Genomic DNA, 55,933 nt, shown 5'->3' with positions numbered 1-55,933 from the left:
TCCGGGCAGATGACGGTGTGGTCGGCGGCGAGCGCGGCGGCGACGTGCCGCCACATGAGGTGGGTCTGCGGGAAGCCGTGCAGCAGGACGACGGGGCTGCCGCTGCCGCCGACGGCGGTGTTCAGCGACACCCCGGGGGCGACCGGGACCCGCCGGTACTCGAAGCCTGGGATCGTGATGGTCACGGTGTTCCTTCCGATGTCCGTGGTCAGGTGACCCGACCACCGTCGCGCGCCCCGATCAGCAACGGATCAGCACGACCACCGGGCGTTGGGAGGCGGACAATGGCGCGGTGACGGTCGTCTTCGAGGTGCTCGGGCCGGTCCGGGCGGTCGGCCCGGCCGGCGACCCGCTGGATCTGAAGGGGCCACGGCACCGCGAGGTGCTCGGCCGCCTGGTCGCCGCCGAGGGGCGGGTCGTGACCGTCGACCGGCTGGTCGACGACCTGTGGGCGGAGCCGCCGGCGGGCGCCGTGGGGGCCGTACGCACCTTCGTGGCGGCCCTGCGCCGGGCCCTCGAACCGGAACGCGCCCCGCGTACGCCGTCCCGCCTGCTCGTCTCACGGGGCAACGGCTACGCGTTGTGTCCGTCCCGGGACGCCGTCGACGCCTGGCGGTTCGAGGACGCCGTCGGGGCGGCCCGGCAGGCACCCGCGCGGCGGGCGGCCGACGACCTCGACCGGGCGTTGGGCTGGTGGCAGGGGACCGCCTACGCCGAGTTCCCCGACCCGCACTGGGCCCGGGCCGCGCGCGGGCGGCTGGACGAACTGCGGCTGCACGCCGTCGAGTCGCGAGCGGCGGCGTGGCTCGACCTCGGCCGCGCCGCCGGGGCCGTACCCGACCTCGACGCCCTGGTCGCCGAGCATCCGTGGCGGGAACGGGCGTGGTGGCTGCTCGCCCTGGCGCTCTACCGCGACGGCCGCCAGGGGGAGTCGCTGGCGGTGTTGCGTCGGGCCCGGGAGACGCTGGTCGACCGGCTCGGCCTCGACCCCGGCGACGACCTGCGGCGCCTCGAGGTCGACGTCCTCAACCGGTCCCGCCGGCTCACCGCGCCGGTGCACGACCACGACCAGCCCTGGGCCCACGCCACCGCCCAGTACGAGCGGACCGTCGCGGCCGGCTCCCGGACCGGGCTGCGGTCGACGGTCGACCTGCTGCGGACCCTCGCGGTCACCGGGGGCGAGAACCTCGTCGCCGCCCGCGAGCAGCGGTTGGCCGCGATCCTGGCGGCCGAACGGGCCGGCGACCCCGAGCTGACCGCGCGCATCATCGGGGCGTACGACGTACCCGCCATCTGGAGCCGGTCCGACGACGCGGCACAGGCGCGCCAGGTGGTCGACGCCGCGCGCCGTACCCTCGCCGCGCTCGGTCCGGCCGGCCCCGATCCGGTCCGGGCCCGGCTGCTGACCACGATCGCGATCGAGAGTCGCGGTACGGACGACCCGGACGCCCGCCGGGCCGCCGGGGAGGCCGAGCGGATCGCCCGCGAGCTCGGCGACCCCGCGCTGCTGGTGTTCGCCCTCAACGGTGTCTTCCTGCACACGTTCACCGAGGCCGGCGGTGCCGCGCGCCGGGACGGGATCGGAGCCGAGATCGTCGACGTCGCGTCCCGCCACGGCCTGACCACGTACGAGATCCTCGGGCACCTCGTACGGCTCCAGGCCCGGGCGGCGGTCGCCGACCCGGCCGGCGCGGACACCCACGCCGTCGCCGCCGAACACCTGGCCGAGCGGCACGAGTCGCCGCTCGTGGCCGTCTTCACGCGGTGGTACCGCGCCATGCGGGCCGCCGCGACCGGCGCGGAGCCGGGAACCGTCGCGGCCGCCTACCGGGAGGCGGCGCGGCCCCTGTCCGAGGCGGGCATGCCCGGGCTCGAACAGGGGCTGCTCCCACTCGCGCTGCTCTCGCTCCGGCTCCTGCACGGCCGGCCGGCACCGACCGGTCCCGGCCTCGACTACGGGCCGTACGAGCCGTGGGTCCGCCCGCTGGTGCTGCTGGCCGAGGGCGACCGGCCCCGGGCCCGGGCGCTGTTGCGTACGGTGCCGCGGCCGCCGCCGGACCACCTGCTCGAGGTGCGGTGGTGCCTCGTGGGTGAGGCCGCCGTCGCCACCGGCGACCGGGAACTCGCCGGCCGCGCCCACGCCGCCCTCGAACCGGCCGCCGGCGAGCTCGCGGGCGCGGGAAGCGGGCTGCTGACCCTCGGTCCCACGGCCCGCTGGCTGGGCCGGTTGGCCCGGGTCGCGACGGCCTGACCCGGGCCGACCGGACCGCTCAGCGGGTCTCGGCCAGGATGGCGTCGATCTGGCCCATCGCCAGGCGCATGCCCTCTTCCATGCCCATCGCCGCCATCTGCTCCAGTTGGTCGGCGTCGACGAACTTCGAGACGACGGTCATCCGGGTCCGGTCGCCGGCGGCCTCGAGCGTCACGGTGCCGTGGGTGGGGGCGATGTCGTCCACCGGTTCGCCGTCCTCACCGGCGAAGCCGTCGTCGAACTCGAGCCGGTGCGGCGCGTCGATGGCGGTGATGGTCCACCAGCCGCGGGACTTCTCACCCTCGGGGCCGGTCATGTGATAGCGGGACCAGCCGCCGACCACGAAGTCGTGCTGCTCGAAGGTGGCCGGCCAGGTCGGCGGGCCCCACCACCGCTCGAGCTGGCGCGGGTCCTCCCAGAGCCGCCAGACCCGTTCGACACCGGCGTCGAACTCGGCGACGAACGTCAGCGTCAACGCCTGTACGTCCTTGTCGATGCTTATCACGCTCACGGCTGTTCCCCTTCTCGGTCTTCGGCCAGGATCTGTTCCATTGCCCGGGCGCGGTGCCGCCAGAGCCGTTCGTACGCGTCGAGCAGCTCGGCCGCCCGCCGCAGCGCGGTGACGTCGATGTGTACGACCTGCTCCCTTCCGCGTCTCTGCTTGACGACGAGTGCGGCCCGTTCCAGTACCGCCACGTGTTTCTGCACCGCCGCGAAGCTCATCGGGTAGTTCCGCGCGAGGGCGGACACCGACTGCTCCTCGCGGATCACCCGGGTGAGGATGTCGCGGCGGGTGGCGTCGGCCAGGGCGTGGAAGATGCGGTCCACTTCCGCCTCGTCCAGCTCACCTACAACCATGTGGTTGTACGTTAGTGGCGGCGGGTGCGCGGCGCAAGCGGGTTCGAGAACTCGGGTTGCCGTCTCAAAATCCCGAAAATGGTCCCGTAATTAGTCTCGATTGAGGTGCCGGTAGAGGGTCGCCCGACCCACTCCGAACTTGGCGGCGATCTCGTCCACGGTGTGCGTGCCGGTCGCGTGCATCGCCCGGGCGCTCGCCACGTCGGCCGCCGACAGCGCCGGCGGGCGGCCGCGCCGCGTCCGGTCCCCCGCCCGCGCCGCCGGCCGGGGCTCGCCCTCCAGTAACCGGTGTACGCCGTCGAGCATGTCCTCGCGCAGCGTCGCCGTGTCGGCGTCGGTGTAGAACACGATCGGGTCGCTGACCATCGCGATCGCCTGGGTGGCCCGCACCCGTTCCCGCTGGTCGGCGTCCGGCCCGGCCACCAGTTCGTTGGCCTGCGTCGCCACCGCGAGGATCCGCCGGTAGACCGAGTTGCGGTTCAGGATCGCGATGTCGTTGACGAGCATGCCCAACGGCTCGCGGTGCTTCAGCAGGGTGTCGAGCCAGCCCTCGATCATCGCCCACCGGCGCGGTCCGGGGGGTTGCCTGGCGGCGTGCGCGGCCACCGCCTCCAGGTCGGCGACGAACGGTTCGACCAGCTCGCCGGCGAGGTGCTCCTTGGTGGGGAAGTGGTAGAGGATCGCCGCCTTGGTCAGCCGCAGGCTGTCGGCGATCTCGCGCAGCGACGTGCGCTGGTAGCCCTTGCGCACGAAGAGGGCGGCGGCCGCGCGCAGGATGCGCGACCGGGTGTCCGTCGCCGGCGCCGTGGTGTCCATCGGTCGATCGTAGTCCCGCCCTGACCGATGGTCATCCAGGCCGAGTATTATCTGACCATCGGTCAGACGATTACGGAGGTGCCATGCCGGCCATCGCGGTGTCGCAGCTGGTGAAGACCTACGGATCGACCCGCGCCCTCGACGGCTTCGACCTGCGGGTCGAGCCCGGCGAGGTGCACGGCTTCCTCGGTCCCAACGGGGCGGGCAAGTCGACCACGATCCGCATCCTGCTCGGCCTGCTGCGCCGGGACTCGGGCGACGTCACCGTCCTCGGCGGCGACCCGTGGCGCGACGCCGTCGCCCTGCACCGCCGCCTGGCGTACGTCCCCGGCGACGTCAACCTGTGGCCCAACCTCACCGGCGGCGAGGTCATCGACCTGCTCGGCTCGCTGCGCGGCGGCCTCGACCACCGGCGCCGCGACGACCTGCTGGAACGGTTCGAACTCGACCCGACCAAGAAGTGCCGGACCTACTCCAAGGGCAACCGGCAGAAGACCGCCATCGTCGCCGCCCTCGCGTCCGACGTCGAACTCCTCGTGCTCGACGAACCGACCTCCGGCCTCGACCCGCTGATGGAGGCGGTGTTCCAGGACCGCGTACGCCAGGCCCGGACGGCCGGCACCACCGTCCTGCTCTCCAGCCACGTACTGGCCGAGGTGGAGGCGCTCTGCGACCGGGTGACCATCGTGCGCGCCGGCCGCGTCGTGGAATCCGGCACCCTCGCCGAACTGCGGCACCTGACCCGGGTGTCGGTGGCCGTACGCACCGCCCACCCGGTCGACCGGCTCGACGCCGTACCCGGCGTGCACGACCTGCGCGCCGACGGCGACACCATGCACCTCGAGGTCGACTCCGAACACCTCGGCGCGGTCCTACGGCTCCTCGCCGACCACGACATCCGCTCGCTGAACAGTGCGCCGCCGAGCCTCGACGAACTGTTCATGCGGCACTACGGCGACCGGCCGGCGCCGGCCACCAGCCCTGCCGGTGCCCGGTGAACGCGCTCGCCGGCACCGGCCGCCTCGCCCGGCTGGCGCTGCGCCGCGACCGGATCACGCTCCCGGTCTGGATCGCCGGCGTGACCGCGGTCGGGTTCGCCGTCGCCGCCAGCGTCGCCGACCTCTACGCGGCCGAGTCCGACCGCCTGGCGTACGCCGGCACCACCGCGGTCAGCGTCGTCGCCCGCGCCTTCAACGGCCCCGTTTCCGGCGCCAGCCTCGGCTCGATCGTCGTCGCCGAGACGTTCACCTCGCTGGCCGTCCTCGTCGCCCTGATGACGACGTTCACCGTCGTACGGCACACCCGGCAGAACGAGGAGACCGGCCGGTTCGAACTGACCGGTTCGGCGATGGTCGGCCGGCATGCCCCGCTCGCCGCCGCGCTCGCCGTCGCCGTCGGCGCCGACCTGCTGATCGGGGCCGGCGTCGCGGCGGCCCTGGTCGGGCTCGACCTGCCGCTCCCCGGGGCGCTGGCCTACGGGGCGGCGCTCGCTGGTGTCGGCGTCGCCTTCGCCGCCGTCGCCGCGGTGACCGCCCAGATCTTCTCGACGTCGCGGGCCGCCAACTCGGCGGCCGCGATCGCGGTCGGCGTCGCCTTCGGACTGCGCGCCGTCGGCGACGCCCTCGGCACCGTCGACGCCGACGGGCTGCGGGTCACCAGCGCCTGGCCGTCGTGGCTCTCCCCGCTCGGCTGGGCCAACCAGGTACGCCCGTTCGACGCCGACCACTCCGGCCTGCTGGCGTTGCCGGCCGTCTTCGGGCTCCTCGCCGGCACCGTCGCCGCCGTGCTCGTCGAGCGCCGCGACGCCGGTACCGGACTCGTCGCCCCGCGCCCCGGCCCGGCCCGTGCCGGCGCCGGGCTGCGTACGGCCACCGGCCTCGCCTGGCGCCTGCACCGGGGCGGGCTGCTGGGCTGGGCGATCGGGCTGGCCGTGCTCGGCGTGGCGATGGGGGCCGTCACCGACGAGGTCGACGCCCTGGTCGGCGACAACGCCGGGCTCGCCGACGCGATCACCCAGCTCGGCGGCACCGGCGGACTCGTCGACGCCTTCCTCGCCACGATCATGTCGTTCGTGGCCCTGATGGTCGCCGGGTACGCCGTACAGGCCGTCCTGCGGGCGTACGTCGAGGAGGGCGCCGGACGGCTGGAGGCGGTGGCGGCCGGCGCGGTGTCCCGCTCCCGCTGGCTCGGCGGCCACCTCGCGTGCGCGGCCGGCGGCGTGCTCGTGCTGCTGGCGCTGACCGGCGCGACCATCGGCCTGGCCTACGCGGCGACCGTCGACGGCACTGCCGGTGTCATGGCCGAGACGGCCCGGATGACCGGCGCGGCACTGGCCCACGCCCCGGCGGTCTTCGTGCTCGCCGGTGTCGTCGTCGCCGGGTTCGGGCTGCTGCCCCGCTGGTCGGCCGCGATCGCCTGGACCGCGCTGGCGCTGTGCGCGCTGGCCGGACAGTTCGGGGCCGTCCTCGACCTGCCCACCGCCGTCGTGAACGCCTCGCCGTTCAGCCACGTGCGCGCCGTACCGGTCGACGAGGTGACCGCCGGTCCGCTGCTGGCCCTGCTCGCGGTGGCCGTCGGCCTGCTCGCCGTCGGGATGGTCGCCTTCCGGCGCCGCGACCTGGCCCTTTGAGGCGCTTTCCGGCGCCGCGACCCGGCCCGGTGACGCGCCGGTCGCCCGTGCTGTGCCGGCCGGGATCGCGCGGTGATTCCGGGCCGCCGGCCGGACCAGGATGGCCAGGATGGCGGCGAGCAGCGGGAGCCAGCCGAGCCGGGCACCGATCCAGGCCGGGCCGGTCGGATCGCCGAGCAGGCCCGGGACGGTCGCGCCGCTGCCCAGCAGCGCGACCGTCCCGGCAACCGCGACCAGCACCGGCTGGTGACACAGGTAGATTCCGGTCGCCGCGACGTTGAGCCGCCGCACCGGCCGCCACCAGCGCGGCCGGTGCAGCAGCCGGGCTAGCCGGCGGCGCAGCAGCAGGGCCACCCCCACCTGGGTGACCGCCAGCGCGACCGCGACGAGCGACGGCGGGGCGAGGTTGGACACTCCCGCTCCGGGCACTCCCACCGCGCTCGCCGGGTAGCCGGCCAGCAGCACCAGACCGGCCATGGCGGCGGCACCGCCGAGGGTCAGGGTTCGGGCCGTGCGCCGCCCGGCGAGCCGGCCCCGCGCCAGCAGCAGACCGAGCAGGTACGGCACCAGCCAGCCGGCGAGTACCGCGAGCGGGATCCGGAGGTCGGCGGCGAGCGCCACGATCCCCGGGCCGGCAGCGACGGGTGGACCACCGGCGAGCCGCCCGAACCCGTCGCTTGCGGCGACGACGGCGACGGCCGGCAGCGCCACCGCGGCCGGCCCGAACCGGCGGACCGCGTCCAGCAGCGGACCGGTCAGGCCGATCAGCACCGCGAACGGCAGCAGAAACCACAGTGGACTGACCACGAGTGTCGCGACGGTCCGCAGCATGCCCGCCGGCATGCCGAGGGCGGCCGCCGCCACCAGCGCCCCGCACCCGGCCGCGAGCAGCACCGCGGCGGGCACGGCCAGCCGGCGTAGCCGCAGCAGCAGCCAGCGTCGCCGGCCGACACCCCGCTCGTCGGCCCGGCCCAGCGACCGGGCCGAGGCGTAGCCACCGGTGAAGAAGAAGAGGCCGAGGGTCTGCGACACCCAGGTCGCCGGGGCCAGCCAGGGCATCGCGGCCAGTGGGCTGGCCTGCCCCAGCGTGCCGTCGGGGGCCACCACCAGCGCGGTGACGAGCCAGTGCCCGACGACCACCCCGAGGATCGCGTACGCCCGCACCCCGTCGACCGCCCGGTCCCGGCCGCCGTCCGGGTGAGCCGTCATCGGCCGACGGCCGGCGCGGGCCGGACCGGTGCGCTCGTGGCCGGTGCGTCCGTGGCCGGTGCGTCCGTGGCCCGTGCGGCCAGGACGACGTCGGCCAGGGCACGCAGCGTCGTACCGCCCGGGACGAGGTAGTCGTCGTGGCCGGCACCGTCGTCGACCGGCAGCGGGCGGGCGCCGAACGAGGGCGTGGCCGGTCGCGTACCGTGGCCGAGGCCGAGCAGCCGCACCGGTGGCAGCCGGCGGATCCAGTCGCCGGCTGCCTCGGCGGCCCAGATCCGGGCCGTGCCGCCCAGGCCGGACACGTCGTCGGCCCCCATCCCGACGCCGCCGAGCGCGACCAGGTCGGTCACCTGGCAGGGCAGGTCGGCGGCGGCCATTCCGACGACGAGGGCACCGTAGCTGTGGCCGACCAGGGTGATCGCCACGCCCGGCCGGCGGGCGGCCAGGTCCCGGGCGAAGGCGGCGAGCAGGACGGCACCGTCCCGGGCGCTGTCCGGGCGGGCCGCCGCCCAGCCGATGCCGTCCGGCGGGTCGTACCCGAGCCAGGCGACCACCGCGACCCGGGGATCGGCGGTGCGGAGTTGCCCGTACAACGCCCGGGCCTGTACCGAAGGCGCGCGGTGGGCGACGCCGCCGAGCCCCCGGTCGAAGTCCCGTAGGGTGCTGGACACCCCGGGGACCAGCACCGCGATCCGGTCCGCGCTGGCGAGGTCGCCGACCACCTCGACCGCCCGGCCGCCCCGCCAATCGAAGACGAGGAACCGCCGGCCGCTCGCGACCCATTCCGCGTACGGGCCGCCCGCGGCCAGCATCGCCGCCGCCGGGCTCGGGGCAGCGTACGGATCCTCCGCCGGGCCGGCCCGCACCGGCTGCGCGGCCGGCCCGAGCAGCCCCAGCCCGAGCAGCACCGTCGTCGCGTGCGCGGCCAGCCGCCACCTCGTCGGTCCTCGACCCATCGCCCCGTCCCTCCGGTCCGCGAACTACCGCGTCGACCGGAAGACTGCGGGGCGGCGCCGGCTCCGGTCGTCACCCCACGGGGCCGTTCTCGGCGTAGACCCGTGGAGCTACTCGCCGGCGGTGACCAGACCCGACTCGTACGCGGTCACCACCGCCTGGGCGCGGTCGCGCAGGTTCAGCTTGGCCAGGATCCGCCCGACATGGGTCTTGACGGTCTGTTCGGCGACCACGAGGTCGGCGGCGATCTCCGAGTTCGAGCGGCCCCGGGCGATCAGCCGCAGCACCTCGGTCTCCCGGGCGGTGAGCCCGGCCAGCGACACCGGACGCGGCCGGTCCCGGCCCGGCCGGGCGGCGAACTCGGCGATCAGCCGCCGGGTCACCGCCGGGGCCAGGAGCGCGTCGCCCGCCGCGACCACCCGGACGGCGTGCACCAGTTCGGCGGCCGGCGCGTCCTTGAGCAGGAAGCCGCTGGCCCCCGCCCGCAGCGCCGCGTAGACGTAGTCGTCCAGGTCGAAGGTGGTCAGGATGAGCACCCGGGGGTGGTCCACGGCGGGCCGGTCGCCGAGCAGTTGCCGGGTCGCGGCGAGGCCGTCCAGCACGGGCATCCGGACGTCCATCAGCACCACGTCCGGGTTCAGCCGGCGGGCGGCGGCGACCGCCTCGGCGCCGTTGGCCGCGTCGCCCACGACCAGCAGGTCGGGCTGGGCGGCGAGCAGGGCGCCGAAGCCCTGCCGGACCATCGCCTGGTCGTCCGCGATCAACACCCGGATCATCGATCCCGCCCCCGCTCTTCCACCTCGATGCCGCCGGGTCGTGGGCCGGCCGCGTACGGCAGCCGCGCGACGACCAGGAAGCCGCCGCTGTCCACCGGGCCGGCGTGGAAGCTGCCGTCGAGCAGCCGGGCCCGCTCGCGCATGCCGGTCAGCCCGTGCCCGGCCGGCCCGGTGACACCGGAGTACGGGCCGTTCTCGACCCGTAGCGCCAGCTCCCCGACACCGGGCAGCAGGGCGACCCGGACCGCCGCGCCCGGTGCGTGCCGGGCGGCGTTGGCCAGTGCCTCCTGCACGATCCGGTACGCGGTCAATCCGACCGCCTCCGGCGGCGCCGGGGTACCCACCGGATCACCCTCCAGGGTCACCGTCATGCCGGCCCGCCGGGCCGCCTCGACCAGTTCGGGGACGTCGACCAGACCGGGCTGCGGCGCCGTCTGCGGATCGGTGGCGTCACTGCGCAGCACCCCGAGCAGCCGGCGCATGTCGGTGAGGGCGTCGCGGGCCGATCCGGCGATCGCCGCGAACTCGGCGCGCGCCGGATCGGGCACCGATTCCAGCCGGTACGGTGCCGTCTCCGCCTGCACCGCGATCATCGACATGTGATGGGCCACCACGTCGTGCAGCTCCCGCGCTATCCGGGTCCGTTCCTCGAGCACCGCGCGGCGGGCCTTCTCCAGTTCGCTCACCTCGGCCTGCTCGACCAGCGCCCGCTGGCTCTGCCGGCGCCGGCGGACCTGGTCGCCGACGACCAGGGTCACGGCGACGAGAACCGTGACGCCGTGCGCGTTGGCCAGCGTCGGGACCAACAGGTAGACCGGCAGCAGGGTGAGCAGTCCGGCCCAGGCGGCGACGCCGGCGTCGGCGCGGACGGCGAGCAGGACGAGCACGAACAGGAATCCGAAGATCTGCACCGGGTTCCACGGCCAGGACTCTTCCTGTCGGGCGTGCAGCGTGCCCAGGAAGAGCATCAGGTAGCCGAGCCGCCAGGCCCAGAGCGGCGACCGCAGGGCGATCCCGGCCGGCAGGGTGGCGCCGATGCCGAGCGCGATCGCGGCCGGTTCGGGCAGCCCCCTGGCGTCCTGAAGGTACTGCGCCGCCGCGACGGTCAGCCCGATCAGGCCGAGCAGCCCGGCCTGCACCAGGTAGGGCCGGAAGCGCCGCCACCGCCCGGCCGGCTCGGCGCGGTACGGCGGGTAGTCCGGACCGACGAGCAGCCGCCGCAGGTCCCGCGGCGCGGCCCGGAGCGCGTCGATCGGATCGTCCATCATCCGCAGCGTACGGCCCTGGTGGCGGGCCGTCGTGCCACCACGGGACCAACCGGCGGTCATACCCGGGTAGGGGGTGCCGGGCCGGCCGGTCACCCGCGGGCAGGGAGCGCGGCTGTGGTACTTATGGATCATGAGTAGCGGGTTCCGGCGTTTCTGGGAGCAGGCGAGGGAGAACCGCCGGCAGCAGGACAGGTTCAACCGGCAGCACAAGTCCAAGAATCCGGACGGCTGCTGTGACTGCTGCGGGTTCGGGCTGTTCTCGACCCTGCTGATGCTCGGTTCGACGACGGCGGCGGTGACCCGGGCGCCGGCGGTGGACCGGGCGGGGGTGGCGGCGATCCGGGGCTACCGGCGGTGGCTGTCGCCGCACTGGCCGGGGCGGTGCCACTTCACCCCGACCTGCGGCGCGTACGGCCTGACAGCGGTGGAACGGCACGGGCTGGCGGCCGGTGGCCGGATGGCCGCCGAACGGGTGCGCCGCTGCCGTCCCGGCGTACCCCATGGCACCCACGACCCGGTGCGCTGACCGTCGGGCGGGGTGCGCGGGGGAACCCGGTCTGGGACTCGCGTCGATCAAGGGAAAGCCTGCGGCGCCGGCACTCGCGCGGAAGCCGAGCGTCCGGCGGCCGGGTATCCCTGCCGGGGTCCACAGCGAATTCGCTGTTCCTACGCCGAATTCGCTGTGGACGGCGACAGCGACCCTGCCCCTCCCCGCACGGACACCGCCCGCCGGAGTCCGCGGAACCGGTCACTGGTAGCCGCGGATCTCCTTGAACACCGCGCCGAGCGAGCCGGTCCGCGCGTCGAACGTACGTCCCCCGGTCAGCGTGGCGATCTCGGTCATCTCGCCGACGTTCCCCTCGCCGAACAGCAGGGTGAAGACCGGCACCGACCGGATCGTGGCCGGCAGCCCGGCGTGCAGGCTCCGGAACGCGTCCAGGCTCCGGCCCACCGTACGCTCCCCGTCGGTCAGCAGCACGACGCTGGTGAACCGGCCCGGATCGGCCGTGTCGAGGTCGCGGGCCAGTTCCAGGCCCCGGGCGAGCGCGTCGTAGATCGCGGTGTCGCCGTTGGCGGAGAACCCCTGTACGTCGGCGCGGATCCGGTCGAGGGTCGGCCGCGGGTCGTCGGACGGTACGTCGAACCGGCGCGGCTCCTGGACCGTGGTGCTGAACGGCACGAGGATCACCTGCTCGCGACCGTTGAACCGGGTCAGTTCGCCGGACAGCGAGGTGTCCGCGCCGGAGAGCCCGAGCAGGGCGGACTGCAGTCCCTCCAGGCGGTTGCCGCGCATCGACCCGGACAGGTCGAGCAGGTAGATGGTGCGGGCCGGTTTGCGCAGCGTGTCACCGAAGCTCGACACGAGCTTGTTCGCGACCTCGTAGCGGGTCGGGAACGGCAGCTCGACCAGGCCGCCGTCGGTGGGGCCGAAGTCGCTGGCCAGGCTGATCCCGGTGACGGCCGGCCGGCGGTGCGTCCGCTCCATGATCTTGGCCTGGGTCGACGGCCGGCGCAGGAAGTCGGCGATCGCGGCGTGGTTGGCCCGGGCCTGCTCGCCAGCGCCGGCGAGCAGGGTCAGCGGGTAGTCGGCGGTGACCACCCCGTCGGCGGGGTAGATCACGGTGAGCGGCTCGGACAGCCGGCCGCCGGCGTTGAGTGACAGCAGCACCGACTCGTAGTTGATGAGGCCGTCCAGCGGGACGCCGGCGGTCTGCCGGTGCACGTACGCGTCCGCGAGCCAGCCGGACGACCCGGACGTCAGGGCGTGCCCGGTGAAGAACGACTGCAACCGGGGCGTCAGCGCGGTGATCTCGTCGGTGGTCAGCGCCCGGCCGGTGCCGGCCAGGGCGGCGGCCACCCCGACCAGGGCCGAGTAACCGGAGTTGGAGGTCGCCGGGCTGGTCATCCCGTACGTGAACTCGCCCTCGCCGGCCGCCGCGGCGATCTCGCTCCACGTCGGGCGGTTCTTGTCCCAGCCGAGCCGTTGCGCCGTCGAGGTCCGCAGCCCCAGCACCACCGGTGAGTTCGCCACCTTGGCGTCGACGCCGATCTTGTCGCCGGCGTCCGGATGCAGTTCGAGGTAGCGGTTGCTGGAGAACCAGATCGCGTCGTGGTCGCGCGCGGCCGCGCCGCTGGCGACCCGTTCGATCCCGTCGAGGGTGCCGATCTCGGTGAGTTGCACGGTGACGCCGGTCGCCTCCCGCGCCTCGTCGAGGATCGGGCGCAGGTCGGCCAGTTCGCTGCCGGCGAGCACCCGCAGGGTGCCCGAACCGCGCAGGTACGGGTCCTCGGATCCACCGGCCGGCGTGGTCGGTGCCGGGTCGGCGGTGCAGGCGGTCGCGAGTGCGAGCAGCACGGCGGCCAGCACCAGTCGGGGCGTACGGCGCACGAGAGTCCTCCTTGTCGTCACTGTCGTAGGTGCTGGTCGAGGGTGGTGAGCATGGCCTCGAACGCGGCCGGGTCGGGTGCGGGGGCGGCTTCGGGAAGCTGGGCGGGCAGCGGTGTCCCGGCGCCGGCCAGCCGGTCGAGCACGTCGGCGAAGGCGCCCTCGTCGCCGGTGCGGTAGCCGTGCTCGGCCGCGAGTGACCGCAGCGTCGGGTCGGTGGCCAGCAGCCGGCCGACCTCGTCGCCCTGTTCGGTGAACGCGACCACGGTGTGCGTGCTGAGCAGGGTGGGGGAGAGGTACATCAGGGTGGCGCCCGGCGGCAGCGTCCCGGCGGTCGCCGCCTCGATGTACTGGGCCTCGTAGGCGAGCACCAGCGGGGCGAAGTTGAGGCCCTGGGTCAGGTACCTCTCGAACGGGTCTCCGGTGGACCGCTCGAGCCCGCCCTGGTCGGTGAAGAGCTTCGCCACCTGGTCGAGCCCGTCGGGGCCGAGGTGGGTGGCGGCGAGCCAGGCGTATCCGGCCGCCGAACCGGAATAGCCGGGGTGCGTCGTGGTCACCAGCACGTCCCGCCGGGCCGGGTAGGCGACGTTGCCGGCGATCTGGTCCCAGCGCAGGTCACGGCCGGCCAGGTCGAGGTACGCGGCCAGGTCCAGCATCCAGTGCCCGGCCCCGCCGCGCCGGGCGACGCCCTCCTGCGCGAGCAGGTCGACGATGGAGGTGAACGTGGCGACCGCCAGCGGCGACCCGAACGGCTCGTACGTGCCGCTGGCCGGCCGGGCCCGGGAGACGGAGTCGGCGGCCTGCGCGCTGGCCGGGAAGCCGAAGTCGTATCCGGCCAGCGCGTCGGTGGTGGCCATCTCCCGGGAACCGCGCGCGTCGATCTCCAGCCGGAGCCCGTGTTTCTCGAACGCCTCCTGTACCCGCGGGTCGGCGAAGAACGTCGCCTTCTCGGTGCCGACGACACCGCGTACCGTCGCCGGGTCGGATCCCGCGAGCAGGTAACCGACGGCGGCTCCGAGCACCGCCAGGACGGTAACCACGATCACTATGTTCCGAGGCCGCATCACGGCCGAATGGTGGCCGCCCTCCAACCGCTCCACGGTGGACGGCCGGCGAACAACCGGTGAACCCTGCGGCTACCGCGGGTACGCCCCGGTCAGCGGTGCGGCAGCAGGCGTGGGACCGTACGGACGTAGACCACCATGCCGACCACCTCGACCAGGGTCTGGGTGACGACCACCAGGGCCGCGACCGCGAACTGGTCCGGCAGGGCCAGGGCCAGCGGCAGCACGACCAGCGAGTTGCGGGTCGCGCCGCTGAACACGATCGCCCGGCCGTCGGGGACGTCCAGCCGGAACAGCCGGGCGACGGCGAGGCCGGCGAACGCCATCACGACCAGGAACGCCACGTAGAACGGCACGACCCGGGCGACGTCGGCGACGCGGTCGTCGAGCTTGGGGACCTGCGAGGCGACCACGGTCAGCAGGGTCGCCGCCATCAGCGGCACCATCGCCGTGCCGGCGGCACCGGCGAACCGCCGCCCGGCCGGCCGCCGGGCGGCCCACGCCTGGGTCAGCCAGGCCAGCGCCAGCGGTACGGCGATCAGCACGACGAACGCCTCGACGAACGGCCCCGTCTCGACGATCCCGGCCAGGTCCGGCCCCATGAACAGGTAGAGGTAGCCGGGCAGCAGCAGCAACTGGGCGAGCAGCAGCAGCGGCGTCGCCGCCAGCAGCCGCTGCCGGCTGCCGCCGGCCAGGCCACTGAACACGATGACGTAGTCGACGCACGGGGTCAGCAGGACCAGGAGCACCCCCAGCCGTACGGCCCGGTCGGCGGGGAGGAACGCGAACATCGCGGCGACCACCAGCGGCACCACCACGAAGTTGACGGCCAGCGCGGCCGCCAGGAACCGGCCGGCCCGCAGCGACCGGGCCAGGTCGGCGACCGGCACCTGCAGGAACGTCACGTACAGCAGGGCCGCCAGCACCGGGTTGATCGCGTGTTCGAGTCCCGGTCCGGCTCCGGGCAGGACCCGGCCCGCCACGGCACCGGCCACGATCGCCCCGACGTAGACCGCGACCTGGTGCCGTTCCAGGCCGGCCACCAGCCCCTGCGCTGCTCGCGACACCCGGGTCTCCTTCGGATCGGCCCGCAATTGTAGGAGACGACCGGCGGGTCAGGCGGTGGTGACCGGCCCGGTGAGCCGGACCTCACGCCCCGGCCAGCGGGCGCGCAGCCACCGGTCGTGGCTGGCGACCACGACGGCGCCGGGACCGGTGCCGAGCGCCTCCTCCAACTCGTCGGCGAGCCGGGGCGACAGGTGGTTGGTGGGCTCGTCGAGCAGCAGCAGTTCGGGCGGGTCGGCCACGAGCAGTGCCAGCGCGAGCCGGCGGCGCTGGCCCACCGACAGGTCACCGACCGGGCTGGCGATGTCCCGGGGCCGGATCAGACCGAGCGACCGCAGCGGTACGGCCTCGGCACGGGCGGGGCCGAGCGCCAGCTCGTACGTCTCCCGCACGGAACGGTCCGGCCGCTCGAAGACGGTGTCCTGCGCCAGCAGGCCGACCTTCAGCCCGGACCGCCGCTGGATCCCGCCGGCGGCCGGCAGGTGTCCGGCCAGCACCGCGAGCAGCGTCGACTTGCCCGCCCCGTTCGCCCCGGTGACCAGCACCCGGTCGGTGTCCGACACGTCCAGGCGGTCGAGGCGCAGCCGGCCGGGCACCTCCACGTCGCGCAGCGACACCAGCAGCCCGGCGGCCGACCCGGTGGCGAGCGCGGTGGCCCGGAACCGCAGTGGCTCCGGCGGCTTGCGGACCTGGTCGCGTTCGAGTTCGTCGAGGCGGCGGGTGGCGTTGCGGACCCGGCGCGAGATCTGGTTCTGGACCCGGCCGGTGGTGTGGCCGAACCCCATCTTCTCGTTGTCGCGCCGGGCCCGGCCGGGCGCCACCTGGTGCGCGGTCACGCTGGCGGAGCGCCGCAGCTCGGCGAGTTCCTCCTGCTCCTCGGCGAAGCGCCGCTGCCAGCGTTCCCGTTCGGCCCGCTTGTGTGCCTGGTAGTCGGTGTAGTTGCCGCCGAACCGGGTGGGGCCGTCCAGCGCCGGGTCGAGGTCGACCAGGTCGGTGCAGACGGCGTCGAGGAAGGCCCGGTCGTGGCTGGCCACCACGACCACCCCGGGCAGGCCGCGCAGCTGCTCCTCGAGGAACGCCGCGGCGTCGTCGTCGAGGTGGTTGGTGGGTTCGTCGAGCAGCAGTGCCACGGGCCGGCGGACGAGCAGCGCCGCCAGGGCGAGCCGGCCGCGCTGCCCGCCGGACAGCGACCCGAGGGTACGGTCGTGCGTCATCGCGCCGAGGCCGAGCCCGGCGAGGACGATCTCGGCCCGCCGGTCGGCGTCCCAGGCGTCGTGTTCCTGCGCCCGGTCGAGCCGTTCGCCGTACGCGGCGAGCAGGTCGGCGTAGCCGGGCGAGTCCGGCGGGAGGTCGGCGAGCGCGGCGGTGAGCCGGTCGAGTTCGGCGAGATCCGCGCGGGCCTCGCGCAGGGCGTCGTCGAGCACGTCGGCGATCGTCGCGTCGGCCCGGAACGGCATCTCCTGGTGCAGGAACCCGAGGTCGGCGGGGCGTACGACGGTGCCGGTGTCGGGCTCGTCGGTGCCGGCGAGCAGCCGCAACAGGGTCGACTTGCCGGTGCCGTTCTCTCCGATCAGCCCGATCCGGTGGCCGGGCGCGGCGGTCAGTGAGACGCCGTCGAGCACCCGGCGCGTGCCGAGGGTGCGGACGAGGTCATGGGCGAGCAGGGCTGCTTGAGGCATGGGACACCACCGACTGGAAGAGATCTTCCGCCCGCCGGGCAGTGCCTCGGGCGCGGGCGCGGGAAGGTGTCAGCGGCTCACATCGCGGCAAACGTACGTCGCCGCCGTCCGGTTCCGCAACCCGAATTACGCGGGGCCACCGGATCGGGTCGGCTGTCTCGTCGACGAGTGGTCGTCCAGGGGCCGGCGGTCGGCGCCCTGGAGCGCGGAGAGGGTGCGGGCCGCCCGGCGCGGGAGGCGGGTGAACAGGCGCATCAGGTGGGGTGTGGTCCGGGCGGCGGACCGGGTGCCGGGCACGAGTTGGCGTAGCGTGCTCGGCCCGACCCGACGGCCGCGCTCGACCGGCTCCCGCATCACCTGTTCGTAGCCGCGGAAGGCGGCGTGGTGGTCGCCGCCGGCGAGCGCGAGTTCGTTGGCGAGGACGTATCCGCCGAGGACGGCCAGGGCGGTGCCGCCGCCGACGGCCGGGCCGGGGGAGTAGCCGGCGTCGCCGACGAGGGTGACCCGGCCGCGTGACCAGGTGTCCATCCGGATCTGGCTGATCGAGTCGAGGTAGAGGTCAACCCGGACCTCACCAACCGGGTGCTCGTCCCGGTCGAGCACACGGTGCCTGCCTCATCCCGTTACACCCTGTTCCACCAGGGGCGCGGCGAGATGCTCGACCACATGCTCGTCACCCGCAACCTCCTGGCCCACTACCGGGGCTCGGAGATCCACAATGAGATCCTGCACGACGAGTCCGCCGCCTTCGGCACCGACCGGAAGTATCCGGAGTCCGACCACGCACCCGTCGTAGCCACCTTCGCCTTCTGAGCCCGCCCGCCACCCGCCGCCCCGCCCGTGGCGGCGCGGCGGGGGCAGCGTCGATCATGGACAAACTGTGCCCGCTCTGTCGGGCTTGTCGCGCAACTAGTCCTTGATCAACGGGAGGTGGGGGCGGGGGGCGGGGGCGGGAGGCGGGTGAGGGTGGGGAGGCGGGCGCGGTGGTCGCGGTTGGCGTCGATGAGCCGGTCGAGGGCGTCCCGGGCCGTGGTGAGTTCCCCGATGTGGCCGGTGATGCGGTCACGTTCCCGCACCATCCGTTCGAACGCCTCGTCGGAGTTCTGCTCGCTGGGTGAGTCGACGCAGGGCAGCAGGTCGGCGATGGTCCGGCTGGAGAGTCCGGCGGCGTACAGGCGCTGGATGAAGGCCACCCGCCCGATCTCGTCGCCGGTGTAGTGCCGCTGGCCGCTGGGACTGCGGGTGCTGACGAGCAGGCCCTGCTCCTCGTAGTAGCGCAGGGAGCGCACGCTCACGCCCGTCCGTGCCGCGAGGTCTCCGATCCGCATGCCGCCTCCGCGGTAACCCGTGTCTCAACGCTTGCATCTGACGTCAGTGTCAGGTTTTAGCGTAGCCGGGCGCCCGGTCGGCGGGCGTGCTCCCGTGAGACGTCTGGAAGGCAGTGCGGACTGTGACGACTCTTTTCGACCGCTACCGACTCGGCGAACTGGACCTGCCCAACCGGGTGGTGATGGCCCCGATGACCCGGGTCCGCGCGGCCGCGGGCGGCCTGGCGACGCCGTCGATGGCGACGTACTACGCCCAGCGCGCCACCGCCGGGCTCATCGTGACCGAGGGGGTGCAGCCGAGCCTGGTCGGGCAGTCCAACCCGGGAACGCCGGGGCTGCACACCGACGGGCAGGTGACGGCCTGGCGGCAGGTCACCGGTGCGGTGCACGCCAACGGCGGGCGCGTCTTCGCCCAGATCATGCACGGCGGCCGGGTGTCGCACCCGGAGACGACGGGGCTGCGGCCGGTCGGGCCGTCCGAGGTCCCGGCCGTCGGCGAGGTGTTCACCCCGACCGGACCGAAGCCGGCACCGGTCCCGCGGGCGCTTCCCACCGCGGAGGTGTCCGAGCACGCCCACTCCTACGCCGACGCCGCCCGGCGGGCCGTCGACGCCGGCTTCGACGGGGTGGAACTGCACGGCGCGAACGGCTACCTCATCGGCCAGTTCCTCTCCACCGACGCGAACCTGCGCACCGACCGCTACGGCGGGTCGATCGGCAACCGGATCCGGTTCGCGGTGGAGGCGGTGTCCGCGACCGTCGAGGCGGTCGGCGGCCACCGGACCGGCATCCGGCTGTCGCCCGGTGCCGGCATCTGGGGCGCGACGGAAACCGACGTACCCGAGCTGTACGGAGCACTGCTCGCCGAACTCGCGCCGCTCGGGCTGGCGTACGTCCACCTCGAGGCGACCACCGACGAGGAGGTGCTGCTCGGGCTCCGCGCCGCCTGGCCGGGCACCCTGGTGGTGAATCCGGCCTTCCCGATGGGGCCGCGTCCGACGGACCGGGCGGCCGCCGACCGCTGGCTGGGCCTCGGGGCCGACCTGATCAGCTTCGGCCGCGCCTTCATCGCCAACCCCGACCTCGTCGAGCGGCTGCGCCAGGGACTGCCGATCGCCCCGGATGACCCGGCGACCTGGTACGCCGGCGGCGACGCCGGATACCTCACCTACCCCGCGTACCGGCACGCGGTCTGACCCGTACGGCGCCGATGACAAAATACATCGAGCGAGATAGATTGATCCATCTCAACGAGGAGGGGTCATGGCGCTCGATCGTCGTTCGTTCCTGGGTAAGGTCGCCGCGACCGGAGCGGCCGCGGCCGTCGTGCCGACCCTGGCCCTGCCCGGCCGGGCGCAGGCCGCCACCTGGAAGAAGCGCCTGACCGGCGCCGACCTCGACACCAACAGCCGGTGGCGGGTCGCCGGCACCGACCTCGGCATCCCGTACGTGCTGGAGAACGGCTCGATCGGCTACCTGCTCGGCGACACGTTCGACACCCCGTGGCCGGAGGGGCCGCCGCTGCCCAACGACTGGCGTTCCCCGGTCATGCTGCGCTCCAACATCCACCCGGGAGCCCCGGGCGGGGTCGTCTTCGACAGCGCCGCCCGGGTCGCCGGCAACGGCCGGGCCCCGGAGCTGATGCACAACGGCCACAACGGGATCGGCATCGACGGCCTCTGGGAGGTGACCGTCATCCCCAACGACGGGATCAGCTTCCCCGAGACCGGCCGGCAGCTGATCTCGTACATGAGCATCGAGAACTGGCACTCGGCCGGGCTGGCCGGCCCGCAGTGGAAGTCCCGCTACGCCGGACTGGCCTACTCCGACAACGGCAACGACTTCATCCGTACGCCGCTGAAGTGGTGGAACAACGGCAACAACACCGACCCGTTCCAGATGTGGACGATGCAGCGGCACGGCGACTGGGTCTACGTCTTCTCGGTGCGGTCGGGGCGCCAGGACGGCCCGATGATGTTGCGCCGGGTGCGCTGGGACCGGCTGTTCTTCCCCGAGTCGTACGAGGGCTGGGGCTGGAACGGCAGTGACTGGGGCTGGGGCCGGCCGTGCACGCCGATCCTGACCGGCCGGTTCGGGGAGCCGTCGGTGCGCCGGCTCGCCGACGGCACCTGGGTGATGGCCTACCTGAACTGCGCCACCGGCAACATCGTCACCCGTACGGCGCCCGGCCCGGACCGGGTCTGGACCGCGGAGAAGATCCAGGTCACGCACTGGCAGGAGCCGGCCCTGTACGGCGGCTTCATCCACCCGTGGTCGGCGACCGGCACCAACAACCTGCACCTGATGGTCTCGAAGTGGACCCGGACCCCGGACGGGCGCAGCACCGCCTACCACGTGAGCCAGTTCGTCGGCACGGCCTGACGCCGGCGGTCAGTGGCGGGGGCCGGCCGTGTCGAGGCGGGACGTCTCGTTGTCGAGGATGATCTGCGCGTGTTCCAGCGCCCGGGAGCTGTAGACGCCCGAGGCGCGGGCGTCGAGCAGCGCCGTCTGCGCCGCCTGGAGCAGCAGCCGGCGTAGCTCGCGGCGCTGGTGCAGCCGGCCGGGTTCGGCCGGGTCGTGGGGTTCGGCGAGGGCTTTGGCGATGGCGGTGTTGTCGTGCCGGACCCGTTCCACCACCTTCGGGTCGAAGGGTTGCCCGTTGGCCTGGCGCAGGTCGGGGTTGTCGAGCGTGGCGCCGCCGACGGTGGTGATCTCGTCGATCAGGCTGGCGAGTTCGCGCCGGTCGGCGTCGGCGTCCGAGCCTCTTATCCGTAGCTTTCGGATCACCAGCGGCAGGGTGCCGCCCTGGCCGAGCAGGGTGACGATGGCGACGGTGAACGCGATCAGGATGAGCTGCGGCCGGTGGGGCAGGTCAGCGGGCAGCGACTGTGCGGCGGCCAGCGTGACCACGCCGCGCATGCCGGACCAGCCGATGACGACGCCGCCGCGCCAGCCGAGTCCCTCGGCGGCCAGGAAGCTGGCGTCGGCCTGCTTGCGGCGCAGCCGCCGGGTGAGCCGGCGTAGCCGCCGGTCGTCGTCGGTGGTCCGCTGCTGAAGTTCGTCGACCCGGGCCAGGGCGTTCTTCAGGTACGGCGCCAGGCGGGCGGCCCGCCGTTGGTCGTGGCGCAGCGAGGCGATCAGCGGTACGACGTACGCGATCCGGACGACGACCAGTACGGCGGTCACGGCGAGGCCGACGGCGACGGCCCCGGCGACGCTCAGGTGCTGGTCCTCGACGTCGTGGACGATCGTGGTGATCTCGAAGCCCATCAGCAGGAAGACGCCGTTCTCCAGCAGCAGCTGGATGGTGCGCCAGTTGGTGCGGTCGCTGATCCTGGCCTGGGCGCTGAAGTGCCGGGCGCTCTGGTGCCCGGTGACCAGGCCGGCCACGACGACGGCGAGGACGCCGGAGGCGTGCAGTTCCTCGGCCGGGATGAAGGCCAGGAACGGCACCGCGAACGAGATCGCGGTGTTCAGCACCGGCTCGTCGACGCGGGCCCGGACCTGCACGGTGACCAGCCCGACGAGCAGGCCGACGACCAGGCCGACGGCGACGGCGATGACGAAGTCGCCGAGTACGCCCCAGAACGACACCACCCCGGCGGTCGCGGCGACGGCCGAGCGCAGCATCACCAGGGCGGTCGCGTCGTTGACCAGCCCCTCGCCCTCGAGGACGGTGACCAGGCGGGGCGGCAGTCCGAGCCGCTTGCCGATCGAGGTGGCCGCCACCGCGTCCGGCGGGCTGACGACGGCCCCGAGCGCGACGGCCGCGGCCAGGCCGAGGTCGGGCAGCAGCAGGTGCAGCAGGAACCCGATGGCGAAGGCGGAGACGAGCACCAGCAGGACGGCCAGGCTGCTGATGGCCTTGAAGTTGCGCCGGAAGTCGCTGGCCGGGAGGTTGACGGCCGCCGAGTAGAGGATCGGTGGCAGGACGACCATCAGGATCAGGTCGGGGTCGACGGCGAACTCGGGCGTGCCGGGCAGGTAGCTGCAGACGATGCCGACGACGACCAGGGCGATGGGGGCGGCGACCCCGATCCGGGGAGCGAAGTACGCCACCGTCACGATGATCAGGATCGCGGCCACGCCGAGAACGGCGAGTTCCATCTCCACGGTGTCACCGGCCTTCCCTCGCCCGTCCGGCCCGCGACGGCTCGTGCTCCCGGGCGGACGCCGTGTGCACTATATGTGACCATCCGTGGGGAACTCCCTGATCAGCGGGTGTGTCCCGGGGAGGGCGTGGGGGGAGTGGTCGCGCCGCCGGTGCAGGATGGCCCGATGAGTGCTGCGACGGTGCCCGTGGACCGGCACGCCGAGTTCGTCATCGCCGGTGAGCGTGGCCTGCTGTCCCGGAGCATGGAGTGGGCGGCGCACAGCCATCCCGTACACGAGCTGTTGTGGGTGCGGCGCGGGTCGATGTCGGTGACGGCCGGTCACCGGGTGTGGATGCTGCCGGCCGGGATCGGGGTGTGGATGCCGGCCGGTGTGGTCCACGCCGGTACGGCGGCGGCCGGCTCGGACTTCCACGCCAGCTTCTTCACCCCGCACACCGCCCGGCCGGGGCCGGTGGTGTGCTCGCCGGAGCCGGTGGCGCTGGAGGTCACCCCGCTGCTCGAGGGATTGTTGGAGCACCTGCTCGCCGACGACCTGACGACCGGCGCCCGGCAGCGCGCGGAGGCGGTCGTGTTCGACCTGCTGCGTCCGTCGAGCCGGTCGTGGGGGTGGGCGATCCCCGACGACCCGCGCATCGGCGACCTGGTCCGGGCGCTGGTCGACGACCCGGGCGACCGCCGTTCGCTGCGTGAGTGGGCCGAGTCGGCCGGCCTGAGCAGTCGTACGCTGGCCCGCGCGTTCAGCGCCTCGGCCGGTGTCTCCTTCACCCGCTGGCGGTCGATGCTGCGGGTCTACCGGGCGCAGCAGTTGCTGGCCGAGGGGTTGTCCGTGGCGGACGTCGCCGGGGCTGTGGGGTACGACACGACGAGTTCCTTCATCGAGGCGTTCCGCGCCGTGGTCGGGCGTAGCCCGGGGGCGTACCGCGCCATGCTGTCTGATTAGCCGTATTCGCTGGCACCGGGCCGGGATTGCGACGCACCCCAGGACATCCTAAGTTAGGCAAGGCAAACCTGGCTTGGAGGTCCGGTGACGATTGGTGCCGTCGTGGGCGACGTGCCGCGCGTACGAAGCGGCGGCGGTCGCGCCGTCGTGCTCGCCGGCATCGCCGTGGCACTGCTCGCCCTGGTCACGCTGAGCCTCTTCGTCGGCTCCGGCGACATCACCGCCGCCCAGAGCTGGCAGGCGCTGCGCGGCGTCGACCCGGACTCCCCGCCCGGGATCATCGTCCGCGACTACCGCGTACCCCGCACGATCCTGGCCCTCCTCGTCGGCGCCGGACTCGGCGTCGCCGGCGCGGTCACCCAGGCGCTGACCCGCAACCCGCTGGCCGACCCCGGCATCCTCGGCGTCAACTCCGGCGCCTTCTTCTTCGTCGCCGTCGCGGCCGGCCTCCTCGGCGTGACCTCCATCGCCGGGTACGTGTGGTTCGCCCTGCTCGGCGCGATGCTCACCTCCGTCCTGGTGTACCTGGTCGGCTCGACCGGCCGGCAGGGGACGAACCCGGTCAAGATCGTGCTGACCGGCGTCGCCGTCGGCGCGGTCTTCACCGGCCTCAGCTACGGCATCACGCTCACCCACCCCGACGTCTTCGACCGGATCCGGTTCTGGCAGGCCGGCTCGCTGCAGGGCCGCCAGATCGACGTCGTCGTCGGCGTCGCCCCGTTCCTGGTGATCGGCGTCGTGCTCGCGCTCATGCTCACCGCCGGCCTGAACGCGCTGGCCCTCGGCGACGACGTCGCCCGGTCCCTCGGCGCCCGGACCGCCGTCGTACGCGCCACCGGCTTCGCCGCGATCGCCCTGCTCTGCGGCGCCGCGACGGCCGCCGTCGGGCCGCTGTCGTTCGTCGGCCTGATGGTGCCGCACGCCGTCCGGATGATCGCCGGCCCCGACCAGCGGCGCGTCGTCCCGCTCTGCGTCCTGACCGCCCCGGTGCTGATGCTCACCGCCGACATCGCCGGCCGGGTACTGCTCGCCAACGAGGTACCGGTCGGCATCGTCGTCGCCTTCCTCGGCGCCCCGCTGCTCATCTGGCTCGTCCGGCGCCCGCAGGCGAGGGCACTGTGAGCAGGCCGGGCGAGGGCGCTGTGAGCGCGCCGGCCACCGTCGGCCCGCCCCCGCTGTGGCCGCGCCGCGTCCGGGTGCTGTCCCTCGGCGACTCGTACCGGCTGCGGATCGACACCCGGGTCCTCACCGTCGGCGCGGTCCTCGCCGCCGTGGCCGTCGGCGTCGCCGCCTGGTCGCTGACCGTCGGGCAGACCGAACTGTCACCGGCCCAGATCTGGGCCGCGCTGACCGGCCAGGGCGAGACCACCGTACGGCGCACCGTCGTCGAATGGCGGTTGCCCCGCGTCCTGATGGCGGTGCTCGGCGGGGCCGCCCTCGCGCTCAGCGGCGCCCTGTTCCAGACCCTGACCCGCAACCCGCTCGGCAGCCCCGACATCATCGGCTTCAACACCGGCGCGTACACCGGGGCGCTGCTGAGCGGCGTCCTGGTCGGTGGCTCGTACCTCGGCACCATCGTCGGCGCGCTCCTCGGCGGGCTCGGCACCGGGCTGCTGGTGTGGGCGCTCGCGATGCGCCGGGGCCTGCAGGGCTACCGCCTGATCGTCGTCGGCATCGGGGTCAGCGCCCTGCTCGCCGCCGTCAACGCGTACCTGCTGATCACCCTCAGTCTCGAACAGGCCGCCGCGGCGGCGATGTGGGGCGCCGGCTCGCTGGACACGACGACCTGGTCGCAACTGGTGCCGGTCGCGCTCGCCCTGCTCCTCCTGGCCCCGGTGACCGCCCTGCTCGGACGCGGGATGGGACTGCTGCCCCTCGGCGACGACGCCGCGATCGGCCGTGGCCTCGACGCCGGCCGGCTGCGGGTGTGGCTCCTGCTCGTCGGGGTCACCTTCACCGCCGTGGTGACCGCCGTCGCCGGCCCGATCTCCTTCGTCGCCCTGCTCGCCCCGCAACTCGCCGTCCGGCTGACCCGTACCCCGCACATCCCGCTGGCCTGCTCGGCCCTGATGGGCGCGGTGCTGCTGACCGTCAGCGACCTCGTCGCCCGGACCGTGATCGCGCCCACCCAGCTTCCCGTCGGCGTGGTCACCGTCGTGCTCGGCGGCGTCTACCTCGTCTGGCTGCTCGCCGCCCGGACCCGAAAGGCCTGACATGGTCACCACCGAAGCCGGGACCGCCCCCGCCGCTCCCGCCCCCGCCGGCGCCGCCGACCAGGCCCGCCGGCTGGAGGTCACCGGCCTGCGGATCGGCTACGACGCCCGCGTCGTCGTCGACGACCTCGACCTGGCCGTACCGCCCAACTCGTTCTCGGTCATCGTCGGCCCCAACGCCTGCGGCAAGTCGACCCTGCTGCGCAGCCTGGCCCGGCTGCTCGCCCCGCAGCGCGGAACCGTGCTCCTCGACGGCGCCGACGTACGCTCCATGGGCACCAAGGAACTCGCCCGCAAGGTCGGCCTGCTGCCGCAGAGCACCACCGCCCCGGAGGCGATCACCGTCGTCGACCTGGTGGCCCGCGGCCGCTACCCGCACCAGCGCCTCTTCCGCTCCTGGTCGGCACAGGACGACGCCGCCGTCCGGGCCGCGCTGGAGGCGACCCGGCTGACCGCGCTCGCCCCCCGGCCGGTCGACGAACTCTCCGGCGGCCAGCGCCAGCGCGTCTGGATCGCCATGGTGCTCGCCCAGCAGACCCCGATCGTGCTGCTCGACGAGCCGACCACGTTCCTCGACATCGCCCACCAGATCGACGTACTCGACCTGTGCCGGACCCTGCACCAGCGGGGCCGCACCCTGGTCGCCGTCCTGCACGACCTCAACCAGGCCGCCCGCTACGCCAGCCACCTCATCGCCATGAAGGGCGGCGCCGTCGTCGCCCAGGGACCACCGGGCGAGGTGGTCACCGCCGGCCTGGTCGAGGAGGTCTTCGGCGTACGCGCCCGGATCCTCACCGACCCGGAGACCGGCACCCCGATCGTCGTCCCGCTGGCCACCGGCGCCGTCATCGCCGAGTCCTGAGACCCACCCGCACCACTACGACTAAGGAAAACCCCATGCGCATCTCCCGCCTGTTCCCGCGCTGGTCGGCCGCTGCCGCCGCGGTGGCCGTCCTGCTGGCCACCGGCGCCTGCTCCACCGGCGACGACGGCGGACCGTCCGGCGGCGAACTGCTCGGCTCGGTCGAGACCAACTACGGCCTCGTCGAGATCCCGAAGCCGGCCGACGGCGACCTCAAGGTCGTCGCCCTCGGCTGGTCCGACGGCGAGGTCGCCCTGTCGCTCGGCGTCAAGCCGGTCGCCATCTACGACTGGCAGGACCACGGCGAGGCCAGCAAGGGCGTCGGCCCCTGGGCCACCGCCGCCTTCGGCGACTCGACCCCGGCCCTCATCGAGCGCGGCGGCGAGACGCTCAACTACGAGCAGATCCAGTCCTTCGAACCCGACGTCATCCTCAACGCCCGCAGCGCGTTCGACGACCAGGCGTACGCCCGGCTGAGCCAGATCGCCCCGACCGTGTTCGCGCCGAAGGGCACCCCCGACTTCGCGCTCGACTGGCGTACCCACACCACGCTCATCGCCCAGGCCCTCGGCCGGGTCGAGCAGGGCCAGGCGCTGATCGCCGACCTCGACGCCACCTTCGCGAAGTACGTCGGCGAGAACCCGACCTTCCAGGGCGTCACCATCGTCTCCGGCTCCAAGTTCGGCGACGCGTACGGCGCCAACCTGCCCGGCGACGCCCGCTTCGACATGTACGGCAACCTCGGCTTCACCCTCAACCCGCCGGTGGCCGCGCTGCCCGCCTCCGGCTTCTTCGCCCCGGTCTCCGTCGAGCAGGTGCCGGCGATGGACGCCCAGGTCGCCGTGCTGACCACGATCGGCTACCCGATCAGCGCCATCCAGCAGGACCCGCTGATCTCCTCCCTCGACGTCGTCAAGGACGGTCGGACCGTGTTCCTCGACCCGGAGGGCGAGGCGATGCAGGGCGCCACCGCCGGAACCGTCGCCGGCCTGAAGGTCGCGCTCGCCGCCGTCGTACCGCAGTTGCGGGCCGCCGTCGCCAAGCTCGACCGCTGAACCGCCCGGTCGCGGGCGCGCGCCCCGGCGCGTGCCCGCGACCGCCGCACACAAGGGACAACTGATGACGATCGCCACCTTCACCTCCACCGGACACCGCCGGACGGGTCGGCCGGGCAGGTGAGCGGAAAGACCAGTGCCGGTGGCCGCCGGCTCGTCACCGACGCCCGGCGCGAGAACCGTGGCCGCCTCGTCGCCTCGGCCGCCCTGTTCAGCGGACACCAGACCTGCGAAGCACTCGTCCCGGTCGCGATCGGTGTCGCCATCGACTCCGCCGTCGTCACCGGCCGCCACGACCTGCTCGCCGCCGGTCTCGCCGGTCTCGCCGGTCTCTTCACCGCCCTCATCCTCTGCTGGCGCTGGGCGGCCCGGCTCGGGCTGGGCGCCGTACTCGACCGCGCCCACCGGCTGCGCCGCCGGCTCGGCCGCAGCATGCTCGACCTGTCCGACCCCGCCCGCACCCGCCCCGACGGCGAACTGCACTCGATCGCCTCCTCCGACGCCGACCGCGCCGCCCGACCCGTCGAGTACACCAGCGGCCTGATCGCCGCCTCGGCCGCGATCGTCGTGTCGTGCGCGATCCTGTTCGGCATCGACGTACGCCTCGGCGCACTCGTCCTCACCGTCGCCGTCGCCACCACCGTCGCGCTGAACCTGCTCTCCCCGACGATGACCCGGCGCAGCCACGACCAGCAGCACACCGCCGCACAGGCGTCGGCGCTCGCCGCCGACCTCGTCGCCGGCCTGCGGGTCCTGCACGGTCTGTCCGCCCGCGACCACGCCATGACCCGCTACCGCGCCGCCAGCACCACCGCCGCCCACGCCGCGATCCGGGCCGGGAACACCCTCGCCCTGCAACGCGCCGCGACCCTGCTCGCCGGCGGCCTCGTCCTGCTCGTCGCACTCCTGGCCGCCGGCGCGCTCGCCGTCGACGGCCAGATCACCGTCGGGGCACTCGTCGCCGCCGTCGGCGTCGCCCAGTTCCTCAGCGAACCGCTGGCCATGCTCGGCACCCACCTGCAGTTCCGGGCCGGCACCCGGGCCAGCGCCGAACGCGTCGCCGCCGTCCTGGCCGAAAAGTCCACAACAGACGGACCCGGTACGTCGACGGCCGCCCCGCCCCGGCCCGGCCCGCTCACCCTCACCGCCGCCGGCACCTTCACCGCCGCCCTCGGCGAGTTCGTCGGCGTCGTCGCCGACCCCGCCGACGCCACCGCCATCCTCGCCGCGCTCACCCCCGGCACCGGCCCGACCCCGTTCAGCGCCGAACTGTCCGGCGTACGACTCGACAAGCTCGACCGCGACGACCGGCGCCGCCTGGTCCACGTCGAGCCCCACCGGGTCGACCTGTTCACCGGCACCCTGCACGACAACCTCACCCTCGGCGCCGGAGCCGGCACCGACGGGCTCGACGCCGGCCCCGGCCTGGACGGGCTCGGCGCCGGCCCCGGCCTGGACGGGCTCGGCGACGCCCTGCGGGCCGCGGACGCCGACGAGTTCGTCACCGCCACCGCCGACACCCCGCTGCGTGACCGGGGCACCAACCTCTCCGGCGGCCAGCGCCAGCGCCTCGCCCTGGCCCGAGCCCTGCACACCGCCCCCGACCTGCTCGTCCTCGACCGGCCCACCACCGCCGTCGACTCCGTCACCGAACAGCGCATCGCCGACGGCATCCGCCGGCACCGGCACGCGAACGGCGCACCCACGACCACCGTCGTGCTCACCAGCAGCCCCACCCTGCTGGACCGCACCGACCGGGTCGTCCTCGTCGTCGCCGGGCAGGTCGCCGCCACCGGCCGACACCACGACCTGCTGCGCACCAACCCCGACTACCGTGAACGGGTGCTCCGATGACCCGGCTGCCCATCGCCGACGCGAAGACCGTACGCACCGGACTGCTCCACCAGATCCGGCGCCGCCCCGGCCCCACGCTCACCGCCCTGGCCGTCACCGCCGCCGCCGCGCTCGCCGGCCTCGCCCCCGCCCGGATCATCGGCATCCTCGTCGACCGGGTCCTGGCCGGAACCACGTACGACGAACTCGTCCGCCTCCTGATCTGGACCGCGGTCGCCCTCGCCGCTGGCGCGCTGCTGACCGGACTAGCGGCCGCGCTCACCGTACGCGCCGGACAGCTCCTGCTTGCCGCCGTACGCGAGGACGCCCTCGACGCCGCCCTGCACCTGCCCACCGACACGATCGAGGAAGCCGGCCGCGGCGACCTGCTCAGCCGGATCAGCGACGACGTCGGCATCGTCGCCGAAACCGTCACCAACCTGCTCGCGGTCTGGGTGTCGTCGGCGGTCGTGATCCTGCTGACCGTGGCCGGACTCGCCACCCTCGACCCGTGGCTCGCCCTCGCCGGCTGCGCCACGGTCCCGGTGTACGTCTTCGCCCTGCGCCGCTACCTGCCCCGCGCCGTCCCGCTCTACGCCGAACAACGCGTCGCGTTCGCCGACCGGGCCGAGACGATCCTGTCGACCCTCAGCGGCCTCGCCACGATCGGCACCTACCGCGCCGAACCCCGCTTCGTCGCCTCGATCGACGCGTCCTCGGAACGGGCCCGCGACATCTCCCGCCGCGCACTGTGGTTCGTCACCGGCTGGGTGAAGTGGCTCAACATCGCCGAACTCGTCGGTCTCTCCGCGATCATCGCCACCGGATTCCTCCTCGTCGACGCCGGCACCACGACGGCCGGTGCCGTCACCACCGCCGCCCTCTACTTCCACCGCCTCTTCGGACCGCTCGGCGTCGTCGTCATGAGCGTCGACGACGTCCAGTCCGCCATCGCCAGCCTGGCCCGCATCCTCGGCCTGGGCACCGTGCCGGGCCGGGCACGGCAGACCCCGGCACCACCGCCCGCCGGCCCCGCCACCGTCGAGATCAGCGGCCTCCACCACACGTACGACGCGAACCCGGTGCTGCACGGCATCGACCTGCGGATCGCGGCGGGGGAGCGGGTCGCCCTCGTCGGCGCCAGCGGAGCCGGCAAGACCACCCTCGCCGGCATCGTCGCCGGCACCCTGACCCCCACCGCCGGCACGGTCGACGTACGCGACCCCGCCGGGCAGCGGCCCCGGGTGATCCTGGTCGCCCAGGAACCGCACGTCTTCGCCGGTCCACTCTCGACCGACCTCCGCCTCGCCCGGCCCGAGGCCACCGACCAGGAGATCACCGACGCGCTGGCGCTGGTCGGCGCCGACGGCTGGGTACGGCAACTTCCCGACGGCGTCGACACCCCCATCGGACCCGGCCACACCCAACTCGACGACGAGCAACGCGCCCAGGTCGCCCTGGCCCGGGCCCACCTCGCCGCGCCGTCACTGGTCATCCTCGACGAGGCCACCGCCGAATCCGGCAGCCACCACGCCGACGTGCTGGAACGGGCGGCGGAACGGGTCTGCGCCGGCCGGACCGCGCTGGTCATCGCACACCGGTTGGGACAGGCGGCCCGCGCCGACCGGGTCGTGGTGATGGAGCACGGGCGGGTCGTCGAGGAGGGCACCCACGACGACCTGCTCGCCCGTGGTGGCCCGTACGCCCACCTCTGGGCAGCCTGGAAACCCTGACCGGCTGCCGGCGGGCCATCGGTGGTTTGCGTCTTCGCCCGTTGCTAGGACCCCAAACTCGGATAGATGCGGGCTATCAGCGACGGGTCCTGCACGCCGCGCTGAAAGCTCTCCCAGGCCACCGGATCCTTGTCGGCAGGTGGGCAGTTCTGCGGATTACGCGTGGCCGCCCGCACCAGTCCGCCGCCCGTGCGCTCACAGGCGAACTCCGCGTCGTCGGCGGAAAGCCCGAACTCGGCCCCGAGAACGCCCTCGATCTCCTCCTCGGAGGCGTTCCTGAGCATCAGCGACAGAGTGACCTCGACGAGGTCAGCGACTGTCCGTCCCTCCGGCAGCGGAATCGAGAGATCGTCGGTCCACCCCATCGCAACCCCCTACCCGAGACCAACACGGCACCGTAGCACCCCGGACTGTCCCTGATGTACGTCGCCGAAGCCGGGACGATGACCGGCGACCGATACCCGTATCGGTGATGCTCAATTGTGGGTAGGTTGACTTCGGTTGCGGCCACGAGGGCTTCGTCAGGTGGCTGGTCTTGGGTGACGCTGAGCGGACCGGGGAGGCCCTTCGCATGAAGATCATTGCGTTGTCCTGCACACAGAGGCGGCTCCCGTCGCTGACCGACGCGCTGCTCGAGGCGGCGATCACCGGCGTCGTCCGGGAAGTCGGTGACGCGGAGATCCAGCGGATTCGGTTGATCGACCATCGCATCGAGATGTGCGAAGGCGAGGACACCTGCCTTGATCCGGAGGTGGGCCGGTGCACGCTCGACGACGACTTCGCGCATGTCGTCGATCTGGCCGAGGGCGCGCAGGCGATGCTGCTCGCCATGCCGGTCTACGCGGGGAACGTACCCGCGGTGTTGAAGATCTTCCAGGAACGCCTGAAGAGCTTCATGAACGCCAGGCAACGCCCGTTCGGCAACCTGCTGGTGGGGACGATCGTTCATTCGCGCACGATGCTGACCGAGCCCGCACTGGCATCGTTGTTCCCGTGGTACCTGCGCCTACGGAACAGGAACGTGGCGTCGGCGTGCTTCAGCCAGAACGATCACCAGGACCTGACCCGCACCGCGGCGCTCGACCTGTGTGTGGCCGTGGGCCGGCAACTCGGCATGACGCTCGACGTCAGCCGATCGCCGGCCGTCGACCGCACGGCACTGCCGGTGCTTCAATCGCCGGATCGCCCGCGGTGCGGTGATCCGGCGGTGTCCTCTCCTTCCGCGTGAGGGGATTCCGCGCGCCAGGTGCACCCGTCGCCCGCCTGTTCGCAGGACACCGTGACGTCCGTTTCCACGTAGCGGGCGGCGATGGCGGTGTTGAGTTCCTGGCAGTACGGGCACGGTGACGAGAAGGTCAGTACGACGCCGGCGCGGGCGGCCTGTTTGCGGTATCGGAGGATCCCGCAGTCGGAGTTGCGCAGGACGGTGCCCGAGGGCTGGGGCTCACTGGTCACTGCCGAGTCGTACAGCAACAGTTGACGCTGCAGCCGGGTCATGAAGTGATCGGTGGCGGACACCCCGGCGGGCCGTTGTGCTTGCAGCAGCTCCGCGGTGATGCGGGAGTTTGCCTGGATCCACGCGGCCAGGCCTTCTTCGCCGTGCTCTCCGAGGATGAACTCCTCCGCGGCCGCCTGGGCCTCGAAGAATCGTTGGCGCCACAGGTCGACCTTTTCGGCGGGGGCGAGGGGAGGCGGGTCACCGGTCATGGTCCGCGTCCTTCCCGGTTGCTCCGTCGAGTTCGGCGAAGACCTCCTGGGCGACGCGCAGCCCGTTGTTGGCGACCGGCCAGCCACCGTAGTAGGCGAGCTGAATGATGACTTCGACGATCTTCTCTCGCGACATTCCGAGGTGCAGGGCGGCACCGATGTGGCCGCGCAACTCCCAATCGGTCCGCGCCAGGGTGACCGCGGTCAGCGCGACCAGTTCGCGCTCCTCGACGCTCAGGTGCGGTCGGGTCCAGATCTCGCCGAACAGGTGGTCGACGGTGATCTGCAGGAACTCCGGGTAGGAACCCGGGCGCGGTTCGCGGCCGAAGACCTGCTGGAACATGGCCTCACCCCGCTCACGCCGGGCAGACGGCTGATTCATTGATCAACTCCTTGGTGTTGGCCGAACAGTTGTCAACGTCCACGACGCCACGAAGGCGACGACCAGCAGCACGGCGCCGCTGCCGAAGGCGGCCGGAACACTCACCCGCTCGGCGATGAGCCCGACGGCCACCGGTCCGACCACGGCGCCGACATCGGTGCACATCGAGAAGACGGCGACGCCACTGCCGGTCCGGCCGGCGACGACGTCACCGATCAGCGCGGCCGGTGCGGCGTTGAGCAGCGCTGATCCCGCCGCGTACACACTGAGCAGGACGACGAGCCAGGCGTAGCTGTCCACGAACATCAGGGCTGTGATCGCCGCCGCCGCCACACCGGTGCCGGCGATCATGGCGAACCGGCGCCCGGCCCGATCGACGACCCGGCCGGCCGGCATGATCAGCAGCGCCTGAACGACGGCGGATATCGTGAACGCCCACCCGACCCACGCCACGTCGTATCGCCATGCCACGACCACCGTGGGGACCAGTGCGCTGCGTAGCCCGAACAAGACCCATCCCTGCGCCAACGCCGCGAGGCAGGCCACCACGTAGCGTCGATCCCGCAGCAGGACCGGTAGCCGGACCACGTCACGGCCGGGCTCCGCGCCGGCAGTTCGGCCGGTGCGGAGCACCGCCAGTGTCAGCCCCGCGGCGGCCAGCAACAGCACCGCGTACGCCACGAACGGCGCGGACAGGGCGATCAGCGCGAGGAGCCCGCCCAGTGCGGGTCCACAGATCCCGCCGAGCAGGAAGCCCGCCTCGAACACGGCGCTGGCCCGGCCCCGCTGGTCGGCCGGCGCGATCGCCAGGAGTGTCGCCAGCGCGGACACCGAGAACAGCACCGAGCCGACGCCGCCGAGGCCGCGGAACACGAGCAGTTGCCCGTAGGACGCGGCGAACGCCGTCAGGGCCGAGGAGACCGCACAGAGCAGCAGGCCGGCGACCAGGACCCGCCGCTCCCCGAAACGAACTCCGAGCCGGCCGCAGAACGGACTGGTGACCAGCCGCATCAACGCGAACAGGGCGACGAGCACTCCGATCTGGGTGGGTCCGGCCCCGAACGTCGCCGCGTAGACCGGAAGCACCGGGAGCACCAGTCCCAGGCCCAGCATGACGCAGCCACCGACGACACTGAGGACGTAGACCTCGCGGGGGAGACCCGGCTGGGCGGCGGCAACGGATGGGACGCTGCCAGTGCCGGCCCTCGTCACTGTCCGGTCACAGGATGATGCTGAGCTTCGCGTGCTCGTACAACGTCTCGTGGTCGAGCACCACGACCCGTCTCCGGACCCGGAACGACCCGCCCTCGACGACGAGCTCGAACCGGTATTTTCCGACGTAGGCGTCAGTGCGCCCGTGCCCGAACCGGTACACGATGACATTCGCCGCCACGTCGAGGTGCGTGCCCCGATCGGTCAGGATCTCCACGTTGCTGATCATCCGATTGGTCCGCGACCGGGGGTTCTCGCACCACACCTCACCGTTGAGGATCTGTTCGATCCGCTGGCGTAGCCGGGCGGCATCGTCGTCGATGAGCCCGAGCGCATCGGCCGTCTCGCCACGGACGTCGGTGGCCGGCACCGAGTAGCGGACGTCGTCGGTCAGCATCTCGTCGTACCACTCGCGCAGGCGCCACTCGTCGAGCAGCCGCGCCTCACGGAAAAGGAACTGGCTCACCCGGTGCCACAACCGCACCTGGGCCGCTTCGTCGACCGTCAGCTCGGTGGTCATCGGGGTTCTGCCCCTTGCATCTCGGCCCGGTGGGCGACCTCGAGGTGACCGTCGTCGCCGTGCATCAACCGGTCCCACTGCCGCCAGAACTCGCGGGCGGGAAGCTCGTCGGTCGTCTCCGGGACCTCCTTGTCCATACCGCGTGACAGATCCGAGTAGCGGACCGTGCGGTTGAGATAACCCCGCTGGCACGACTCGACGATCTCGATGTCGTCGGGGGTGGCGAAGCCGGCGGGGCCGAGGAACGTCAGGTAGTGACTCTTGCGGAGTTCCCGGATGTCCGGATCCTCGTCCTTGGGGGCCAGGGCGACCGAGGTGATGGCCATCTGGCCCGCGCCGACCGGGTCGATCTTGCGGATCGTGATCGCGATCGCGTCGATGATCATCAAGTTGGGGAAGATCAGCAGCGCACGATTGGTGCCGGTGATCCGTTCGGCGCGTTCGGCGCCGAACCGGTCGACGAACCGGGCGGCCGTCGCCTCGATCCGCGGCCGGACCTCGGCGCCGAACATCGGCGTCCAGTAGGCGAGCGGGCGGGCTGCCGCCGGTGGCAGCTCGTTGGCGCCATGGCCCAGTCCGAGGGCACGGCCGAAGCCACCTCGTCGTCGTGGCGGCACCGACCCCAGCGACTCCATGTAGCTGACGTAACGCTTGTGCAGGGCCCGGAAGTGGTAGATGTCGACGCTGTTCTCCATCATGAGCTTCCAGTTGGCCCGAGCCCCGTGGAGTTGCGCGCCTTGGATCACCTCCATCCCGACCTCGGACTGGTCGTCGATCAGGTCGAGGTATTCCGTCGCGCCCGCCAGGTATTCGGTCAGGGTGCGCGGCTGCTCCGGGTCGAAGGTGGCGAACACGAAACCGCGGTAACTGTCACTACGGTGCTGCGCCAGGCCGAAGTCCGCCTTGCGGAAGCCCGGCCCGTATCCGTCCGGGATCGGGACCCCGACCAGGTCGCCCTGGTTGGAGAACGTCCAGTCGTGGTACGGGCACCGGAACGATCTGGCCTGCCCGGCCGGCTGCGAGCAGATCAGGGCGCCGCGGTGGGTGCAGCTGTTCGCGAACACCCGGATCACCCCGTCGGACCCGCGTGCCATGACCACCGGGCGCCCGCCGACGTCGCGTGCCACGTAGGAGCCCGGCCCGGGCACCTCCGAATCGTGCCCGACGTACAACCAGCAGCGATCGAAGATCCGGGTCATCTCCTGTGCGGCCAGGTCGTCGTCGGTGTAGGCGCGGCGGTCCACCCGGAACGAGAGACGCTCGAGATCATCGATCACGATCGGGTCGCCCACCGGCCGCTGCAGTTCGATCGTCACTGCTCTCCCTTTCGCTGTAGCGTCTCGACCGTGCCGATGACCAGCTCGGCCGTGCGCGCCGCGGAATCGCCGCACTCCGGCTGCGCGGCGCGCAGCCGGGCCCGGTAGTCCCGGGCGGGATCGAGCAGATCGGTGACAGCGTCAGCGACCGCCTGCTCGGTGACGCCGGCCGGCTCCAACGCCGTTCCGAAGCCCGCGCTGGCCACGAAGTGGGCCTGGACGGGCTGATCCACAGCCAGCGGGATCACCAGCATCGGTGTCGCCGCCCGGATCGACTCCGCCACGGAGTTGTATCCGCCATGGGTGACGAACACGTCGGCGCGCTCGAGCACCTCACGTTGCGGCAGGTACGGGGCGGTGAGCACTTCGTCGGGCAGCGCGAGCTCTTCGGCGAGGTCTCCTACCGCGGCGATCACCTGCGCACCGGTCGCCGCCGCCCCGGCGATCACCGTGCGCAGCAGGTCCGGTCGCCGGTAGAAGATCGTGCCGAAGGAGACGTATACCACCGGGCGGTCGGGGTCGATCCGATCCAGGCCCGAGAAGGCGACCTCGTCGCCGCGGGTCCCCGCCGCACCCGGCAATCCGACCAGTTGCACACCGTCGTCGGTGACCCCGTCGTCCCCGACGAGAGCGGGAATCGTCGGCATCAGGTTGAGAATCGGTGAACGTGCCGAGTGGGTCCGGGTCGACCACAACACCCCGTGCCTGGTCAGATAGTCGCCGACCTGCTCGTCGTACGGCCAGCGGCCTCGTCGATGCTCGCTCGGGCATACGCCACCCAGGTTGGCCCAGATCATCCCGTACGGCACGCCGGACGCCTGTGCGCCGACCATCGCCGACGCCGTGACCGGCAGCGAATCGACGAGCACGAAGTCCGGCTCCGTCGCACGGATCGCATCGGCTGTCTGGTCCGCCACCGGCGACGACTGGAGCATCGGGCCGATCTTCGCCGGGTCGCCGCTCCACGGCGCCATCTCGACCTGCCCGACCGCATGGACCTGCGCCTTGCCCAAGGCCTGGCGACGCTGCTCGTCGAGCGCGCCACCGTCCGCGGACAACAGCAGCAGCGCGACCTCGCTGCCGGCGGTTTGGAGCGCATTGACCACCGGAACATACGGGTTCAGGTGACCATGCTGAGTCGTGGTGAGGAGGGCGACGCGCATCAGATCTCCGATCCATCGAAAAGAAGCCGACCAGGCCGAAGAACCTCGCCCCCGGACAGGCGAAAGCGCCCGGTAGGCGAAAGGGACCGTCGACGTCCGGGTACTGCTACGAGGCTTTACGTATTCCCCACCATCGCTGATGGACACATCGGTCGAGGCTGCTAGAAACAAGCTCGAAATAATCGACTCACCGTCGAGCAGGTCGGGTTCACCGCCTGCCCCCAGGCAGTTTCGTAAAGCCTGCCGGGATGTGCAATCGTTGTCAATGTCTCGCGCCTGTCAGCTACCACCACTCTGCTCGACACAACTTCGACCAGGCTCGGGACCGCCTCGCGAACAGCACTTCTCTGTGTCAAGACCTTGGCAGCAAAGAGATCTACGGCCGAACCGGGCAAGCGCCGGCGAGGAAGCAATGTGGACGCTCGCCCGAGGCTCGAGGCCGAGCGGTCGACAGGGCGTACGCCGAGAGCTGCAAGGTCAGGCCGTATCCAGGCCGTCAGGGATGGGGCAAGAGGAACGAACGTCGATCACCGATGGTCAATGAGCTGTCAGCTTTGGCGGCATCTTGTCCGTGTTAATCGACTATGCCCTCTCCTTGGCTGATGCAACACCAAGTGTCGACCGGGCCGCTTCTTCCGAAAGGTATGTGTGGGCGGAAAAGGGCGTTTGGGTGCCGGCTTCAAAGTGGTGGGAGACAATGCCCGACGTCCGGGTCCCGGACCGTGACGCCAAAGCGGTCCCGGTACGCTCCCTGCGGGACGACACTGCCACCGGCCCGCTCCAGCCGGGCCACCGGGGCCTCGTCGACGGGGGCGCCCAGGTAGAGCACGAGCGGATCCTCGCTGGTGGGTGCCGGCCTCGTCGTGAGGTTGGGGCCACCGACCAGTTCCAGATGCCACGCCGCGTGGCGCCACCCGAGGATGACGAGGTCGTGCTCCTCCGGACCGTTCGCGGCGATCCGGTGCGGCAGGTCGAGGCCGAGGCCGTGTACGTAGAAGCGCTCCGCGGCCGCGAGGTCGGTGCGCGGGCGGGCGATACGGACCGCCACCTCGTTGATCACCAGGTCTCCTTCCTCTGCTTCCTGCCGGAGCGGTAGGCGGTGGAGCGGTGCCGATTGCCCGTAGGTCAGGGGTTCTTGCGCCGGTGGATGTCCGCGCCCGGAGCGTGGATCAGGGCGATCCGCCGGATGTCCGGGGAGATTGCCAACGCTTGTCAGCTGGTCAGGCGCAGTGGCGAGCGGTCGCGCCACACGGCCGCGACCTCGTCGAGCGAGAGGCCGAGCACCTCGCTCAGGGCCGCGATCGTGCCGAACGCCGGCGACGGCAGCCGTCCCGTCTCGATCTTGCGCAGGGTTTCCGGTGAGATCCCGGCGGCGAGGGCGACCTCGTTGAGTCCGGCCGCGCCGCGCGCCCGGCGCAGCAGTGAGCCGAGCCGTCGGCCGGCTTCGATCTGCTCGGGTGTCAGCGGGTTGCGAACCACGACGTCACTGTACCTCTGCGGGTCGAAGGGGGCGGTTGCGTGCCGCGGGCGGACCATGGTTCGGTATTATAATACCGACAGGTCGCCAGAGGAGAGCTTCATGATCCATGTAAAGAGCCCGCAGGAGATCGAGCAGATGCGTCCGGCGGGACAGTTCGTCGCGCAGACCCTGGCCGACCTCCGCGGCCGGGCCGCCGTCGGGGTCAACCTGATGGACCTCGAACACCACGCCCGCAAGCTGATCCGCGAGCGGGGCGCGACCTCCTGCTACTGGGACTACGCCCCGTCCTTCGGCAACGGCCCGTTCCGGAACGTCGTCTGCCTGTCGGTGAACGACGCCGTACTGCACGGGCTGCCCAAGAAGTACACGCTGCGCGACGGTGACCTGCTCAGCATCGACTTCGCCGTCTCGGTCGACGGGTGGGTCGGCGACGCCGCCGTCAGCCTCGTCGTCGGCACCCCGGCCGACGAGGATCTACAGCTCATCCGGGCCACCGAGGAGGCCCTCGAGGCCGGCATCGCCGCCGCGCGGCCGGACAACCGGATCGGCGACGTCTCCGCCGCCGTCGCCGCGGTCGCGGCCCGCTACGGCTATCCGGTCAACAACGAGTTCGGCGGCCACGGCGTCGGCCGGACCATGCACGAGGGACCGCACGTCTCCAACACCGGCCGGGCCGGTCGCGGCTACCGGATCCGGCCCGGGCTGGTCTTCTCGATCGAGCCGTGGTTCGCCCGCACCACCGACCGCGTCGTGTACGACCCGGACGGCTGGACCATCCGGTCGGCGGACGGGTCGCGTACGGCCCACTCCGAACACACCATCGCGATCACCGAGGACGGGCCGGTCGTCCTGACCCGGCTCGCCGACGCGGCAGTGCCGGCACCCGAGGCGGCGGCATCCGAGGCGGCGGCCCGGGGATAGCCGCCGTCAGCCGTCCGGGGCGAGCAGCCGCCGGACCTCGCCCGCCGCCGGGTGGCCGGGCGCGACGTCGAGAAACCGCCGCAGGGTTTCCGGTGCCCGGTCCGGGCTGGTCTCCCGCTGGGCCAGGCCGAGCACGAGCAGCGCGTCGGGCAGGTCGGGTGTGCCGGCCAGCAGCCGCCGGGCCTCCTGCTCGGCGTCGGCCGGGGCGCCGGCGCGTACCAGGGTGAAGGCCAGCCGCAGCCGGACGTCCACGTCCGGCCGCGTCTCCAGCGCCTGCCGGTACATCCGCGCGGCGTCGGCGTACCGGCCCTGCTGCTCCAGGTCACGGGCCAGCAGCACGGCGACGGCGGCCGGGTCCGGTGGACCGCCGTCGCCGGCCGGCCGGCCGACCTGGGCCGCGCCGAACGCGACCGCGCCGACCATGGCGACCAGGCCGACGGCACCGAGCCGCCAGGCGGTCCGGCGACCCGGCCCGCCGGCCGGCCCGACCGGTACGCCGGTCCGGCGCCCGGCCGGTCGCAGGGTGCGTACGGCCGCGTAGCCGCTGCCCAGCAGCACCAGCGCCGGTACGGCCCACAGCAGCACTCCCGGCCCGCTCAGCGGCGGGTCGGCGAGCACGTCGTCGCCGTAACGTTCGGTGAACCAGTGCCGGATCTCGTCCGGGCTCCGTCCCTGCGCGAGCTGGTCGGCGACCACCTGCCGCATCGCGGCGGCGACCGGCGAACTGGAGTCGGCGACGGACTCGCCCTGGCACGACGGGCACCGCAGGCCGGCCGCGATCGACCGGGCCGGGTCGTCGCCGGCGGCAGCCGACCGGAACAGTGCCACGCCGGCCGCGACGGTCAGCAGCACCAGGACCGCGGCGCCGAGGGCGCGGCGCCGGTTCATCCGGTCAGCAGCGGCCCGACCCGCTGCTCCAGCCACTGCCGGGTCACCTCGCCCCGGCGCCGGTCGACGATCCGGCCGTCGCGGTCCACCACGAACGTCTCCGGTACGCCCCGGGCACCCCAGCCGACGGCGAGCGTGCCGTCGGGGTCCGGGAGCACCGTCATCGACTCGGCGCCGGTCTCCGCCAGCAGCGCCCGTACGGCCGCGGTGCCGTCCTTCACGTTGATCCCGACCAGTTGCACGCCCTGCGCCGACCAGCGCTGCGAGACGTCGACCAGCAGCGGCAGCTCGCGCCGGCACGGCCCGCACCACGAGGCGAAGACGTTGACCAGCACCACCCGGCCCCGGCCGTCGGCCAGGTCGAAATGGCCGCCGTCGAGGGTCGGGCCGGCCAGCGCGGGGGCGGGTGCGCCCGGGGCCGCGCCGGCCGCCGCGTCCGGTGCCGAGCCCGCCGCCCGGTGCAGCCCGACCGCGAGGACGATGCCGAGTACGGCGGTCATCAGCAGTGCCAGCACCGGCGCCGGCCGCCGGAGCAGGGACACCAGGGCCCGCCCGGTCACACCGGGGTCCGTTCGGCGGGGGCGGCGTCGACCGCCGTACGGCGATCCGGTGGCCGCCGGACGCCGGGCCGGCGGCGTACGGCACCGGCCATCGCCACCACGCCCGCGGCCGTGGTCAGCAGCCCGCCGGCCCAGAGCAGGCCGACGAGCGGGTTGACGGCGAGCCGCACGGTCGCGCTCGTGCTGTCGGCGGCGACCGCGATGAGCGTGACGTAGCTGTCCCGCAGCGGGTCGGACACCACCTCGGGGACGGTGACGGCGGTGTCCCGGCCCGGGTAGTAGCGCAGGGTCGGGCTGGCCGTGCGCTCGTGGCCGGCGGCCGTGACGAGCCGCAGGCGGGCGTCGACCGACATGACCCCGGGGTCGGCGTCGCGCCGGATCTCGACGAGCCGCACCGACGTGGCGCTGAGCCGCAGCGTCTCGCCGACCCGCAGCTCCCGTTCGACGCTGTCGCTGTAGGCGGCCGAGCCGGCCACCCCGAGCGCGACGACGGCGATGCCGGCGTGCGCGAGCAGCCCGCCGAGGCCGGCGGCCCGGGGCCGGCGGCGCACCCGTCGCGCGAACTGGCCGGCGAGCCCGGTGAGGACGAACGCGGCGGCGGCGAAGGCGGCCAGCGCGGGCAGGCCGGGCCGGCTGAGCGTGCCGGCGGCGGCGACGGTGGCCAGCGCCGCCCCGGCCGGCACCGCCAGCCGCCGGTACGCCCCGCGGCCGGCCGACCGCAGCACCGGCGCCACCCCCATCACCAGCAGCAGCACGACGGCCAGCGGTACGGCGGTGCGGTGGTAGTAGGCCGGCCCGACCGCTGTCCGTGGCCCGCCGAGCGCGTCGGAGAGCAGTGGGAAGACGGTGCCGATCAGCACCATCGCGGTGACGGTGAGCAGGATGACGGCGTTCGCCAGCAGCGCCGTGCCCGTCGACAGCGCGGCGGTGCGACCGCGCGCCGGCCGGGTGCCGCCGCGCAGTCCGAAGAGGACGGTCGGTACGACGACCGCGAGCAGGACGGCGCCGAGCAGCATCGGCCCGAGCGGGGAGTCGGTGAACGCGTGGACGCTGGCGACCGCGCCCGACCGGGTCAGGAACGTGCCGAGCAGGACGAGCGCGAAGCTGGCACAGGCAAGCAGCACGTTCCAGGTGGGGCGGGCGGCGGACCGCCCGAACGAGGTGTGCAGGAACGCGGTCGCGGTCAGCCACGGCAGCAGCGAGGCGTTCTCGACCGGGTCCCACACCCAGTAGCCGCCCCAGCCCAGCACGGTGTACGACCACCAGGCGCCGAGCCCGATGCCGGCGGTCAGCGCCGCCCAGGCGAACAGCGTCCACGGCCGGACGATCCGCGCCCAGTCGTGCGCCGTACGGCCGGTGATCAGCGCCGCGACCGCGAACCCGAACGGCACCACCAGGCCGATGTAGCCGGCGTAGAGCAGCGGCGGGTGCAGGCCCATCGCCGGGTGTTGTTGCAGCAGCGGGTTCGGGCCGGGACCGTCGGGCGGGACCGGGAACACCTCGCCGAAGGGGTTCGCCGCGAAGTGCGTCAACGCGAAGAAGAACGTGCCGGCCGCGCTGACCACCACCATCGCGTACGCGTGCAGCCGGGGCGGGTGGCGGTGGGCGTACCGGGACAGCCACCACGTGTATCCACAGTGGATGAGCAGCCACAGCAGCAGCGACCCCTCCAGGCCGGCCCACAGGCCGGTGACGGTGTAGTAGAGCGGCACGTCCCGGCCGCCGTTCTCGGCGACGAACCGCACGCTGAAGTCGTGCCGCAGCAGCGCCCACTCCAGCAGCGCGCAGCCGGCCACCGCGGCGGCCAGCGTCGCCGTGGTCGCGAACCGGGCCGGGCGGCTCGACCCGCCGAACAGCGCGGTGCGCAGCCAGAGCAGGGTGGACAGGGTGGCGGCGAGCATCCCGCCGGCGAGGACTGCGGTGCCGGCCTCAGCGAGCACCGCCGGCCCTCTCCGGCCCGGACGGCGGCGCGGGGGAGGGGCCGTACTCGTTGCCGTGCTGCACGACCACCCGGTCGGACTCGAACACCCCGCCGGCCGAGAGCCGGCCCTCGACGATCGCCCCCTGCCCCTCGCGGAACGTCTCCGGGGGCATGCCGCGCTGCGTCACCGTGATCTCGTGCCCGTCGCCGCCGAGCCGGAACGTGACCAGGTCGCCGTCGTGCCGCACCGACCCGGGCACGACCTCGCCGCCCAGCCGGGTCGGCCGCCGCCCCGCCGCCGGGTCGTCGAGCACCTCGCCCGGGGTGCGGTAGTAGGTGAGGGTGTCCTGCAACGCGCTGGTGACCAGCAGCCCGCCGGCGGCGAGGAGCACCGCCACGACGGCGATCCGGCCGACCCGCGGCCGGTTCATCCGGCGCCGACCGGCGTGCGGTCGGCCGCCGGCCGCGCGGCGAGCCGGCGTTCCAGCACGACCACCCGGTGGACCAGGACGCAGAACGCCCAGGCCGTGGCGGCGGCGACCGCCAGCAGCAGCGCCGCGCCCATCCGCGGGTCGATCGGCGGGCGTTCCGGGGCGAGCACCGTCGCCGGCTGGTGCAGCGAACGCCACCAGACCACGGAGAAGTGCACGACCGGCACCAGCAGGAAGCCGGCGATGCCGGCGTACGCCGCGGGCCGGGCGACCCGGTGGTCGGCGCCGTCCGGTCCACCGGCCCGCTCCGCGAGCAGGCGCCGCAGGGCGAGGTAACCGGCGTACGCCAGCAGCAGCAGTGCGGTGGTGACCAGCCGGGGATCCCACGCCCACCAGGTGCCCCACACCAGTTGGCCCCAGAGCGCGCCGGTGCCGATCGCGGCGGCCGTCAGCACCACGCCGATTTCGGCGGCGGACCGCGCGAACCGGTCCCACCGCAGGTCACCGCCGACCAGGTACGCCCCGCCGGCCAGCAGGACGACGGTGAACGCGGCGTACGCCACCCAGGCGGCCGGCACGTGCAGGTACATCAGCCGCTGTGCCGGTCCCTGCAACCCGTCGACGGGCGCCACCACGATCCCGGTCACCGCCGCGGCGGCGGAGAGTCCACAAGCGAGCCACACCGCCGTACGGCGGCCGGCCCGGCCGGTGTCCGACAGGAGGTTCATGCCGGGCCTTCCCATGATCTTCCCTGTCCGCGCCGCCGCCCCGGCACTGGTACCCGATGGATCCGTCGCCTCGTACCTTAGGGCGATTCATTAGGCCAAACCGTTTATCCGCCATATCGGGACGCAAAGTGGCGGTACTGGCTACTGTCCGTGCTGGTGGACACGACCGAGGCAGCACGCAGACCCCGAACCGGGCCGGACCGCCGGCGCCGGACGGGGCGGGCGGCAACGGTGGTGACCCTCGTCCCGCTCGCCGGCTGTGCGGGGCAGGCGCCCTCGGCACTCGATCCGGCGGGCGCCGGGGCGCAGCGCGTCGAGGGCCTGTGGTGGCTGCTGTTCTGGATCTCCGTGGTCGTCTTCGTCGAGGTCATGGCGCTGCTCGCCTGGGCGCTGATCTTCCGCCGGGGCGGCCGGACCCGGGTCCGGCACAGCCAGCCGCTGCGGTTCGTCACGATCGCCGGTGCCGGACTGCCGCTGGTGATCCTGGTCGCCGTGTACGGCGTCAGCCTGCGCGACCTCGCCGCACTGGGCACCGACCCCGGCCGCGACGCCCCGACGGTCGAGGTGACCGGGCACCAGTGGTGGTGGGAGGTGCGCTACGAGGGCGTCGCCGGCGCCACCGCCAACGAGATCCACATCCCGGTCGGCGAGCGGGTCCGGGTCCGGCTGCGCACCGCCGACGTACTGCACAGCTTCTGGGTCCCGCAGTTGATGCCGAAGACCGACCTGATCGCCGGCGAGACCCGCGAGACCTGGCTGCACGCCGACCGGGCCGGGCAGTACCGGGGGCAGTGCGCCGAGTACTGCGGGTTGCAGCACGCCCACATGGCCCTCATGGTCATCGCGGTGCCCCGGCCCGAGTTCGACGCCCGGCTGGCCCGGTTGGCGGCACCCGCCCGGGCGCCGAGCACCGACGCCGAACGGCGCGGGCAGCAGGCCTTCGTCCAGGGCACCTGCGCGGCCTGCCACACCGTACGCGGCACCGGCGCGCAGGGCCGGGTCGGTCCCGACCTGTCCGACGTCGGCTCCCGCTGGAGCATCGGCGCCGGCGCCGTCCCGAACGACGCCGGCCACCTCGGCGGCTGGATCGCCAACCCGCAGACGGTCAAGCCCGGCAACCAGATGCCGCCGCAACCGGTCGACGCCGCACGGCTGCCCGACCTCATCGCCTACCTGCGGTCCCTGGGCTGACCATGTCGATAGTGGACACACCGGCGCCGGGCGCCGACCGGGCGGACCTCGACCGCCTCGATGCGAACTGGGCCGAGCGGCCGTCGCTGCGGTCCTTCCTCACCACCGTCGACCACAAGCGGATCGGCCGCCGCTACCTGGTGACCGCCGCCGTGTTCTTCGCGCTGGCCGGCATCAGCGCCCTGCTGATGCGAACGCAACTCGCCAACCCCGGCGGCGACCTGCTGTCGCCGGAGCAGTACAACCAGCTCTTCACCATGCACGGCACGGCGATGATCTTCCTGTTCGCCACCCCGATGCTGTTCGGCTTCGGCAACTTCCTCGTCCCGCTGATGATCGGCTCGCGGGACATGGCCTTCCCCAGGCTGAACGCCTTCGGCTACTGGGTCTTCCTCTTCGCCGGCATCTTCATGTGGGCGAGCCTGCCGTTCGGCGCCGCCCCCAACGGCGGCTGGTTCGCGTACGTGCCGCTGACCGGCGGGCAGGCGACCCCCGGCCTGCACCTCGACGTCTACGCCCTCGGCCTGCTCTTCCTCGGCGTCTCGACCACCGCCGGCGCGATCAACTTCATCGTCACCGCGCTGAAGATGCGCGCCCCCGGCATGTCGCTCAACCGGCTGCCGCTGTTCGTCTGGGCGATCGTGGCCACCGCCTTCATGGTCATCTTCGCGCTGCCGGCGCTGAACCTCGACAACGCCATGCTCTTCCTCGACCGCCGCTTCGGCGCCGGCTTCTTCGACCCGGCCGCCGGCGGCAACGTGCTGCTCTGGCAGCACCTGTTCTGGATCTTCGGTCATCCGGACGTCTACATCATCGTCATGCCCGGCCTGGGCATCGTCTCCGCCGTCCTGCCCGCCTTCACCCGCCGTGGCGTGGTCGGCTACCCGCTGATCGTCCTCGCCATCGTCGCGATCGCGATCATCTCGTTCGGCGTCTGGGCGCACCACATGTTCGCCGTCGGGCTGCCCCAGGTGTCGTACGGCTTCTTCAGCGCCGCCAGCAGCATCATCACCATCCCGTCCGGCATCCAGATCTTCGCCTGGCTGGCCACCATGCTGCTCGGCCGGCTGGTGCTGCGGACCCCGCTGCTGTTCGTGATCGGGTTCATCATCACCTTCGTACTCGGCGGCGTCACCGGCGCCATGTTCGCGCTGACCGCCTTCGACCAGCAGGTCACCGACTCCTACTTCGTCGTGGCGCACTTCCACTACGTCCTCGTCGGCGGCGCGGTCTTCCCGATCCTCGCCGGCATCTACCACTGGCTACCGAAGATCACCGGCCGGATGTACGCCGAACGGCTCGGCCGCTGGGCGTTCTGGCTCGTCTTCGCCGGCATGCACATCACCTTCTTCCCCATGCACCTGTACGGGCTCTTCGGCATGCCGCGCCGCGTCTACACGTACCCGGCCGGCCTGGAGTGGGACGGCTGGAACCTGGTCAGCACCGTCGGGGCGTACGTGCTGGCGGTCGGGTTCCTGGTCGTCGTGGTCGGGGTGGTGCACGCGATACGGCGCGGCCGGCCGGCGCCACCCGACCCGTGGGGCGGCGACACCCTGGAGTGGTCGACCGACTCGCCGCCGCCGGCGTACAACTTCCCGGTGGTTCCCCGGGTGCACAGCCTGCACCCGACCTGGGACGCGCGCACCGCGGAGTCGACCGGGCCGGGCGCGACCGCGGACCGCGTCCTCAGCGAGGGCCGCCGCACCCCGCTCACCAGCGAACTGGACGGCCGGTACGAGCGCCCGGTGGAGATGCCGGAGGCGAGCGTGAAGCCGCTCGTCCTCGCCCTCGCCCTGCTCGCCCTCTTCGTCTCGCTGCTCTTCGCCTGGTATCCGGTCGCCGCCGCCGCGGTGGCCGTCGTCGCCGGCACCGTCGCCGCCTGGCTCTGGCCCGGCCGCCGCCCGGAGGCCCGCACATGACCCCGCCCGGTGGGATCACGGCGACGACCAGCCCGGAAGCGCTCAGCACCGAGCTGCCGGTCGGCCGCTCCACCGGCTGGTGGGGCATGGTGCTGTTCGTCACCACCGAGGCGACCCTGTTCGCCTGCCTGCTCGGCAGCTACTTCTACCTGCGCTTCCAGTACGGTCCACAATGGCCGCCGGGGGACATCCCCGACCCGGCGCTGCTGCGCCCGCTGGTGATGACCGCCGTACTGGTCCCCAGCAGCCTGCCGATGCTCTGGGCCGAACGCGGCCTGCGCCGCGGCCAGCTCTGGCGGGTACGCGCCGGACTGACCGCCAGCATGCTGCTCGGCCTGACGTTCCTGGCGTTGCAGGCCACCGAATACGCCGAACTGCTCACCGAGTTCACCCTCACCACCAACGCCTACGGGTCGCTGTTCTACGTGATCACCGGCTTCCACGGACTGCACGTCCTGATCGGCGCGACGATGATCGCCTGGGCGCTCACCACCACCCGCGGCGGCCTCGACGCCCGACGCGACGACCGGGTCCGCAACGTCGCCATCTACTGGCACTTCGTCGACATCGTCTGGCTCGGCATCCTGTTCACCATCTACCTCTCGCCCCGGCTGTGATGAGCGCGGCACCCGGTCACCGCGCCCGCCTCGCCGGCGGACTGCTCGCCTGGTACGGCGTCCTCGGCGGCGCGGTCGCCTGGGCGGTCCACCTGTTCGTCGGGTGGGGCGTCGACGAACTCACCTGCGCCGCCGGCATCCACCGCGTCGCCGGCCTCCCACCGCGCGCCGTCATCGGGCTGGCCGTCGTCGTGCCCGCCCTGGTCACCGTCGGCGCGTTGCTGGCCGCCGTACTGACCTGGCGCCGCACCGGCCGGCCGGCCCGGGCCGGCGGCGACCCGCGGTTCGCCCGCGCCCGGATGCTCGCCCTGCTCGGGATCTGGGGCAACCTGCTCTTCCTCGCCATCATCGTGCTCGGCGGGATCGCCGTGCTGGTGCTGCCGTCATGCCACTGACCGCCGCGGACCCCGCCCCCGCCGCCGTCGCCGGCGGCCTGCTGTCGACCCTGGTCGTCAGCCTCGTCTGCCTCGCCGTCGCCGGCTACGGCCGCGGCGTCCACGAACTGTGGTCCCGGCACGGCACCGGCCGGATCGTGCCGGTCCGGCGGGCCGCGGCCTTCGCCGGCGGCGCCCTGATCGTGCTCGCGATCGAGGGCGGGCTGCTCGACGACCTCGCCAACGGCTCGCTCGCCGGGCACATGACCCAGCACATGGTGCTGCTGCTGGTGGCCGGCCCGCTGCTCGCCGCCGGCGGCGCCGGCCTGCCGCTGAGCCTCGCCACCCCGCTGCGGCTGCGCCGCCGGCTCGCCCGGTGGCGGGCGGCCCCCGCCGTCCGGTCGCTGCGCCGCCCGGTGGTGTACGCGTCGCTGGCCGGCGCCGGGCAACTGCTGGTGCTGTGGGTCTGGCACCTGCCGGTCCCGTACGTCGCCGCCCTCGAACACCCCGTCCTGCACGGCGTCGAGCACCTGTGCTTCGTCTTCGCGGCCTGGCTGCTCTGGACACCGGTGGTCGGCCCGCCCCGGCACCGGCCGCCGGCCCCGGTCGGGACGCTGCTGCTCGTCACCACCATGCTGCCGGCCACCGCACTCGGCGCCGTGCTCACCTTCGCCACCCGACCGGTCTACCCGGCGACCGTGTACGGCGCCGACCCGCTGGCCGACCAGCAACTCGCCGGCCTGCTGATGTGGGTGCCGATGGACGTCGTCCTGCTGGTCGCGGCGCTGGCCGGACTGCTGCGCTGGCTCGCCCGCCCGGACGGCGACCCACCGGTGCCGGCCGACGACCGGGTCGCCGCGCCCGGGGCACCGACCGAAGGGGCAGTCCGTTGAACAACCGGATCCTGTGGCCGCTGCTGGCCGTACTGCCGATCGTCGCCGCCGTGCCCGGCTGCGGCCGTACGACGCCGCCACCGGTGTCCCGGCCGGACAGCGGCCACCCCGAACGGGGCGCCGAACTCATCGCCCGGTACGGCTGCGGCTCCTGCCACACCATCCCCGGCATCGACGGGGCGGACGGTCTCGTCGGACCGCCGCTGACCCGGTTCGGCGCCCGGTCGTACATCGCCGGCGAACTGCCGAACAGCGCCGAGAACCTGAAACGCTGGATCACCGACCCGCAGTCGGTCGAGCCGGGCACGGCCATGCCGAACCTCGGCGTCGACCCGATCGACGCCGAGGACATCGCCGCCTACCTGCACACCCTGGACTGAGCGATGGAGATGCCGCAGCGCGGGAACCGGCGCCGGGCCCTGGCCGTCGCGGCGGTGGCCCTGCTCGCCCTCGGCCCCGCCGCGATCACGCCCAGCACGACGGCTCCCGCCGCGATCACGCCGGCGCCCGCGGCGGTCCGGCCGGCCGCGATGGCTCCGGCGGCGGTCCCGCCGGGCGCCAGAGCGCCGGCACCGACCGGTACCCCGGCACCCGACGGCGCCGACCTCTACCTGCGCACCTGCGCCAGCTGCCACGGGGTGCAGGGGCAGGGCACCCAGCGCGGGCCGTCGCTGGTCGGCGTCGGCCCGGCCTCGGTCGACTTCCAGTTGGGCACCGGCCGGATGCCGCTGAAAGACGAGCGACAGCAGCCGACCCGGCACGAGCCGGTCTTCTCCGCCGCCGAGATCGCCGCCCTGGTCGACCACGTCGCCAGCTTCGGCGGCGGCGGGCCGCGGATCCCGGACCCCGCACCGGGCGACGTCGCCGCCGGCCGGCAGATCTTCGCCGCCAACTGCGCGCCGTGCCACTCCGCCACCGGCTCCGGCACCGACCTGACCAACGGACTGGTGGCACCACCGCTGTACGAGGCGACGGCGGTGCAGATCGCCGAGGCGGTCCGGGTCGGTCCCGGACCGATGCCCGCCTTCCCCGCCGAGGTGCTCACCGACCGGCAGGTCGACGACCTGACCAGCTACGTACGCCTGCTCCAGAGCGAGCGGCTCGACGTCGGCGGCAACCCGCTGGGCCGGCTCGGGCCGGCCGCCGAGGGCCTGGTCGCCTGGCTGATCGGGCTGAGCCTGCTGGTGCTCGCCGTCCGCTGGCTCGGCACGAGGGCCGACCGGTGACCGCCCGCCGGATCGGCGCCGCGTTCCTGGTCAGCACCCTGGGCGCGGTCGGCTTCGCGACGACGTACGCGCTCGGCGGGAACACCCGCTGGGAAGGCGTCAGCCTCGCCGTCGCCTTCACCGGGCTGGCCCTGGGGCTGGCGATCTGGGCCCGCCGGCTGATCCCGACCGGCGGCCACGTCGAGGAGCACGAGTCGTTCAGCCCGCCGCCGCAGGAGCGGGCCCTCGCCGCCGCCGCACTGACCACCCCGGACAGTCCGCCCCGCCGGCGCGGGCTGCTCGCCCTGCTCGGCCTCGCGGTCACCGCGATCGGCGCGGCCGCGCTCTTCCCGCTGCGCTCACTGCTGCCGTACGACCGGACCCGGCCGCAGCAGGCGCTGCGCGACACCCCGTGGGAGGCCGGCGTCCGGCTCGTCGACACCGACGGGCGGCCGCTGCGCCCCGCCGACGTACCGGCCGGCACCATCGTCGGCGTCTTCCCCGAGGGGCACGTCGACACCGGTGACGGGCCGGCGTTCGCCGTACGCCTCGACCCGCGCCGCTTCTCCCGGCCGCCGCCCGCCGGCGACCTCGACGGCCTGGTCGTCTACTCGATGCTGTGCACCCACGCCGGCTGCCCGGTCCGCCTCTACCTCAACGGCACCGGCCGGGTGCTGTGCCCCTGCCACCAGTCGTCGTTCGACCTGCTCGCCGCCGCCCGCCCGGTCAGTGGGCCGGCCGCCCGCGCGCTACCCGGCCTGCCCGTCGAGGTCGACCCGGACGGCTTCCTGCGCGCCACCGGCGACTTCACGTCCCCGCCCGGCGCCGGCTACTGGGGCCGGCCGTGATCGTCGGCCGGTTCGTGCGCGGGCTCGACGACCGGCTGCGGGTCTCACCGGTCGCCCGGCGGGCCCTGGCCAAGGTCTTTCCGGACCACTGGTCGTTCATGCTCGGCGAGATCGCCCTCTACGCGTTCGTCGCGCTGATCCTCACCGGCGTCTACCTGACGTTCTTCTTCGAGGCGAGCACCGCCGACCGGGTCTACGAGGGCGGCTACGCCCCGCTCGACGGCACCACCACCTCGGCCGCGTACGCGTCGACCGTGCGGCTGAGCTTCGACGTACGGGCCGGGCTGCTGGTCCGGCAGACCCACCACTGGGCGGCGCTGGTCTTCGTCGGCGCGATCGTGCTGCACCTGCTGCGCATCTTCTTCACCGGCGCGTTCCGCCGGCCCCGCGAGATCAACTGGCTGGTCGGCGTCACCATGCTCGCGCTCGCCCTGCTCAACGGCTTCACCGGCTACTCGCTGCCGGACGACCTGCTCTCCGGCACCGGACTGCGGATCATCTACTCGGTGGTCGAGTCGATCCCGGTCGTCGGCGCCTGGGCGGCGTTCCTCGCCTTCGGCGGCGAGTTCCCGTCCGACGAGATGATCCCGCGGATGTTCGTCAGCCACGTCCTGCTGGTCCCCGGCATCCTCGTCGCCCTGGTCTCGATCCACCTGGCGATCCTGGTGCGGCAGAAGCACAGCCAGTTCCCCGGCCCGGGCCGCACCGAGCACAACGTCGTCGGCTCCCGCTTCTGGCCCGGCTACACCCTGCGTACGCTCGCGCTCTTCGCCTGGGTGCTGGCGGTGCTGTTCGCGCTGGGCGGGCTCGCCCAGATCAACCCGGTCTGGCTGTACGGCCCGTTCGAACCGTCCCAGGCCACCTCGCCCGCCCAGCCCGACTGGTACGTCGCCTGGGCCGACGGCGCCCTGCGCCTCTTCCCGCCGGTGGAGTTCCGGATCTTCGGCCACCTCGTACCGGCGCCGTTCTTCCCCGGCGTCGTGCTCGGCGGCCTGACCTTCGCCGTCCTGTACGCCTGGCCGTTCCTGGAACGGCGGTTCAGCCGCGACGAACTGCCGCACCAGTTGCTCGACCCGCCCCGCCGGCACCCGGTACGGCTCGGCGTCGGCGTCGGCGCGATCGTCTTCTTCACGCTGCTGGTGCTCGCCGGCGCCGACGAGATCATCGCCCGGCTGCTGCGGGTGCCGCTGGCCGACGTGGTGACGGTGCTGCGGGTGTCGGTCCTCGTCCTGCCGGTGGTCGCGGGACTGGTCGCCTACCTGGTCACGCGGGCGCTGCGCGGTGGCGACGCGGCCGGGTTCGGCGACCTGACCCGGGCCGAACTGCGGCGGGCGGCCACCCGCCGCCGTACGGCGCCCGCGCCGCCGCCCGTGTCAGCGCCTGCCGAGAAGGCCACCGGGCGGGAGCCGGGGGAGCGGGTCGAGGTGTGGCCGGAGCGGGGTGTCTGGAGGTGGCGGTACCACGCGGCGGACGGCGGCGTCGTCCTGACCGGCAACCGCGCCGCCACGTCCGAGGCGGCGGCCACGACGGCCGCCCGGACCGCCTACCCCGGCGTGCGGACGGTACGGGTACCCGGACCGGGGCCGGTCGGTCGGTCCGCCCCGGTGCGGTCCGGGCTGCGCCGGTGGGGGAGACGCGTGGCGTGGGGCGCCCTGCTGGCGGCGGCGCTACGCCGCGGGCGCGGCGGACGGGGCCGCGACCGGCGCGGCTGAGCGCCCGGCACGACGCTAGGCCCGGACCACCCGGCGCCTCGCCGGCCGGACCGCCGCGACCAGCACGGCGGCGGTGACCACGGCGAGCGCCAGCGTGGCGACCCCCGAGACGAGCAGCGTGCCGGCGGCACCCAGCACGGCGGCGAGCGGACCGCCCACCGCGGCACCGGCCGGCATGACGGTCATCGTGATCGCGCCGCGGGCGGCCAGCAGCGCGGGCAGGTCGGCCGGGTCGGTGGCGTTCTGGAACAGGGCCAGGGTGAAGGCGGGGAACGGGCCGTAGGCGAGCCCGCCGAGGGCGAACAGCGCCAGGGTCGGCGCCGCCGCGTCGAGGAAGCCGAACGGGATCAGCGTGAGGCCCCACCCCGCGATGACGGCGACGACCAGCGGCCACTGTCGCGTCGTACGCAGCATCCCGCCCAGCAGCCCGCCGACGACGGCCCCGACCCCGAAGACCGCCCAGTACGCGCCGAGCAGGCCGGCGGACCCGTGCAGGTCGTGGGTGACGTAGAGCGGGAGCGCGACCTCGACCGGACCGTAGAGGAAGACGAACCCCGCGGTGACCGCCAGCAGGCCGGCGAGGTGCGGGCGCCGGGCGAGGAGCCGGAAACCGGTGGAAAGCCGTGGCCGCCCGGATGCCGCCGCCGTGTCGGGAAGGTTGATCCGCAGGACCTGGACGCCGAGGAAAGCCCACGTGAGAGCGTCCAGGCCGAGTACGACGGCGGCGTCCACGAATCCGACGAGTACGCCCGCCAGCGCCGGGCCGACGACGATGCTGACCTGCTGGGCGGTGCTCACCAGCGAGTTGGCGGGCAGCCGGCGGCCGGCGTCGAACAGCCGGCTGACGATGGTGTAGAGCCCGGCGTTCCCCCAGGCTCCGAGTACGGACGAGACGGCGAGCAGCCCGATGTAGCCGGCCACCCCGAGACCGCCGGCGAGGTGCAGGACCGCGACGGTGCCCAGGGCCACCGCGCGCAGGCTCGCGCTGAGGCTGACCAGCCGCCGGGCGTCCAGCCGACTGAGCCAGGGGGCGAGCAGGACCGCGCCGACCGCGGCCGGCAGCGCGTACGCCGCGACGGCCGCTCCGACGACCAGCCCCTCGGTGCCGGGCGGGGCGAGGGTGAGTGCCACCCAGACCAGCGCCACGACGGACAGGCCGTCACCGAGGAAGGAGACGAGGGCGGCCGTGGCGAGCCGCCGGAATCCGGGGTCGCTCAACACGGTGCGGTAGCCCTCGGGGAGGAGCCTGCCGGGTGCGGTCACCGGTGCACCTTCGTACCTGAACCCGGGTTGAGGTCAAGCGCGGTGTGCACGACACCGTCCACGCCGGACGAGCCGACCTGAGCCCGGGGTGTTCCGCGCGGACGTCGCCGTCGGGCGCGGATCCCGGGGCAGGTTGGTGTCGGGGTCCACAGCGAATTCGGCGTAACCACAGCGAATTCGCTGTGGGGCAAAACAGCGATACCCCGTCCCTACGGCGGCCGGCGGCCGGCGGGTGGCGGGTGGCCCGCCCGACCCGGCACGCCGGGCGGCCCGGAGACCGGACGAGCGACAGTAACATCAACATCCATCTCTGGCCCTGTCGCTCCGTCCGAAGGACCCCCTCCATGACGAGCAAGCCCGCCCGTACCCTCGCCGCCGCGTTCCTGGCCCTCGCCACCGCCGCCACGTCGGCGCTCGCCGCCGTGGCCGCCACCGCGGTCGTCGCCACCCCGGCCCACGCCGCCGGCCCGCAACCCCACTTCCAGCTCCCGTTCCCCTGCGGTGAGACCTGGCGGCTCGCCACCTACTACGGCCACGACGACTACGACATCGACATGACCTTCACCGGAGGCGGCAGCAGCGGCCGGCCGATCCTCGCCTCGTACGGCGGCACGGTCACCTTCGCCGGCTGGGGCAGCAGCGCCGGCTGGCACGTCGTGATCGACCACGGCGGCGGCTGGCAGACCCGCTACATGCACATGATCGAGCGGCCGCCGGTCGCCGCCGGCCAGTGGGTGGCGACCGGCCAGGGGATCGGCCGGGTCGGCAGCACCGGCAACTCGACCGGCCCGCACCTGCACTACGAGCAGATCCGCGACGGGGTCCGCAGCGAGGCGTGGTTCAACGGGGTCCCCTCCGGCATCACCTCCGACGGCAGCCCGCACACCGGACCGCTGTACGTCTCCGGCCCCGTCTCGGCGCCCCGCAACGTCACGAGCAACAACTGCGGCAGCACGGCCCGCCAGGTCTGGGAGGCGGCCAGCAACGCCGGCTGGCGGCCCCTGCCGGTCAGCGGCAGCGCCGGCTCGGTCACCGGGTCGGCGACCGCCGCCATCACCCTCGGCGGCACGAAGCTGATCTACACCGTCAACAACGGCAACGTCTACGAGGCGGCCAGCAACACCGGCTGGCGCAACCTGTGGACCGGCATCTCCGGCGTCAGCGGCAACGCCCTGGCCGCGATCACGGTCGACGGCGTCAAGTACGTCTACACCGTCGCCGGCGGAAACGTCTACGAGGCGTCCAGCGCCAACGGCTGGCGCAACCTGTGGACCGGGATCTCCGGCGTCAGCGGCAACGCGCTCGCCGCGATCAACGTGAACGGCGTCAAGTACGTCTACACGGTCGCCGGCGGGACGGTGCACGAGGCGTCCAGCGCGAACGGCTGGCGCAACCTGAACTCCGGGATCTCCGGCGTGAGCGCGAGCGCGCTGGCGGCGTTGAACGTGGGTGGGGTCAAGCACGTCTACACGGTCGTCGGCGGCATGGTGCACGAGGCGGCGAGCAACAACGGCTGGCGCAACCTCAACTCCGGGATCGGCGGGGTGAGCGGGAGCGCGCTGGCGGCGTTGAACGTGGGTGGGGTCAAGCACGTCTACACGGTCGTCGGCGGCATGGTGCACGAGGCGGCGAGCAACAACGGCTGGCG

Annotated in this window: 55 protein-coding genes and 1 pseudogene (1 of these 56 only partly in view); 26 read left to right on the top strand and 30 right to left on the bottom strand. The window is 73.4% G+C overall.

All coding sequences use genetic code 11. The features are described from left to right. Positions 1–185, bottom strand: the start of a protein-coding gene (locus tag AB0M79_RS01950) for an alpha/beta hydrolase (protein ID WP_364206841.1). The gene continues 694 nt to the left of window position 1, outside the view; 185 of the gene's 879 nt are visible here — the first part of the coding sequence; it begins with the start codon at positions 183–185; the stop codon falls past the left edge of the window. A 107-nt stretch (positions 186–292) separates the two neighbouring features. On the opposite strand from AB0M79_RS01950, the gene AB0M79_RS01945 reads away from it, so the two are divergent. Further along, complete coding sequence (locus AB0M79_RS01945) at positions 293–2,251, top strand: BTAD domain-containing putative transcriptional regulator (RefSeq protein ID WP_364206839.1); 1,959 nt, start codon at positions 293–295, stop codon at positions 2,249–2,251. A 19-nt stretch (positions 2,252–2,270) separates the two neighbouring features. Here AB0M79_RS01945 and AB0M79_RS01940 read toward each other — a convergent pair whose 3' ends face one another. From AB0M79_RS01940 to AB0M79_RS01930, 3 genes are all read right to left on the bottom strand, one after another. Then, positions 2,271–2,762 carry an SRPBCC domain-containing protein gene (locus tag AB0M79_RS01940; protein ID WP_357538959.1) on the bottom strand — a complete coding sequence of 164 codons (492 nt, stop codon included), beginning with the start codon at positions 2,760–2,762 and terminating at the stop codon, positions 2,271–2,273. Beyond that, on the bottom strand, positions 2,759–3,109 hold the full coding sequence (locus tag AB0M79_RS01935) for a helix-turn-helix domain-containing protein (RefSeq protein ID WP_357538958.1): 351 nt from the start codon (positions 3,107–3,109) through the stop codon (positions 2,759–2,761). Before AB0M79_RS01935 ends, AB0M79_RS01940 begins: the two co-directional genes overlap by 4 nt. Before the next feature lie 90 nt (positions 3,110–3,199). Then, positions 3,200–3,925 (bottom strand): TetR family transcriptional regulator, encoded by a 726-nt coding sequence (locus AB0M79_RS01930; protein WP_364206837.1) that lies wholly within the window; start codon positions 3,923–3,925, stop codon positions 3,200–3,202. An 83-nt stretch (positions 3,926–4,008) separates the two neighbouring features. Here AB0M79_RS01930 and AB0M79_RS01925 point away from each other — a divergent pair, with 83 nt between their 5' ends. Both AB0M79_RS01925 and AB0M79_RS01920 read left to right on the top strand, forming a co-directional pair. After that, on the top strand, positions 4,009–4,923 hold the full coding sequence (locus AB0M79_RS01925) for an ABC transporter ATP-binding protein (protein WP_364206835.1): 915 nt from the start codon (positions 4,009–4,011) through the stop codon (positions 4,921–4,923). Then, positions 4,920–6,554: an anibiotic ABC transporter gene (locus AB0M79_RS01920; RefSeq protein WP_364206833.1), complete on the top strand. Its 1,635-nt coding sequence runs from the start codon at positions 4,920–4,922 to the stop codon at positions 6,552–6,554. The genes AB0M79_RS01925 and AB0M79_RS01920 overlap by 4 nt, the downstream gene beginning before the upstream one ends. A gap of 168 nt (positions 6,555–6,722) precedes the next feature. Here the strand turns inward: AB0M79_RS01920 and AB0M79_RS01915 are convergent. The 4 genes and pseudogenes from AB0M79_RS01915 to AB0M79_RS01900 all read right to left on the bottom strand — a co-directional run. Beyond that, positions 6,723–7,763, bottom strand: a pseudogene (locus AB0M79_RS01915) (acyltransferase family protein); the annotation flags it as partial. Continuing rightward, on the bottom strand, positions 7,760–8,719 hold the full coding sequence (locus AB0M79_RS01910) for an alpha/beta hydrolase (protein WP_364206831.1): 960 nt from the start codon (positions 8,717–8,719) through the stop codon (positions 7,760–7,762). The pseudogene AB0M79_RS01915 and the gene AB0M79_RS01910, both read right to left, overlap by 4 nt. A gap of 108 nt (positions 8,720–8,827) precedes the next feature. Further along, complete coding sequence (locus tag AB0M79_RS01905) at positions 8,828–9,493, bottom strand: response regulator transcription factor (protein ID WP_364206829.1); 666 nt, start codon at positions 9,491–9,493, stop codon at positions 8,828–8,830. Further along, positions 9,490–10,758: a histidine kinase gene (locus AB0M79_RS01900; RefSeq protein ID WP_364206827.1), complete on the bottom strand. Its 1,269-nt coding sequence runs from the start codon at positions 10,756–10,758 to the stop codon at positions 9,490–9,492. The genes AB0M79_RS01905 and AB0M79_RS01900 overlap by 4 nt, the downstream gene beginning before the upstream one ends. Before the next feature lie 133 nt (positions 10,759–10,891). Here AB0M79_RS01900 and yidD point away from each other — a divergent pair, with 133 nt between their 5' ends. Continuing rightward, positions 10,892–11,287: a membrane protein insertion efficiency factor YidD gene (gene yidD / locus AB0M79_RS01895; RefSeq protein ID WP_364206825.1), complete on the top strand. Its 396-nt coding sequence runs from the start codon at positions 10,892–10,894 to the stop codon at positions 11,285–11,287. Between the two features lie 222 nt (positions 11,288–11,509). Here the strand turns inward: yidD and AB0M79_RS01890 are convergent, their stop codons facing one another. From AB0M79_RS01890 to AB0M79_RS01870, 5 genes are all read right to left on the bottom strand, one after another. Beyond that, complete coding sequence (locus tag AB0M79_RS01890) at positions 11,510–13,150, bottom strand: VWA domain-containing protein (RefSeq protein WP_364206823.1); 1,641 nt, start codon at positions 13,148–13,150, stop codon at positions 11,510–11,512. Between the two features lie 17 nt (positions 13,151–13,167). Then, positions 13,168–14,187 carry a hypothetical protein gene (locus AB0M79_RS01885; protein WP_364206822.1) on the bottom strand — a complete coding sequence of 340 codons (1,020 nt, stop codon included), beginning with the start codon at positions 14,185–14,187 and terminating at the stop codon, positions 13,168–13,170. A 116-nt stretch (positions 14,188–14,303) separates the two neighbouring features. Continuing rightward, positions 14,304–15,278 (bottom strand): bile acid:sodium symporter, encoded by a 975-nt coding sequence (locus tag AB0M79_RS01880; protein WP_364206820.1) that lies wholly within the window; start codon positions 15,276–15,278, stop codon positions 14,304–14,306. A 48-nt stretch (positions 15,279–15,326) separates the two neighbouring features. Beyond that, on the bottom strand, positions 15,327–16,955 hold the full coding sequence (locus AB0M79_RS01875) for an ABC-F family ATP-binding cassette domain-containing protein (RefSeq protein WP_364206818.1): 1,629 nt from the start codon (positions 16,953–16,955) through the stop codon (positions 15,327–15,329). A 126-nt stretch (positions 16,956–17,081) separates the two neighbouring features. After that, a complete protein-coding gene (locus tag AB0M79_RS01870; protein WP_364206816.1) occupies positions 17,082–17,558 on the bottom strand; it encodes a hypothetical protein in 477 nt (158 codons plus the stop codon). A 3-nt stretch (positions 17,559–17,561) separates the two neighbouring features. Here AB0M79_RS01870 and AB0M79_RS01865 point away from each other — a divergent pair, with 3 nt between their 5' ends. Continuing rightward, a complete protein-coding gene (locus AB0M79_RS01865) occupies positions 17,562–17,768 on the top strand; it encodes a hypothetical protein (RefSeq protein ID WP_364206814.1) in 207 nt (68 codons plus the stop codon). 107 nt (positions 17,769–17,875) lie between these two features. Here AB0M79_RS01865 and AB0M79_RS01860 read toward each other — a convergent pair whose 3' ends face one another. Beyond that, positions 17,876–18,283 carry a MerR family transcriptional regulator gene (locus AB0M79_RS01860; RefSeq protein WP_364206812.1) on the bottom strand — a complete coding sequence of 136 codons (408 nt, stop codon included), beginning with the start codon at positions 18,281–18,283 and terminating at the stop codon, positions 17,876–17,878. A gap of 122 nt (positions 18,284–18,405) precedes the next feature. On the opposite strand from AB0M79_RS01860, the gene AB0M79_RS01855 reads away from it, so the two are divergent. Both AB0M79_RS01855 and AB0M79_RS01850 read left to right on the top strand, forming a co-directional pair. Beyond that, on the top strand, positions 18,406–19,479 hold the full coding sequence (locus tag AB0M79_RS01855) for an alkene reductase (protein ID WP_364206810.1): 1,074 nt from the start codon (positions 18,406–18,408) through the stop codon (positions 19,477–19,479). A 67-nt stretch (positions 19,480–19,546) separates the two neighbouring features. Then, the gene (locus tag AB0M79_RS01850; RefSeq protein ID WP_364206808.1) at positions 19,547–20,665 is read left to right on the top strand and encodes a DUF4185 domain-containing protein; all 1,119 of its coding nucleotides are present in this window, start codon (positions 19,547–19,549) and stop codon (positions 20,663–20,665) included. A 9-nt stretch (positions 20,666–20,674) separates the two neighbouring features. Here AB0M79_RS01850 and AB0M79_RS01845 read toward each other — a convergent pair whose 3' ends face one another. Continuing rightward, a complete protein-coding gene (locus tag AB0M79_RS01845; protein ID WP_364206806.1) occupies positions 20,675–22,390 on the bottom strand; it encodes a cation:proton antiporter in 1,716 nt (571 codons plus the stop codon). A 171-nt stretch (positions 22,391–22,561) separates the two neighbouring features. Between AB0M79_RS01845 and AB0M79_RS01840 the strand changes: the two genes are divergently transcribed. The 7 genes from AB0M79_RS01840 (at position 22,562) to AB0M79_RS01810 (ending at position 31,034) form a co-directional block, all read left to right on the top strand. After that, positions 22,562–23,338 (top strand): AraC family transcriptional regulator, encoded by a 777-nt coding sequence (locus tag AB0M79_RS01840; RefSeq protein WP_364206804.1) that lies wholly within the window; start codon positions 22,562–22,564, stop codon positions 23,336–23,338. Positions 23,339–23,422: 84 nt separating this feature from the next. Next, the gene (locus tag AB0M79_RS01835; RefSeq protein ID WP_364206802.1) at positions 23,423–24,460 is read left to right on the top strand and encodes an iron chelate uptake ABC transporter family permease subunit; all 1,038 of its coding nucleotides are present in this window, start codon (positions 23,423–23,425) and stop codon (positions 24,458–24,460) included. A 20-nt stretch (positions 24,461–24,480) separates the two neighbouring features. Continuing rightward, the gene (locus AB0M79_RS01830) at positions 24,481–25,551 is read left to right on the top strand and encodes an iron chelate uptake ABC transporter family permease subunit (RefSeq protein ID WP_364206800.1); all 1,071 of its coding nucleotides are present in this window, start codon (positions 24,481–24,483) and stop codon (positions 25,549–25,551) included. Between the two features lie 88 nt (positions 25,552–25,639). Then, entirely contained in the window at positions 25,640–26,413 is a 774-nt protein-coding gene (locus AB0M79_RS01825; protein ID WP_364207596.1) for an ABC transporter ATP-binding protein, read from the top strand. A gap of 35 nt (positions 26,414–26,448) precedes the next feature. Next, positions 26,449–27,468 carry an ABC transporter substrate-binding protein gene (locus tag AB0M79_RS01820; protein WP_364206798.1) on the top strand — a complete coding sequence of 340 codons (1,020 nt, stop codon included), beginning with the start codon at positions 26,449–26,451 and terminating at the stop codon, positions 27,466–27,468. A gap of 120 nt (positions 27,469–27,588) precedes the next feature. After that, complete coding sequence (locus tag AB0M79_RS01815) at positions 27,589–29,322, top strand: ABC transporter ATP-binding protein (protein WP_364206796.1); 1,734 nt, start codon at positions 27,589–27,591, stop codon at positions 29,320–29,322. Beyond that, the gene (locus AB0M79_RS01810; protein ID WP_364206794.1) at positions 29,319–31,034 is read left to right on the top strand and encodes an ABC transporter ATP-binding protein; all 1,716 of its coding nucleotides are present in this window, start codon (positions 29,319–29,321) and stop codon (positions 31,032–31,034) included. The genes AB0M79_RS01815 and AB0M79_RS01810 overlap by 4 nt, the downstream gene beginning before the upstream one ends. A gap of 44 nt (positions 31,035–31,078) precedes the next feature. Here AB0M79_RS01810 and AB0M79_RS01805 read toward each other — a convergent pair whose 3' ends face one another. Continuing rightward, positions 31,079–31,399, bottom strand: a complete 321-nt coding sequence (locus AB0M79_RS01805; protein WP_364206792.1) for a hypothetical protein — start codon at positions 31,397–31,399, stop codon at positions 31,079–31,081. A 206-nt stretch (positions 31,400–31,605) separates the two neighbouring features. Here AB0M79_RS01805 and AB0M79_RS01800 point away from each other — a divergent pair, with 206 nt between their 5' ends. Then, a complete protein-coding gene (locus tag AB0M79_RS01800) occupies positions 31,606–32,262 on the top strand; it encodes an NAD(P)H-dependent oxidoreductase (protein WP_364206790.1) in 657 nt (218 codons plus the stop codon). On the opposite strand, the gene AB0M79_RS01795 is transcribed toward AB0M79_RS01800, so the two are convergent. The 8 genes from AB0M79_RS01795 to AB0M79_RS01760 all read right to left on the bottom strand — a co-directional run bounded on the left by AB0M79_RS01795 (position 32,205) and on the right by AB0M79_RS01760 (position 38,813). Beyond that, complete coding sequence (locus tag AB0M79_RS01795; protein WP_364206788.1) at positions 32,205–32,741, bottom strand: hypothetical protein; 537 nt, start codon at positions 32,739–32,741, stop codon at positions 32,205–32,207. The two genes, AB0M79_RS01800 and AB0M79_RS01795, sit on opposite strands and share 58 nt — an antisense overlap. Continuing rightward, positions 32,731–33,123 (bottom strand): carboxymuconolactone decarboxylase family protein, encoded by a 393-nt coding sequence (locus tag AB0M79_RS01790; protein ID WP_364206786.1) that lies wholly within the window; start codon positions 33,121–33,123, stop codon positions 32,731–32,733. The genes AB0M79_RS01795 and AB0M79_RS01790 overlap by 11 nt, the downstream gene beginning before the upstream one ends. A gap of 3 nt (positions 33,124–33,126) precedes the next feature. Beyond that, on the bottom strand, positions 33,127–34,335 hold the full coding sequence (locus tag AB0M79_RS01785; RefSeq protein WP_357543995.1) for an MFS transporter: 1,209 nt from the start codon (positions 34,333–34,335) through the stop codon (positions 33,127–33,129). A gap of 7 nt (positions 34,336–34,342) precedes the next feature. Next, positions 34,343–34,855, bottom strand: a complete 513-nt coding sequence (locus tag AB0M79_RS01780; protein ID WP_364206784.1) for an aromatic-ring-hydroxylating dioxygenase subunit beta — start codon at positions 34,853–34,855, stop codon at positions 34,343–34,345. Next, the gene (locus AB0M79_RS01775; protein ID WP_364206782.1) at positions 34,852–36,171 is read right to left on the bottom strand and encodes an aromatic ring-hydroxylating dioxygenase subunit alpha; all 1,320 of its coding nucleotides are present in this window, start codon (positions 36,169–36,171) and stop codon (positions 34,852–34,854) included. The genes AB0M79_RS01780 and AB0M79_RS01775 overlap by 4 nt, the downstream gene beginning before the upstream one ends. Next, a complete protein-coding gene (locus tag AB0M79_RS01770) occupies positions 36,168–37,334 on the bottom strand; it encodes a glycosyltransferase (RefSeq protein WP_364206780.1) in 1,167 nt (388 codons plus the stop codon). The genes AB0M79_RS01775 and AB0M79_RS01770 overlap by 4 nt, the downstream gene beginning before the upstream one ends. Positions 37,335–38,013: 679 nt before the next feature. Beyond that, the gene (locus AB0M79_RS01765) at positions 38,014–38,394 is read right to left on the bottom strand and encodes a VOC family protein (RefSeq protein ID WP_364206778.1); all 381 of its coding nucleotides are present in this window, start codon (positions 38,392–38,394) and stop codon (positions 38,014–38,016) included. A 152-nt stretch (positions 38,395–38,546) separates the two neighbouring features. Beyond that, positions 38,547–38,813 (bottom strand): helix-turn-helix transcriptional regulator, encoded by a 267-nt coding sequence (locus tag AB0M79_RS01760; protein ID WP_357544000.1) that lies wholly within the window; start codon positions 38,811–38,813, stop codon positions 38,547–38,549. Positions 38,814–38,913: 100 nt separating this feature from the next. Here AB0M79_RS01760 and map point away from each other — a divergent pair, with 100 nt between their 5' ends. Beyond that, positions 38,914–39,735 (top strand): type I methionyl aminopeptidase, encoded by an 822-nt coding sequence (gene map / locus AB0M79_RS01755; RefSeq protein ID WP_364206775.1) that lies wholly within the window; start codon positions 38,914–38,916, stop codon positions 39,733–39,735. A gap of 6 nt (positions 39,736–39,741) precedes the next feature. On the opposite strand, the gene AB0M79_RS01750 is transcribed toward map, so the two are convergent. The 5 genes from AB0M79_RS01750 to ccsA are packed head-to-tail and all read right to left on the bottom strand — an operon-like array spanning position 39,742 to position 44,263. After that, the gene (locus tag AB0M79_RS01750) at positions 39,742–40,623 is read right to left on the bottom strand and encodes a cytochrome c-type biogenesis protein CcmH (protein WP_364206773.1); all 882 of its coding nucleotides are present in this window, start codon (positions 40,621–40,623) and stop codon (positions 39,742–39,744) included. Next, positions 40,620–41,183, bottom strand: coding sequence for a TlpA disulfide reductase family protein (locus AB0M79_RS01745; RefSeq protein WP_364206771.1), 564 nt, complete (start codon positions 41,181–41,183; stop codon positions 40,620–40,622). Before AB0M79_RS01745 ends, AB0M79_RS01750 begins: the two co-directional genes overlap by 4 nt. Continuing rightward, positions 41,180–43,123, bottom strand: a complete 1,944-nt coding sequence (locus tag AB0M79_RS01740; protein WP_364206769.1) for a cytochrome c-type biogenesis CcmF C-terminal domain-containing protein — start codon at positions 43,121–43,123, stop codon at positions 41,180–41,182. Before AB0M79_RS01740 ends, AB0M79_RS01745 begins: the two co-directional genes overlap by 4 nt. Further along, positions 43,113–43,535 carry a cytochrome c maturation protein CcmE gene (locus AB0M79_RS01735; protein ID WP_364206767.1) on the bottom strand — a complete coding sequence of 141 codons (423 nt, stop codon included), beginning with the start codon at positions 43,533–43,535 and terminating at the stop codon, positions 43,113–43,115. Before AB0M79_RS01735 ends, AB0M79_RS01740 begins: the two co-directional genes overlap by 11 nt. After that, a complete protein-coding gene (gene ccsA / locus AB0M79_RS01730; RefSeq protein ID WP_364206765.1) occupies positions 43,532–44,263 on the bottom strand; it encodes a cytochrome c biogenesis protein CcsA in 732 nt (243 codons plus the stop codon). Before ccsA ends, AB0M79_RS01735 begins: the two co-directional genes overlap by 4 nt. A gap of 231 nt (positions 44,264–44,494) precedes the next feature. On the opposite strand from ccsA, the gene coxB reads away from it, so the two are divergent. The 9 genes from coxB to AB0M79_RS01685 are packed head-to-tail and all read left to right on the top strand — an operon-like array spanning position 44,495 to position 53,022. Next, positions 44,495–45,454 (top strand): cytochrome c oxidase subunit II, encoded by a 960-nt coding sequence (coxB, locus tag AB0M79_RS01725; protein ID WP_364206763.1) that lies wholly within the window; start codon positions 44,495–44,497, stop codon positions 45,452–45,454. Between the two features lie 11 nt (positions 45,455–45,465). Further along, positions 45,466–47,373, top strand: coding sequence for a cytochrome c oxidase subunit I (ctaD, locus tag AB0M79_RS01720; protein ID WP_364206761.1), 1,908 nt, complete (start codon positions 45,466–45,468; stop codon positions 47,371–47,373). Beyond that, positions 47,370–47,990: a heme-copper oxidase subunit III gene (locus AB0M79_RS01715; protein WP_357544010.1), complete on the top strand. Its 621-nt coding sequence runs from the start codon at positions 47,370–47,372 to the stop codon at positions 47,988–47,990. The genes ctaD and AB0M79_RS01715 overlap by 4 nt, the downstream gene beginning before the upstream one ends. Next, positions 47,990–48,385, top strand: a complete 396-nt coding sequence (locus tag AB0M79_RS01710) for a hypothetical protein (RefSeq protein WP_357544011.1) — start codon at positions 47,990–47,992, stop codon at positions 48,383–48,385. The genes AB0M79_RS01715 and AB0M79_RS01710 overlap by 1 nt, the downstream gene beginning before the upstream one ends. Further along, positions 48,376–49,257 (top strand): cytochrome c oxidase assembly protein, encoded by an 882-nt coding sequence (locus tag AB0M79_RS01705; protein WP_364206759.1) that lies wholly within the window; start codon positions 48,376–48,378, stop codon positions 49,255–49,257. The genes AB0M79_RS01710 and AB0M79_RS01705 overlap by 10 nt, the downstream gene beginning before the upstream one ends. Next, positions 49,254–49,637, top strand: coding sequence for a c-type cytochrome (locus AB0M79_RS01700; protein ID WP_357544013.1), 384 nt, complete (start codon positions 49,254–49,256; stop codon positions 49,635–49,637). Before AB0M79_RS01705 ends, AB0M79_RS01700 begins: the two co-directional genes overlap by 4 nt. Before the next feature lie 3 nt (positions 49,638–49,640). Continuing rightward, complete coding sequence (locus AB0M79_RS01695) at positions 49,641–50,483, top strand: c-type cytochrome (protein ID WP_364206756.1); 843 nt, start codon at positions 49,641–49,643, stop codon at positions 50,481–50,483. Continuing rightward, positions 50,480–51,310, top strand: a complete 831-nt coding sequence (locus AB0M79_RS01690; protein ID WP_364206754.1) for a Rieske 2Fe-2S domain-containing protein — start codon at positions 50,480–50,482, stop codon at positions 51,308–51,310. Before AB0M79_RS01695 ends, AB0M79_RS01690 begins: the two co-directional genes overlap by 4 nt. Continuing rightward, positions 51,307–53,022 carry a ubiquinol-cytochrome c reductase cytochrome b subunit gene (locus tag AB0M79_RS01685; RefSeq protein ID WP_364206752.1) on the top strand — a complete coding sequence of 572 codons (1,716 nt, stop codon included), beginning with the start codon at positions 51,307–51,309 and terminating at the stop codon, positions 53,020–53,022. The genes AB0M79_RS01690 and AB0M79_RS01685 overlap by 4 nt, the downstream gene beginning before the upstream one ends. 15 nt (positions 53,023–53,037) lie before the next feature. Here the strand turns inward: AB0M79_RS01685 and AB0M79_RS01680 are convergent, their stop codons facing one another. Further along, positions 53,038–54,285, bottom strand: a complete 1,248-nt coding sequence (locus AB0M79_RS01680) for an MFS transporter (protein WP_364206750.1) — start codon at positions 54,283–54,285, stop codon at positions 53,038–53,040. 344 nt (positions 54,286–54,629) lie between these two features. On the opposite strand from AB0M79_RS01680, the gene AB0M79_RS01675 reads away from it, so the two are divergent. Further along, a partial coding sequence (locus AB0M79_RS01675) for a M23 family metallopeptidase (protein WP_364206748.1) occupies positions 54,630–55,933 on the top strand: 1,304 nt, incomplete at its 3' end.

The sequence above is a fragment of the Polymorphospora sp. NPDC051019 genome (genome assembly GCF_040683055.1).
GTDB lineage: Bacteria > Actinomycetota > Actinomycetes > Mycobacteriales > Micromonosporaceae > Polymorphospora > Polymorphospora lycopeni.
Note: the sequence above shows the minus strand (reverse complement) of the source record. Positions and strands in the feature narration are given on the sequence as shown.

What these genes read in the sequence shown, in the direction of transcription:
- AB0M79_RS01935 (WP_357538958.1), bottom strand. Translation starts at nt 3,109, where the DNA reads ATGGTTGTAGGTGAGCTGGACGAGGCGGAAGTGGACCGCATCTTCCAC.
- AB0M79_RS01930 (WP_364206837.1), bottom strand. Translation starts at nt 3,925, where the DNA reads ATGGACACCACGGCGCCGGCGACGGACACCCGGTCGCGCATCCTGCGC.
- AB0M79_RS01925 (WP_364206835.1), top strand. Translation starts at nt 4,009, where the DNA reads ATGCCGGCCATCGCGGTGTCGCAGCTGGTGAAGACCTACGGATCGACC.
- AB0M79_RS01910 (WP_364206831.1), bottom strand. Translation starts at nt 8,719, where the DNA reads ATGGGTCGAGGACCGACGAGGTGGCGGCTGGCCGCGCACGCGACGACG.
- AB0M79_RS01905 (WP_364206829.1), bottom strand. Translation starts at nt 9,493, where the DNA reads ATGATCCGGGTGTTGATCGCGGACGACCAGGCGATGGTCCGGCAGGGC.
- AB0M79_RS01900 (WP_364206827.1), bottom strand. Translation starts at nt 10,758, where the DNA reads ATGGACGATCCGATCGACGCGCTCCGGGCCGCGCCGCGGGACCTGCGG.
- yidD (WP_364206825.1), top strand. Translation starts at nt 10,892, where the DNA reads ATGAGTAGCGGGTTCCGGCGTTTCTGGGAGCAGGCGAGGGAGAACCGC.
- AB0M79_RS01875 (WP_364206818.1), bottom strand. Translation starts at nt 16,955, where the DNA reads ATGCCTCAAGCAGCCCTGCTCGCCCATGACCTCGTCCGCACCCTCGGC.
- AB0M79_RS01860 (WP_364206812.1), bottom strand. Translation starts at nt 18,283, where the DNA reads ATGCGGATCGGAGACCTCGCGGCACGGACGGGCGTGAGCGTGCGCTCC.
- AB0M79_RS01850 (WP_364206808.1), top strand. Translation starts at nt 19,547, where the DNA reads ATGGCGCTCGATCGTCGTTCGTTCCTGGGTAAGGTCGCCGCGACCGGA.
- AB0M79_RS01845 (WP_364206806.1), bottom strand. Translation starts at nt 22,390, where the DNA reads ATGGAACTCGCCGTTCTCGGCGTGGCCGCGATCCTGATCATCGTGACG.
- AB0M79_RS01840 (WP_364206804.1), top strand. Translation starts at nt 22,562, where the DNA reads ATGAGTGCTGCGACGGTGCCCGTGGACCGGCACGCCGAGTTCGTCATC.
- AB0M79_RS01820 (WP_364206798.1), top strand. Translation starts at nt 26,449, where the DNA reads ATGCGCATCTCCCGCCTGTTCCCGCGCTGGTCGGCCGCTGCCGCCGCG.
- AB0M79_RS01810 (WP_364206794.1), top strand. Translation starts at nt 29,319, where the DNA reads ATGACCCGGCTGCCCATCGCCGACGCGAAGACCGTACGCACCGGACTG.
- AB0M79_RS01805 (WP_364206792.1), bottom strand. Translation starts at nt 31,399, where the DNA reads ATGGGGTGGACCGACGATCTCTCGATTCCGCTGCCGGAGGGACGGACA.
- AB0M79_RS01800 (WP_364206790.1), top strand. Translation starts at nt 31,606, where the DNA reads ATGAAGATCATTGCGTTGTCCTGCACACAGAGGCGGCTCCCGTCGCTG.
- AB0M79_RS01795 (WP_364206788.1), bottom strand. Translation starts at nt 32,741, where the DNA reads ATGACCGGTGACCCGCCTCCCCTCGCCCCCGCCGAAAAGGTCGACCTG.
- AB0M79_RS01790 (WP_364206786.1), bottom strand. Translation starts at nt 33,123, where the DNA reads ATGAATCAGCCGTCTGCCCGGCGTGAGCGGGGTGAGGCCATGTTCCAG.
- AB0M79_RS01780 (WP_364206784.1), bottom strand. Translation starts at nt 34,855, where the DNA reads ATGACCACCGAGCTGACGGTCGACGAAGCGGCCCAGGTGCGGTTGTGG.
- AB0M79_RS01770 (WP_364206780.1), bottom strand. Translation starts at nt 37,334, where the DNA reads ATGCGCGTCGCCCTCCTCACCACGACTCAGCATGGTCACCTGAACCCG.
- map (WP_364206775.1), top strand. Translation starts at nt 38,914, where the DNA reads ATGATCCATGTAAAGAGCCCGCAGGAGATCGAGCAGATGCGTCCGGCG.
- AB0M79_RS01750 (WP_364206773.1), bottom strand. Translation starts at nt 40,623, where the DNA reads ATGAACCGGCGCCGCGCCCTCGGCGCCGCGGTCCTGGTGCTGCTGACC.
- AB0M79_RS01735 (WP_364206767.1), bottom strand. Translation starts at nt 43,535, where the DNA reads ATGAACCGGCCGCGGGTCGGCCGGATCGCCGTCGTGGCGGTGCTCCTC.
- ccsA (WP_364206765.1), bottom strand. Translation starts at nt 44,263, where the DNA reads ATGAACCTCCTGTCGGACACCGGCCGGGCCGGCCGCCGTACGGCGGTG.
- AB0M79_RS01715 (WP_357544010.1), top strand. Translation starts at nt 47,370, where the DNA reads ATGACCCCGCCCGGTGGGATCACGGCGACGACCAGCCCGGAAGCGCTC.
- AB0M79_RS01710 (WP_357544011.1), top strand. Translation starts at nt 47,990, where the DNA reads ATGAGCGCGGCACCCGGTCACCGCGCCCGCCTCGCCGGCGGACTGCTC.
- AB0M79_RS01705 (WP_364206759.1), top strand. Translation starts at nt 48,376, where the DNA reads ATGCCACTGACCGCCGCGGACCCCGCCCCCGCCGCCGTCGCCGGCGGC.
- AB0M79_RS01695 (WP_364206756.1), top strand. Translation starts at nt 49,641, where the DNA reads ATGGAGATGCCGCAGCGCGGGAACCGGCGCCGGGCCCTGGCCGTCGCG.